The sequence below is a fragment of the Streptomyces sp. NPDC053076 genome (genome assembly GCF_044546845.1).
Classification (GTDB): domain Bacteria; phylum Actinomycetota; class Actinomycetes; order Streptomycetales; family Streptomycetaceae; genus Streptomyces.
In genome coordinates this window covers 1356044-1413714 of sequence record NZ_JBITZL010000001.1, presented here as the reverse complement: position 1 = coordinate 1413714, position 57671 = coordinate 1356044, and the positions used below count along the sequence as shown (strand labels likewise).

General features: G+C 73.1%; 44 protein-coding genes and 3 pseudogenes (1 of these 47 cut by a window edge). 25 read left to right on the top strand and 22 right to left on the bottom strand.

Annotated features, from left to right (window positions below; all coding sequences use genetic code 11):
• The 6 genes from ACIGYR_RS05675 to ACIGYR_RS05650 form a co-directional block, all read right to left on the bottom strand.
• Positions 1 to 512: the 5' portion of a hypothetical protein gene (locus ACIGYR_RS05675; RefSeq protein WP_391837454.1), read on the bottom strand. Its footprint begins 199 nt before the window's first position; only the first 512 of its 711 coding nucleotides appear in the window; the start codon lies at positions 510 to 512; its stop codon lies off the left edge, out of view.
• Positions 509 to 1396, bottom strand: a complete 888-nt coding sequence (locus ACIGYR_RS05670; RefSeq protein WP_399601560.1) for a RimK family alpha-L-glutamate ligase — start codon at positions 1394 to 1396, stop codon at positions 509 to 511. Before ACIGYR_RS05670 ends, ACIGYR_RS05675 begins: the two co-directional genes overlap by 4 nt.
• Positions 1393 to 2256 carry a hypothetical protein gene (locus ACIGYR_RS05665; protein ID WP_399601558.1) on the bottom strand — a complete coding sequence of 288 codons (864 nt, stop codon included), beginning with the start codon at positions 2254 to 2256 and terminating at the stop codon, positions 1393 to 1395. The genes ACIGYR_RS05670 and ACIGYR_RS05665 overlap by 4 nt, the downstream gene beginning before the upstream one ends.
• Positions 2246 to 2767, bottom strand: a complete 522-nt coding sequence (locus ACIGYR_RS05660; RefSeq protein WP_399601555.1) for a hypothetical protein — start codon at positions 2765 to 2767, stop codon at positions 2246 to 2248. Before ACIGYR_RS05660 ends, ACIGYR_RS05665 begins: the two co-directional genes overlap by 11 nt.
• Positions 2764 to 3684 (bottom strand): LLM class flavin-dependent oxidoreductase, encoded by a 921-nt coding sequence (locus tag ACIGYR_RS05655; RefSeq protein WP_399601552.1) that lies wholly within the window; start codon positions 3682 to 3684, stop codon positions 2764 to 2766. The genes ACIGYR_RS05660 and ACIGYR_RS05655 overlap by 4 nt, the downstream gene beginning before the upstream one ends.
• A 122-nt stretch (positions 3685 to 3806) precedes the next feature.
• Positions 3807 to 4799 carry a hypothetical protein gene (locus tag ACIGYR_RS05650; protein WP_399601550.1) on the bottom strand — a complete coding sequence of 331 codons (993 nt, stop codon included), beginning with the start codon at positions 4797 to 4799 and terminating at the stop codon, positions 3807 to 3809.
• A gap of 376 nt (positions 4800 to 5175) precedes the next feature.
• Between ACIGYR_RS05650 and ACIGYR_RS05645 the strand changes: the two genes are divergently transcribed.
• The 8 genes and pseudogenes from ACIGYR_RS05645 (at position 5176) to ACIGYR_RS05610 (ending at position 14312) form a co-directional block, all read left to right on the top strand.
• On the top strand, positions 5176 to 7053 hold the full coding sequence (locus ACIGYR_RS05645) for an ATP-binding protein (RefSeq protein WP_399601548.1): 1878 nt from the start codon (positions 5176 to 5178) through the stop codon (positions 7051 to 7053).
• Complete coding sequence (locus ACIGYR_RS05640; protein ID WP_399601546.1) at positions 7050 to 7457, top strand: roadblock/LC7 domain-containing protein; 408 nt, start codon at positions 7050 to 7052, stop codon at positions 7455 to 7457. Before ACIGYR_RS05645 ends, ACIGYR_RS05640 begins: the two co-directional genes overlap by 4 nt.
• An 11-nt stretch (positions 7458 to 7468) precedes the next feature.
• Positions 7469 to 7816, top strand: coding sequence for a DUF742 domain-containing protein (locus ACIGYR_RS05635; RefSeq protein ID WP_399601543.1), 348 nt, complete (start codon positions 7469 to 7471; stop codon positions 7814 to 7816).
• Positions 7797 to 8423 (top strand): ATP/GTP-binding protein, encoded by a 627-nt coding sequence (locus ACIGYR_RS05630; protein ID WP_391837471.1) that lies wholly within the window; start codon positions 7797 to 7799, stop codon positions 8421 to 8423. The genes ACIGYR_RS05635 and ACIGYR_RS05630 overlap by 20 nt, the downstream gene beginning before the upstream one ends.
• Positions 8420 to 9631, top strand: a complete 1212-nt coding sequence (locus ACIGYR_RS05625) for a cytochrome P450 (protein WP_399601540.1) — start codon at positions 8420 to 8422, stop codon at positions 9629 to 9631. The genes ACIGYR_RS05630 and ACIGYR_RS05625 overlap by 4 nt, the downstream gene beginning before the upstream one ends.
• Before the next feature lie 232 nt (positions 9632 to 9863).
• A pseudogene (locus tag ACIGYR_RS05620) lies at positions 9864 to 11089 on the top strand (cytochrome P450).
• A 192-nt stretch (positions 11090 to 11281) separates the two neighbouring features.
• Entirely contained in the window at positions 11282 to 12271 is a 990-nt protein-coding gene (locus tag ACIGYR_RS05615) for an aldo/keto reductase (protein ID WP_399601537.1), read from the top strand.
• Between the two features lie 793 nt (positions 12272 to 13064).
• Positions 13065 to 14312 carry an MFS transporter gene (locus ACIGYR_RS05610; RefSeq protein WP_399602328.1) on the top strand — a complete coding sequence of 416 codons (1248 nt, stop codon included), beginning with the start codon at positions 13065 to 13067 and terminating at the stop codon, positions 14310 to 14312.
• A 19-nt stretch (positions 14313 to 14331) separates the two neighbouring features.
• Here ACIGYR_RS05610 and ACIGYR_RS05605 read toward each other — a convergent pair whose 3' ends face one another.
• The 4 genes and pseudogenes from ACIGYR_RS05605 to ACIGYR_RS05590 all read right to left on the bottom strand — a co-directional run.
• Positions 14332 to 15063 carry a metallophosphoesterase gene (locus ACIGYR_RS05605; RefSeq protein ID WP_391837480.1) on the bottom strand — a complete coding sequence of 244 codons (732 nt, stop codon included), beginning with the start codon at positions 15061 to 15063 and terminating at the stop codon, positions 14332 to 14334.
• Positions 15060 to 15338, bottom strand: a complete 279-nt coding sequence (locus ACIGYR_RS05600; protein WP_399601533.1) for a hypothetical protein — start codon at positions 15336 to 15338, stop codon at positions 15060 to 15062. The genes ACIGYR_RS05605 and ACIGYR_RS05600 overlap by 4 nt, the downstream gene beginning before the upstream one ends.
• The gene (locus ACIGYR_RS05595; protein WP_391837484.1) at positions 15335 to 16024 is read right to left on the bottom strand and encodes a hypothetical protein; all 690 of its coding nucleotides are present in this window, start codon (positions 16022 to 16024) and stop codon (positions 15335 to 15337) included. Before ACIGYR_RS05595 ends, ACIGYR_RS05600 begins: the two co-directional genes overlap by 4 nt.
• Before the next feature lie 103 nt (positions 16025 to 16127).
• Positions 16128 to 17263, bottom strand: a pseudogene (locus ACIGYR_RS05590) (APC family permease); the annotation flags it as partial.
• 158 nt (positions 17264 to 17421) lie between these two features.
• Here ACIGYR_RS05590 and ACIGYR_RS05585 point away from each other — a divergent pair.
• The 4 genes from ACIGYR_RS05585 (at position 17422) to ACIGYR_RS05570 (ending at position 22138) form a co-directional block, all read left to right on the top strand.
• A complete protein-coding gene (locus ACIGYR_RS05585) occupies positions 17422 to 18567 on the top strand; it encodes a PP2C family protein-serine/threonine phosphatase (protein ID WP_399601530.1) in 1146 nt (381 codons plus the stop codon).
• Between the two features lie 396 nt (positions 18568 to 18963).
• Positions 18964 to 19722: an NPP1 family protein gene (locus ACIGYR_RS05580; RefSeq protein ID WP_399601527.1), complete on the top strand. Its 759-nt coding sequence runs from the start codon at positions 18964 to 18966 to the stop codon at positions 19720 to 19722.
• Between the two features lie 839 nt (positions 19723 to 20561).
• Positions 20562 to 21428, top strand: coding sequence for a class I SAM-dependent methyltransferase (locus ACIGYR_RS05575; protein ID WP_399601524.1), 867 nt, complete (start codon positions 20562 to 20564; stop codon positions 21426 to 21428).
• Positions 21428 to 22138 carry a GNAT family N-acetyltransferase gene (locus tag ACIGYR_RS05570; RefSeq protein ID WP_399601521.1) on the top strand — a complete coding sequence of 237 codons (711 nt, stop codon included), beginning with the start codon at positions 21428 to 21430 and terminating at the stop codon, positions 22136 to 22138. Before ACIGYR_RS05575 ends, ACIGYR_RS05570 begins: the two co-directional genes overlap by 1 nt.
• 713 nt (positions 22139 to 22851) lie before the next feature.
• Here ACIGYR_RS05570 and ACIGYR_RS05565 read toward each other — a convergent pair.
• The 4 genes from ACIGYR_RS05565 to ACIGYR_RS05550 form a co-directional block, all read right to left on the bottom strand.
• The gene (locus ACIGYR_RS05565; RefSeq protein WP_399601518.1) at positions 22852 to 24207 is read right to left on the bottom strand and encodes a hypothetical protein; all 1356 of its coding nucleotides are present in this window, start codon (positions 24205 to 24207) and stop codon (positions 22852 to 22854) included.
• A 655-nt stretch (positions 24208 to 24862) separates the two neighbouring features.
• The gene (locus ACIGYR_RS05560) at positions 24863 to 25339 is read right to left on the bottom strand and encodes an SRPBCC domain-containing protein (protein ID WP_399601515.1); all 477 of its coding nucleotides are present in this window, start codon (positions 25337 to 25339) and stop codon (positions 24863 to 24865) included.
• Between the two features lie 98 nt (positions 25340 to 25437).
• Positions 25438 to 26253, bottom strand: coding sequence for an SAM-dependent methyltransferase (locus ACIGYR_RS05555; protein WP_399601512.1), 816 nt, complete (start codon positions 26251 to 26253; stop codon positions 25438 to 25440).
• A gap of 92 nt (positions 26254 to 26345) precedes the next feature.
• Positions 26346 to 27221 (bottom strand): helix-turn-helix domain-containing protein, encoded by an 876-nt coding sequence (locus ACIGYR_RS05550; RefSeq protein ID WP_399601509.1) that lies wholly within the window; start codon positions 27219 to 27221, stop codon positions 26346 to 26348.
• 1154 nt (positions 27222 to 28375) lie between these two features.
• On the opposite strand from ACIGYR_RS05550, the gene ACIGYR_RS05545 reads away from it, so the two are divergent.
• Complete coding sequence (locus tag ACIGYR_RS05545) at positions 28376 to 29032, top strand: GNAT family N-acetyltransferase (protein ID WP_399601506.1); 657 nt, start codon at positions 28376 to 28378, stop codon at positions 29030 to 29032.
• A 6-nt stretch (positions 29033 to 29038) separates the two neighbouring features.
• Positions 29039 to 29152: pseudogene (locus tag ACIGYR_RS05540) on the top strand (antibiotic acetyltransferase); the annotation flags it as partial.
• Between the two features lie 85 nt (positions 29153 to 29237).
• Here ACIGYR_RS05540 and ACIGYR_RS05535 read toward each other — a convergent pair.
• On the bottom strand, positions 29238 to 29696 hold the full coding sequence (locus ACIGYR_RS05535; protein ID WP_399601504.1) for a flavodoxin family protein: 459 nt from the start codon (positions 29694 to 29696) through the stop codon (positions 29238 to 29240).
• Positions 29697 to 29805: 109 nt separating this feature from the next.
• Between ACIGYR_RS05535 and ACIGYR_RS05530 the strand changes: the two genes are divergently transcribed.
• Together ACIGYR_RS05530 and ACIGYR_RS05525 are read left to right on the top strand one after the other, a co-directional pair.
• A complete protein-coding gene (locus ACIGYR_RS05530; protein WP_391837500.1) occupies positions 29806 to 30447 on the top strand; it encodes a class I SAM-dependent methyltransferase in 642 nt (213 codons plus the stop codon).
• Between the two features lie 97 nt (positions 30448 to 30544).
• The gene (locus ACIGYR_RS05525) at positions 30545 to 31255 is read left to right on the top strand and encodes a lipoprotein (RefSeq protein ID WP_399601499.1); all 711 of its coding nucleotides are present in this window, start codon (positions 30545 to 30547) and stop codon (positions 31253 to 31255) included.
• A 14-nt stretch (positions 31256 to 31269) separates the two neighbouring features.
• Here ACIGYR_RS05525 and ACIGYR_RS05520 read toward each other — a convergent pair whose 3' ends face one another.
• A complete protein-coding gene (locus ACIGYR_RS05520) occupies positions 31270 to 31902 on the bottom strand; it encodes a GNAT family N-acetyltransferase (RefSeq protein ID WP_399601497.1) in 633 nt (210 codons plus the stop codon).
• Between the two features lie 160 nt (positions 31903 to 32062).
• Complete coding sequence (locus ACIGYR_RS05515; RefSeq protein ID WP_399602325.1) at positions 32063 to 34147, bottom strand: DUF1996 domain-containing protein; 2085 nt, start codon at positions 34145 to 34147, stop codon at positions 32063 to 32065.
• Between the two features lie 377 nt (positions 34148 to 34524).
• Between ACIGYR_RS05515 and ACIGYR_RS05510 the strand changes: the two genes are divergently transcribed.
• Both ACIGYR_RS05510 and ACIGYR_RS05505 read left to right on the top strand, forming a co-directional pair.
• On the top strand, positions 34525 to 36264 hold the full coding sequence (locus ACIGYR_RS05510; RefSeq protein ID WP_399601494.1) for an NlpC/P60 family protein: 1740 nt from the start codon (positions 34525 to 34527) through the stop codon (positions 36262 to 36264).
• 366 nt (positions 36265 to 36630) lie between these two features.
• Positions 36631 to 37995, top strand: coding sequence for an FAD-dependent oxidoreductase (locus ACIGYR_RS05505; protein WP_399601492.1), 1365 nt, complete (start codon positions 36631 to 36633; stop codon positions 37993 to 37995).
• 22 nt (positions 37996 to 38017) lie between these two features.
• On the opposite strand, the gene ACIGYR_RS05500 is transcribed toward ACIGYR_RS05505, so the two are convergent.
• The gene (locus ACIGYR_RS05500; RefSeq protein ID WP_399601489.1) at positions 38018 to 42598 is read right to left on the bottom strand and encodes a hypothetical protein; all 4581 of its coding nucleotides are present in this window, start codon (positions 42596 to 42598) and stop codon (positions 38018 to 38020) included.
• Between the two features lie 156 nt (positions 42599 to 42754).
• On the opposite strand from ACIGYR_RS05500, the gene ACIGYR_RS05495 reads away from it, so the two are divergent.
• Positions 42755 to 43720, top strand: a complete 966-nt coding sequence (locus tag ACIGYR_RS05495) for a DUF1152 domain-containing protein (protein ID WP_399601486.1) — start codon at positions 42755 to 42757, stop codon at positions 43718 to 43720.
• A gap of 70 nt (positions 43721 to 43790) precedes the next feature.
• Here ACIGYR_RS05495 and ACIGYR_RS05490 read toward each other — a convergent pair whose 3' ends face one another.
• A complete protein-coding gene (locus ACIGYR_RS05490) occupies positions 43791 to 44012 on the bottom strand; it encodes a hypothetical protein (RefSeq protein ID WP_399601483.1) in 222 nt (73 codons plus the stop codon).
• Positions 44013 to 44391: 379 nt separating this feature from the next.
• Between ACIGYR_RS05490 and ACIGYR_RS05485 the strand changes: the two genes are divergently transcribed.
• Both ACIGYR_RS05485 and ACIGYR_RS05480 read left to right on the top strand, forming a co-directional pair.
• Positions 44392 to 45675: a hypothetical protein gene (locus tag ACIGYR_RS05485; protein ID WP_399601481.1), complete on the top strand. Its 1284-nt coding sequence runs from the start codon at positions 44392 to 44394 to the stop codon at positions 45673 to 45675.
• 32 nt (positions 45676 to 45707) lie between these two features.
• Entirely contained in the window at positions 45708 to 45995 is a 288-nt protein-coding gene (locus tag ACIGYR_RS05480) for a DUF1232 domain-containing protein (protein WP_391837514.1), read from the top strand.
• A gap of 211 nt (positions 45996 to 46206) precedes the next feature.
• On the opposite strand, the gene ACIGYR_RS05475 is transcribed toward ACIGYR_RS05480, so the two are convergent.
• Positions 46207 to 47556, bottom strand: coding sequence for a hypothetical protein (locus ACIGYR_RS05475; protein WP_399601478.1), 1350 nt, complete (start codon positions 47554 to 47556; stop codon positions 46207 to 46209).
• Between the two features lie 281 nt (positions 47557 to 47837).
• Here ACIGYR_RS05475 and ACIGYR_RS05470 point away from each other — a divergent pair, with 281 nt between their 5' ends.
• The 3 genes from ACIGYR_RS05470 (at position 47838) to ACIGYR_RS05460 (ending at position 54611) form a co-directional block, all read left to right on the top strand.
• Positions 47838 to 50378, top strand: a complete 2541-nt coding sequence (locus ACIGYR_RS05470) for a SpoIIE family protein phosphatase (protein WP_399601475.1) — start codon at positions 47838 to 47840, stop codon at positions 50376 to 50378.
• A 113-nt stretch (positions 50379 to 50491) separates the two neighbouring features.
• Complete coding sequence (locus ACIGYR_RS05465) at positions 50492 to 53233, top strand: SpoIIE family protein phosphatase (RefSeq protein ID WP_399601472.1); 2742 nt, start codon at positions 50492 to 50494, stop codon at positions 53231 to 53233.
• Between the two features lie 58 nt (positions 53234 to 53291).
• Positions 53292 to 54611, top strand: a complete 1320-nt coding sequence (locus tag ACIGYR_RS05460) for a tetratricopeptide repeat protein (protein WP_399601470.1) — start codon at positions 53292 to 53294, stop codon at positions 54609 to 54611.
• An 83-nt stretch (positions 54612 to 54694) separates the two neighbouring features.
• Here the strand turns inward: ACIGYR_RS05460 and ACIGYR_RS05455 are convergent, their stop codons facing one another.
• Together ACIGYR_RS05455 and ACIGYR_RS05450 are read right to left on the bottom strand one after the other, a co-directional pair.
• Complete coding sequence (locus tag ACIGYR_RS05455; RefSeq protein WP_391837523.1) at positions 54695 to 54931, bottom strand: hypothetical protein; 237 nt, start codon at positions 54929 to 54931, stop codon at positions 54695 to 54697.
• A gap of 142 nt (positions 54932 to 55073) precedes the next feature.
• On the bottom strand, positions 55074 to 56909 hold the full coding sequence (locus ACIGYR_RS05450) for a glycoside hydrolase family 15 protein (RefSeq protein ID WP_399601466.1): 1836 nt from the start codon (positions 56907 to 56909) through the stop codon (positions 55074 to 55076).
• A 410-nt stretch (positions 56910 to 57319) separates the two neighbouring features.
• Between ACIGYR_RS05450 and ACIGYR_RS05445 the strand changes: the two genes are divergently transcribed.
• Positions 57320 to 57526, top strand: a complete 207-nt coding sequence (locus ACIGYR_RS05445; protein ID WP_391837526.1) for a hypothetical protein — start codon at positions 57320 to 57322, stop codon at positions 57524 to 57526.
• Positions 57527 to 57671 lie beyond the last annotated feature (145 nt).

Sequence of the window (57671 nt, the reverse complement as noted above, 5' to 3'; positions counted from 1 at the left end):
CCGCGGGCGAGCGAGCGGCGGAAGTCCTGGTACGTCGCCTCCCACAGGTTCAGTCCGCCGCCGGCCGCGGGCACCCGGAGGGGCAGGGTGAAGGACAGCAGCTGGTCGGTGTCGGTGTCCGGCGGCCAGTCGAATGCCTGGTACTGGAGGTCGAAGTGCACGGGCGCCTGGGGCCGGGTGAAGATGGCGGCCTCCAGCCAGATGTGGAAGCCGGGCAGCGCGAGGTGGTCCGGGTAGCGGACGGGCGCGTCCAGGTGCTCGGTGAGGGCCTCACCGATCAGGTCGTACAGGTCCTGGAAGTGCTCGAGGAGCAGGGGGCGGGCGGCCACGCCGTGGCGCTCGTAGTGGCCGCTCTGCGGCCTTTCCGCGACGTCCAGGTAGCTCGGGGTGCCGAGGGTGAGGAAGGCGGGCGGTTCGCCGCCGCGCGCGATCCAGTGCTCGCGCAGGGCGTACACGCGCGCGCGTACGTCCTCGGTGCCGTCCGGGGTGAGCAGGCTCAGCTCCGTGATCACGCCGGGCCTCCCGTCAGCAGGTGGGCCAGTGAGGCGGTGATGGCGCCGCCGGCCCGGCGGTCGTACCAGTCGTAGCCGGGCATCGGGTTGGCCTCCAGACACCAGTAGGTGCCTTCCGCGTCGCGTTTGAAGTCCCAGCCGGCGAAGGCGAGTCCGAGCTCGCGGGTGCGGGCGGTCAGGCTCGTGGCGAGGGCGGCGGGCAGTTCATGGGGCCGGAAGTCGATGTCCTCCGGGGGCGCCGTGCGGTAGTCGACCGCGGTCGACACGGCCTCCTCGGCGTGCACGGCGTCCGCGCAGACGTGCACGCGGACGTCGCTGCCGGCCACGTACCGCTGGAGGTGCACGGGGCCCTGGTACGCCACGAAGGCGTCGAACTCCTCGGGACTGACCGGTCTGCTGTCGGCGCGCACTCCGGACAGTGCCTTGACGATGGCCGGTCCGGCGGCGGCGAAGGCGCGCAGCCGCCCGGGGTCCGAGCTGGTCAGGCTCTCGGGGACGGTGAAGCCGAGGCCGGCCAGGGTGACTTCGTGCAGCGGCTTGGAGCCGTTGTCCCCGGCCGTGCCGGGACGGTTGACGACGACGCCGGGCGCGGTGACGAGCCAGGCGGTGAGCGAGGCCATCAGGCCGCGCCAGCGGACGCGGCGGACGGGGTCCTCCTCCAGGGCGGACAGGTCGGCGAGCCGGCAGTAGTAGCCGTCGCCCGGGCGGAGGTCGTGGCGCTGGTCGCCGGCCAGCAGCCAGCTGTCGCCGTCGTCGGGCAGCGACAGGCGCCAGGCGCCGTCGGCCGCGAGCTCGCCGAGGTCGACGAGTGTGACGTCCGCGGCGGCCCGGGCGGTGAAGTGGGTGAGCGTGCCGTCCATGGCGAGTCCGAGGGCGTAGATCACGGGAACAGCACCTCCATGAGCCGGGGGCCGAGGCCGAGCCAGACCATGCGCAGTTGCTCCAGGGCGGGGAACGGCTCGACGTGCACCAGGCGTGCCGTGGCCGTGCCGTCCGTCACCCGCCACACCAGGGCGGCCAGGTCCAGGCAGAGGGCGGTCGCGGCGGCGACGCTGCGGGCTTCCAAGTCCAGGTGGTCGAGGTCGGCGGTGGTGCAGCGCCAGGCGCGGTCGCCGAGGACGACGACCGTCTCCGTCGCGGGGTTGGTGTCCGTCCAGCGGGACCGGTAGGGGCCGGTGCCCGGTGGCCGTTCGGGCCAGCGCCGGGCGCGCAGGGTGCCGAGGTCCTCGACCCAGAACGCCTCGCCCTCCGGGCTGCCCGGGCGCGGGTAGGCGCGGGAGAACAGTTCACCGTTGCCGTGCTCCCCGGCGCGCCGGGCGGTCACCGCGGCGGAGCGGGAGGTGCGGCCGGCCACCAGGGTGCCGGCCGGGCGGTTGATGACGGGGGCGGGGGTGAGCGCGGCCACCGCCCAGAGCTGGGCGAAGCACTCGCCGAGGTGGAACTCCGCGTCGAAGCCGGTCCGGCGTTCGGGCGGGGCGGGCAGCAGGAGGACCAGGGGGACCACCGGATCGACGGTCGCCGTGCCCGCGCGGGCGGTGACGGTGAAGAGCTGGGCCGCGTCGAACACGTCGAGGACGGCGACGGAGCGGCCCTGCTCGGTGACGTAGGCGGCGAGTTCGACGGCGGTGGGGTCCTGCGGGTCGGCCAGGACGAGCAGGTCGGCGGGGGCTTCGAAGGATGCCGTGGGCGGCGTCGCGGACAGGGCCGCCGAGGTTCCGGGGGCCTCGGCGGTCTCAGATGACAAGGCCCCGCTCCCTGAGGAAGCGGCTCGCCCGGGAGGCGCGCAGCACGGACAGGACGTCGTCGTCGGAGCCGGGGGCGGGGGCGGGGGCAGGTGAGGCCAGGGCCTGCGGCGCCTGGGTGGGGCGCGCGACGAGTGGCGCGGCGGACTGGGTGGGCGTCCAGGCGCCGTCCGAGACGTCCTTGGAGTCCTTGAAGTCCTTCCCGTCCTTGGTGTCCTTGCGGTCCTTGCCGTCCTTGCGGTCCTTCAGATCCTTCAGGTCCTTGAAGTCCTTGAAGTCCTTGCGGTCCTTGTAGTCCTTGAACTCCTTGCCGTCCTTGAAGTCCTTGCCGTCCTTGAAGCTCTTGGCCCGGGCGGCCGGTACGTCCGGCGGGTCCGGCTCGGGGACGGCGTGGCCCGGTGCGGCGTCGCGGGCCGCGACGGGCGTGGGCCGGCGCAGTGCGGCCAGCAGGTCCCGGCGGTGGGCCGCCTTGAGGAAGGGCATCACCCTCGCCTCGTCGATCGTCCAGGTCATCGAAGGGTTCTCTCCTCGGTCGGGTGCGGCCGGCTCCGGTAGGACCGCAGGGCGTCGGCCAGTGCGCGCTGCGCCGCCGCGTGATGGGGGTTCAGATTGCAGACGAGGTGGTCTACGCCGAGCTCGCGGTAGCCGGCGAAGCCGGCGGCGAGATCGGTGGGGGTGCCGGTGAGGGCGGGGCCGCGCGGGTCCGGTGGGTCCGCACGGCCGCCGGGTACGACGTTCACCCCGGCGGTGATCCGCAGGGTCGACGGGTCGCGGCCGACGGCGGCACACGCCTCGCGCACGGTGTGCAGCGCGGGTTCGAAGCCGGCCGGGTCCCCGAACCAGCAGCCGTTCCACAGGTCGGCGTGCCGGGCGGTCGCACGCAGCATGCGGGGCCCGGAGCCGCCGATCAGCAGGGGTGGTCCCGCCGGGCGGACTCCGCGCGGCCGGAGTTCACCGCCGTGGACCCAGGAGTAACGGCCGTCGAATTCCGCCTTTCCCGTGCGCAGCAGTGACGCGATGATGTGCACGGCTTCCTCGAAGCGGGCCACCCGGTGATCGAAATCGATGCCGAACGCGTCGAATTCCGGCCGGTGCCAGCCTGCGCCCAGCCCGAGAATGAGTCGGCCATTACTGATCGAGTCGAGTGTGGCCGCCATTTTCGCAAGGACGGCGGGATTCCGGAATGCGGTGCACAGGACGAGCGTGCCGAGTTGTATGCGGGAGGTTGCCTCGGCGAGCGCGCTGAGCGTGGTCCAGCATTCCCAGATGCCCTCGGCCGGCTCACCGTCACCACGGAAGAGCAGGTGGTCGAAACACCACAGGGAGTCGAATCCGGCCGCTTCCGCCTGCCGGGCGAGCGCTCTTATCTCTTCGTACGAGGGCTGTTTTCCGGGGTGCTCCGCCAAGGGCAGAGTGATGCCGACCTTCATGGACCCTCGCCCCCCGAGCCGTGAATGGGGTCACCGCAGGCAACGGCGTGAGCGTAGCAGCGGGGGTTCCGAGATCGCCATGTCCGGAGGTCGGCTCATTTTCCGGCATGGATTTCCGTTGATTACTGGGGGAGGTGATTCTGCCGAGCTGTACTGGCGTTCGAGAAAAAATGCCGAGATCTCGGGCCGGAAATTTCCGGGACGGTCGGCGGACGCCGGGGCGTGGGTGGAGGCGGGAGTTGGGAATGCGGGCGCGGGAGCCGGGGCGCGGAGGCCGAGGGGGCGGAGGCCGAGGGCGCGGAGGCGGAGGGGGCGGGAGTAGGGGGCGCGGGCCGGGGCCGGCGCGTGGGCGGCAGGGAGCGCACGGCCGTGAGCAGCCGGCATGTGGGCGGCAGGGAACGCACGGCCGTGAGCAGCCGCTCCCCGCGGCCGTGCAGGAGGCCGAGGACGATGGCCACGCCCACGGCGATCAGGTGCTCACGACCCGCCAGGTTGGGCACGGCGATGGACTCCCACACCATCGAACCGCCGGTCAGCATGAACACCACGGACGCGCGCCGGATCACCGCGAGGTAGGTGAACAGGCCCACGACGGCCGCGGAGGGTCCGGTGTCGAGCACCTGCCCGGCCTCGGGCGGCAGCCCGAACCCCCACCAGCCGGGCCCCGCCGCGATCATCAGGCGGGCGGTGAGGGTGCCGGCCAGGGTGGTGACGTACGCGATCACCAGGGTCCGGGCCCGGCCCAGGGTCAGTTCGGCGAGGGCGAAGGCGAGGAACAGTTGCGTGATGCCCGCCCACACCGGCAGGTCGAGTGCCGGGACGTACAGCGACACGGGGGTGCGCAGCAGGGACAGCCACAGCGGCAGGTCGGCCTGGACGCCGCCGAGCCGTCGTACCCACAGCTCTCCGGCCGGGTGCTGGGCGATGTCATGGAAGAAGACGACGCCGGACGCGGCGACGAACGCCAGCAGCAGCCCGGACAGTCCGCACCGTGCGAGCCGCCGTACCGGGTCGACGACGACGGCGTGCCACTCGGCCCGCAGGGTGCGCCAGCTGAACCGGGCGAGCCGCGAGAGCGGTGGGCGGACCCGCCCGGTGTGCCCGTCAGTGCTCATGAGGTACGGCGGTCCATCACCTTCGGCTCCCCCGTCATGGGTCCATCACCTTCGGCTCCCCGTCATGTGTGTCTCCCCCTGACCTCGCTCCCGGCGGTCCGACCGTGCAAGGCGTCTGTCCGTCATCCCTTTGTTTCATCGTCATCGTATGGGGCGACGGAGCGACACAAGAGACCGGAACACCCCAATCACGCCCTCTGCGGTCAACGCGCAGATACAGGCCCACTGTTACGGGAAGTAGCAGGAAACTTTCTGTTCCGATCACGAACTCTCGTATAGTGACCGCCAGTTCACCACCGGGTGTCACGTCTCACCATCCGACCACTTTTGCCCGTTTCACCCTGCCCTTATCTGCCGCAAGGACCAGACCGGACCGATGACCGCGCCCACGCATCCCGGCGACCGACCTTCCCTCCGTACGTTCGTCTCCGCCCTCGCCGTGACCGGTGTGCTGTCGGCGCTCGTGGTCTGCGCGGCCGTGGCGGTGGCGCCGGGCCCGGCGCGCACCACGCTCGCCTGGGGCGGAGCCGCGGCGGCGGTCGTACTCAGCGCGGCGGTGGCCACGGCCGCGCACGCACGGCGGACCGCGCGCGACGCCCGGCACAGGCTGGAGGGTGCCACCCAGGACATCGGACGGCTGCTCCAGCAGCAGGCCCGCACGACCGAGGAGGCGCGCCAGGAGCAGCAGCGACTCATCGACGAACTCGCGCGGCAGCGCACGGAGTTCACGGAGTCGTTCGCGGCCGAACGCAGTCACCTGGAGGAGGCGGGCGCGCGGGAACTGGACCGGCTCCGGCAGGAGAACGCCCGGTTGTCGGGCGAGTCGGAGCAAGCCCGACGGGAGCGGGCCGCCGCGATCTCCGCGACCTCCAGCGCCGCCGCCCGGATGCAGGCCCTGGCCACGGCCACGCTCGCCGACCTGCGGGCGATGGAGGACCGGCACACCGACGAGGACGTGCTGGCCGACCTGCTCCATCTCGACCACCGCACCGCCCAGGCGGGCCGGCTCGCGGACTCCATCGCCGTGCTCACCGGGGCGCGTTCGGGACGCCGGTGGGCGCGGCCGATCGGGATGGAGTCGATCCTGCGCGGCGCGATGGGCCGGATCGCCGGCTACCAGCGGGTGCGGGTGCACTCGGTCAGCGAGACCGCCGTCGCCGGGCACGCGGCCGAGGGCGTGATGCACGCGCTCGCCGAACTCCTCGACAACGCCGCGAACTTCTCGCCGCCCACCGCCGAAGTCCACGTCTACGTGGAGGAGGTGCCGGCCGGGGCCATCGTCTCCGTGGAGGACAGCGGGCTGGTGATGGGCGAGGTGCAGCTGCGCCGCGCCGAGCGCGCGGTCGCCGGTGACGTCTCCGAGCTGGGCGGTCTGACCGGTACCCGGCTCGGGCTCGCCGTGGTCGGCCGGCTGGCCCGCAAGCACGGGCTCAAGGTGTCGTTCCGGCCGTCGGCGCGCGGCGGCACGGGCGTGCTGATGCTCATCCCGCAGGACATCCTGTCCAGCCCCGTCCCGGCCGGGCCGGCCACCGCGGCGACGCGCCCGGAGAACACCCCGCCCGCGCCCGCCCCGACACCGGCACCCGCACTGGCACCCGCACCGGCACCGGCACCGGTGGACGCAGCTCCGGTCCACGAATCCGCCGCACCGCCGGAAGAGGGCCCGGCCGGGCTGCCCAAGCGGCGCCGGGGCCGTACGCTCGCCGCGGCCGAGCGGGCCCGTTCGGCCTCGGGCACCGGGCACGCCACGCCCGCCACCGACGAGGGCAGGACCCGCGCCGCCCGCTTCAGCAGCTTCCGCCAGGCCGTCCGCCCGTCCCCGCCGCCGAACCGGCAGCCCGGACCCCCGACCGACCCGCCGGACGACAACGCCCCGCCCCGGAACGGCCCCGGGGCAGCCCCACCGCGCACGCCGCCGCACGCCACGACCCCGGCACCCGCGACGAACACCACCCCGCACGACCGACCCGCCGAACGCCCCACGAACACCACCCCCCACGACCGACCCGCCGAACGCCCCACGAACACCACCCCGCACAACCGACCCGCCAAACGAACGACGAACACCACCGCGCACAACCGACCCGCCGAACGAACGACGAACACCGCGCCGGACGACCGACCGGCCGTCAGTCCCCGGGGTGCCGCGCCGGACGGCCCGTCGGCCGGCCCCTCCTCGGACGGTGCCGGCGAGCACGGTTCTCCCGCCCCCTCTCACCCGCACGCGCACCCGGAAGGCGACACCACTTCATGACCGGCCCGACCACCGCCGACGACAAGCTCACCTGGCTCCTGGAGGGCCTGCTGGAGAGGACCCCGGGTGCGCGGCACGCGCTCGTGCTGTCCCGGGACGGGCTGAAGCTGTGCCGGACGCCGGAGCTGAGCGTCGACCAGGCCGACCAGCTGGCCGCGATCGCCGCCGGCATCCAGTCGCTGTCGCACGGGGCGTCCATCGAGTTCGGCGACGGAAGCGGCGGGGTGCGCTCGGCGATGACGGAGTTCTACGGCGGTGTGCTGTTCATCGTGGAGGCGGGCGCCGGCGCCCATCTGGCCGTGATCACCACCGAGGACGCGGACGCGGGAGTCGTCGGGCACAACATGAGCGAACTGGTGGAGCAGCTCGGCGAGTACCTGACCGCTCCGCCCCGCACCTCATGAGCCGACCGGGCGTGAACCGTCCCGGCCGGGACGATGCCCCCGACCGGCTGTACACCATCACCCAGGGCCGCAGCCGTACCGGCCCGGACAACCCCTTCGACCTGGTCACCCTCGTCGTCGCCGAGTCGGAGCCGACGGCCGGCCTGCAGTCGGAGCACGTGGCGATCCTGAAGCTGACCCGGTTCCCCACCTCGGTGGTGGAGATCGCCGCCGAACTGCGGCTGCCCGTGGGCATCACCAAGGTGCTGCTGTGCGACCTGCTGGCGGCGGGCCGCGTCAGCGCCCGTCATCCGCGCCGGCCGGCCATAACCGACCCCGACATTCTGGAGCAGGTGCTCGTTGGACTCCGCAACCTCTGACGCGCGCACCCCGTTGGGTGCCTTTGCCGACCAGGGTTTCAAGATCGTGGTCGTGGGCGGCTTCGGCGTCGGCAAGACCACGCTGGTCCGCTCGGTCAGCGAGATCCGTCCCCTCAACACCGAGGAGACGATGACGCGGGCCGGTGAGCCGGTCGACGACATCCGCCAGGTGCGCGGCAAGTCCGCCACCACCGTCGCCTTCGACTTCGGGCGGATCACCCTGGACGCGCGCAACGTGCTGTACCTGTTCGGCGCGCCGGGCCAGGAGCGGTTCTGGTTCCTGTGGGACCGGCTGTTCTCCGGCACGCTGGGGGCGGTCGTGCTGGTCGACACCCGGCGGATCGACGACTCCTGGTACGCCATCGACCGGCTGGAGCACCACAACACGCCGTTCATCGTGGCCTGCAACGACTTCGGCGGTCCGGTCCATGCCGGCGCGGACGTCCGCGAGGCTCTCGACCTGGATCCGCATGTGCCGCTGATCGACTGCGACGCCCGCTCCCGTGAGTCGGGCAAGCAGGTCCTGATCACGCTGGTGCAGCACGTGAAGAACCGGTACGCCGACCCGTCCGCGCGGGCGGGCCTGCCCCGACAGGAGTTCGTGTGAGCACCCCCGACGCCGTCCCTCTCGGCGGCCCCCGGTTCCCGACCGAACCCGCCCGCCTGTACCGGGAGATGCGGCGCGACCACGGCGCCGTGGTGCCGGTGCTGCTCGACGGCGACATCCCGGCCTGGCTGGTGCTCGGTTACCGCGAACTGCACCAGGTGACGGGCGATCCCGTGCTGTTCAGCCGGGATTCGGCTCTGTGGAACCAATGGGAGAACATCCCGGCGGACTGGCCGCTGCTGCCGATGATCGGGCGCAAGCAGCCGTCGATCCTCTACACCGTCGGCGAACGGCACCGGCAGCGGGCGGCGATGGTCAGCAACGCGCTGGAGGCCGTGGACCCGTTCGAACTCAAGGGGCACGCCGAGCGGTTCGCGGACGAGTTGATCGACGCACTGTGCTCGGCGGGCGAGGCCGATCTGGTCGCGCAGTACGCGATGCTGCTTCCGGTGCGGGTCCTGGCCCGGCTCTACGGCTTCCCGGACGAGGACGGTCCGGGGCTGGTCACCGCCCTCAACGACATGATCGACGGCCGGGAGCGCGCCCTTGCCGGACAGGCCCATCTGGCCGGGTCCATGGGTCAGTTGCTCGCGGACCGGAAGAAGGAGCCCGCGAACGACGTGGTCTCCCGGATGCTCGCCGACGACAGCGGGTTCAGCGACGAGGAGATCGCGCAGGACCTGATGGTGATGCTGGCGGCCGGACACCAGCCGACCGCCGACTGGATCGGCAACTCGCTCCGGCTGATGCTGACCGACGACCGGTTCGCCGCCTCCCTGTTCGGCGGCCGCAACAGCGTGGCCGAGGCGATGAACGAGGTGCTGTGGGAGGACACGCCCACCCAGAACGTGGCGGGCCGCTGGGCCGCCCGCGACACGCACCTCGGCGGTCGGCGCGTCCGGGCCGGCGATCTGCTGCTGCTCGGCCTCCAGGGCGCCAACTCCGATCCGCAGGTGCGCACCGACGGCTCCGCGCTCACCGGCGGCAACAACGCGCACTTCTCCTTCGGGCACGGCGAGCACCGCTGCCCGTTCCCGGCGCAGGAGATCGCCGAGGTGATCGCGCGGACCGGCATCGAGGTGGTCCTGGACCGGCTGCCGGACATCGACCTGGCGGTGCCCGCCGAATCCCTCACCCGTCGGCCGTCGCCCTGGCTCCGGGGACTGACCCGGCTGCCCGTCCGGTTCGCCTCGGTACCCGCCCGCTGACCCGGCTTACCTTCCACCTCACCTCCGCCCCCGTCCGCCGACCCGGCTGCCCGTCCACCCCACCTCCGCACCCCGCCCGCCGACCCGGCTGCCCGTCCGCCCCACCTCCGCACCCCGCCCGCTGATCCGCGCCGCCTCGGCCGACCGCTTTTCCGCCGGGGATCCGGGGGACGTTCCCCCGGTCATGCCCAGTACTCCGACCGACCGACCCTGCCCTGGGAGGCACGTCACGATGACGACCGGTACCGAAGCACCCCGCATCGCCCTGGATCCCTTCGTCACCGACCTGGACGCCGAGAGCGCGGCGCTGCGCGCGGCCGGTCCGCTCGCCGCCGTCGAACTCCCGGGCGGGGTCCCGGTCTGGGCCGTGACCCGCCATGCCGAGGCCAAGGCGCTGCTCACCGATCCCCGGCTGGTGAAGGACATCGGCGTGTGGGGGGCGTGGCAGCGCGGCGAGATACCCGCGGACTGGCCGCTGATCGGCCTGGCCAACCCGGGCCGCTCGATGCTCACGGTGGACGGCGCCGACCACCGCCGGCTGCGCACCCTGGTCGCGCAGGCGCTCACCCCGCGCCGGGTGGAGCGGATGCGGGAGCGGATCGAGAAGCTCACCCAGGACCTGCTGGACGCGCTGCCCGTGGGCGACGGGACGGTGGACCTGAAGGCGGCGTTCGCCTACCCGCTGCCCATGTACGTCATCGCCGACCTCATGGGGATCGAGGAGGCGCGGCTGCCCCGGCTGAAGGTGCTGTTCGAGAAGTTCTTCTCCACGCAGACCCCGCCGGCGGAGGTCGTCGCGACCCTCACCGAGCTCGCACAGATCATGGCCGAGACGGTGGCGGCGAAGCGGGCGGAGCCGGGCGACGACCTGACCAGCGCGCTGATCCTGGCCTCCGAGGACGGCGACCACCTCACGGACGCGGAGATCGTCTCCACCCTCCAGCTGATGGTGGCGGCGGGCCACGAGACGACGATCTCGCTGATCGTCAACGCTGTCGTCAACCTCTCCGCCCATCCCGAGCAGCGCGCCCTGGTGCTGTCGGGCGGGGCCGACTGGTCGGCGGTGATCGAGGAGACGCTGCGGTACTCCACCCCACCTCGCACGTGCTGATCCGGTTCGCGACCGAGGACGTGCCGGTGGGCGACAAGGTGATCCCGGCCGGGGACGCGCTGATCGTGTCGTACGGGGCGATCGGCCGCGACGAGAACGCGCACGGGCCGACCGCCGGGGACTTCGACGTCTCGCGCGAGACGAAGAACCGTCACATCTCCTTCGGTCACGGTCCGCACGTCTGCCCGGGCGCCGCCCTGTCCCGGCTGGAGGCGGGGGTCGCCCTGCCGGCGCTGTACTCCCGGTTCCCCGCCCTGGACCTGGCGGTGCCGGCCGCCGAACTGCGCAACAAGCCCGTGGTCACGCAGAACGACCTGTTCGAGCTGCCGGTGCGGCTGAATCCGTAGTGCCCGCCCGGAGCGCGCTTGACTTCGAGAGCGCTCCAACTCGTAGCGTCGTGGACATCGCGCAGGGCTTGGCGCCCGGCCTCCCGCACGGGATGCCGGGCGCCGGAATCCGTCGCTAGATGGAAGAAGGCCCTTGCGCCCGGGCGCACCGCCCGGGACGACGACGAACGAGCGTGCACGAAAGGACCTCCCATGCAGAAGCGCAGCCTGCGGGACCTCCAGGTATCGGCCATCGGCCTCGGATGCATGGGGATGTCCGCCTTCTACGGCTCCGCCGACCAGGAGGAGGGGATCGCGACCATCCGGCGCGCCCTCGACCTCGGCATCAACTTCCTCGACACCGCGCAGGTCTACGGCCCGCTCACCAACGAGTCGCTGGTCGGCGAGGCGATACGCGGACACCGCGACGAGTACGTGATCGCCACGAAGTTCAACTACCGGATGGACGACGCCGTCCCCGGCGACATGAGCACGATCGGCCAGCAGGACGGCTCCGCCGAGCACGTGCGCAGCTCGGTGCACGGCTCGCTGGAGCGTCTGGGCACCGACCACATCGACCTGTACTACCAGCACCGGGTCGACCCGGACGTGCCCATCGAGGAGACGGTCGGCGCGCTGGGCGAGCTGGTCGCCGAGGGCAAGGTGCGGTACATCGGGCTGAGCGAGGCGAGCGCGGAGACCATCCGGCGCGCGAACGCCGTCCACACGATCACCGCGGTGCAGAGCGAGTACTCCCTGTGGACGCGGGACGTGGAGGCGGAGGTGCTGCCCGCCTGCCGGGAGCTCGGCATCGGCTTCGTGCCGTACTCGCCGCTCGGCCGCGGTTTCCTCGCCGGCCGCTTCACCTCGCCCGACGAGCTGGACGAGAACGACTTCCGTCGCGCCAACCCCCGCTTCACGGACGACAACCTCAAGGCGAACCTGCGGCTGGCGGCGAAGGTGAAGGAGATCGCCGCCGAGAAGGACGTGACGCCGGCCCAGCTGGCCATCGCCTGGGTGCTGGCCCAGGGCGAGGACCTGGTGCCGATCCCGGGCACGAAGCGGCGCACCTACCTGGAGCAGAACGCCGCCGCGGCCGACATCGTGCTGACCGCGGAGGACCTGGCCCACATCGACGCCGAGCTGCCCGAGGTGGCCGGTGAGCGGTACGACGAGGCGGGGATGCGGGCGGTCAATCGTTGACCGACGGCCGGCCCACCACCGGAGCGGGGGAAACGGTGGCCGATCACGCCCGAGCGGGGGCACGGTCACCGGTCACGCCCGAGCGGGGGCGGTGACCGATCGCACCGGAGGGTGACGGGGACACGGTGACCGGTCATTCCCCGGCGGGGGCACGGTGACCGATCACACCGGAGGATGACCGGGACACAGTGACCGGTCATTCCCCGGCGGGGGCACGGTGACCGATCACACCGGAGGATGACGGGGAGCACGGGCGCCGCCCGCCGTCCGTGCTGTCGCGCACGGCTGACACGCCTCCTTCGGCACTGTCGCGCACGCATGACACGCCGGCTTCGGCGCTGTCCCGCACGGACGACACACCTGCTTCGCCGCTGTCCCGCACGGACGACACACCTGCTTCGGCGCTGTCCCGCACGGACGACACTCCTGCTTCGCCGCCGTCGCCGGGTCCGCCGCCCCGCGCGGAACCCGGACCCGCAACGGCCGGGACAGGGTCTGTGAGCAACCCCACGCCAGGGTCAACTGCCCTATGCCCCGGCCGATTTCGGGGCCGTGGGAGCGGGACGGTGGAAGCGCCGGAACCGGCTCCTCCCTCCGGTCTGTCACCATGGTCGACGCCCCGACCAGGCGGCCCGGCCGTGCAGCGCAGCCGGCCCGACGGGCCCCGCCGGTCCCTTACGCCTCCCCCGGTTTCGAGTACCCCGACGTGCCCTTTTCCTCTGCCCTGCCCACAGCCATGCCCACCACCGCCCCGGCCTCACGTTCGCCGTGGCGGTCCCTGCGGTACCGGAGCATGCGCTGGTGGTCGGCGGCGAACTTCGTCTCCAACGCCGGTACGTGGATGCAGCTCACGGTGCAGAACCTGCTCGTGCTGCAGATCACGGGCTCGGCGGCCGCGACCGGTCTGTCGATGTCCGTCCAGGCGGCGCCCGCGCTGTTCATCAGCCTGTTCGGTGGCGCGGCCGTCGACCGCTGGCCCCGGAAGCTGACGGTCGCGGTCAGTCAGGCCCTGCTCGGCGCGGTGGCCTTCACCACGGCGCTGCTCGTGGCGCTGGACCGGATCGACATGACGGCGCTCATGGTGCTGGCCGCCGTGACCGGCGTCATCGCCACCGTCGACGGGCCGGCCTGCGCCCTGCTCGGCAACGATCTCGTGCCCGTGGCGGACGTGCCGTCCGCGATCGGGGTGGGCGCCCTGGTGCACAGCGCGGGCCGGCTGGCCGGCACCGCCCTGGCCGGGGTGACCGTCGGTTTCCTCGGCACGGGCGCCGCGTACGCCGCCAACGGGGTGTCGTTCCTGTTCGTGGCCTCGGTGGTGCCGTTCCTGCGGCCGGCTCCCGGGGCCGGCGAGGAGCCGGCCGCCTCAGAGCGGGCCGTTCCCGCGGGCGCGGAGATGACCGTGCGGGAGGGCCTGTCCTTCTTCATGCGCAGGCCCCGCCTGGTCGCTCTCGCGGGCATCACCGGGATCAGTTCCGTCCTCGGCCGCAACTACGCCCTGACGCTCGCCGTCCTCGTCACCGGACCGCTGGCCGGGGGCGCCGGGGCGTTCGGCACGGTCTCCACGGTGCTAGCCGTCGGCGGCATCCTCGGCGCTGTCCTGGGCGCCCGGCTGCGCAAGCCGTCGGTGCGCACCGTGGGTCTGCTCGCGGCCGCGGGCGCGCTGCTCCAGGTGGTGGCGGGTCTGTCGCCGTCGCTGGCCGTGCTGCTGGTGCTGGTGCTGCCGATGGCGATCGTGGAGTCGGTCTCCGACACGGCCGGTACGGCCGTGCTGCAGACCGATCCGCCGCCGCACATGCGGGGCCGGGTGCTCGGCGTGTGGGGCAGCATCGGCACGGTGTGGAGCCTCGGCGGGCCGCCCGCGCTGGGGCTGCTCATGGAGTGGGCCGGTGCGCGCGGCGCCCTGATCGCGGGCGGGCTGCTCATCGCCGCCTCGATCGGCGGGGGTCTGCTGGTGCGTCGCCGCGGCGGACCGGTGTCGCTGACGCTCGCCGCGAAGAACGCCGAGGTGACCGGCCGCGAGGCCCTGGGCACGGCCGCCTGACGGGTCCGCCGCCCGGCGTTCAGCCGGGTCGACCGGGCAGGTGGTACACGTGGAACGCCTGTCCGATCACCGGCTGGGCGACGTTGCGCACGCGGACGCCCCCGCTGGTCATGCCGTGCTCGGTGCCGGCGTGGGCGTGGCCGTGCACCGCGAGGTCGGCGCCGCCGGTGTCGATGGCCTCCGCGAGCAGGTAGCTGCCCAGGAAGGGATAGATCTCCGGCGGCTCTCCCGCGAGGGTGTCCGGGACCGGCGAGAAGTGGGTCAGCGCGATCCGTACGTCGCAGTCCCGCTCCTCCAGCTCCTTCAGGGCGCCGTGCAGCCCGTCGGCGCACCGGCGGGTGTACCGGACGAACTCCTTCATGAGCGGTTCGCCGAACTCTCCGGCGCAGCGGCCGACGAATCCGCCGCCGAAGCCCTTGGTCCCGGCGACCCCGATCCGGGCGCCGTCGGCGGTGACGACGGCGGACTGCCCTTCGAGGACGTGGGCGCCGGCGTCGCGGAGGATCGCGGTGACCTCCTCGGGACGCTCGTCGTGGTGGTCGTGGTTGCCGAGTACGGCGACGACGGGCAGGCCGAGGTCCTTGATCTCCCGCGCGACGACCGCGGCCTCCTCCGGTGTGCCGTGCCGGGTGAGGTCGCCGGCGAGCAGCAGGACGTCGGCGCACTGGGGCAGGGTCTCGAAGGAGGGGCGCAGTGTGCCCTGGCTGTCGGGGCCCATGTGGATGTCCCCGACGGCCGCGACGCGGATCATGTCAGGTCCTCTCCGTGGTCGGGGGAGGCGGTCCCGGCGACGAGCAGGTCGCTGTGGACCGGGTGCCCCGCCAGTTCCTCTCGGGCCTGGCGCAGGATGTCGTCCCGGCACTGGGTGGACGGCACGGTGCCGGTGATCAGGACGGCGTCGCCGCGCAGTTCGAGCCGGACGCCGAGTTCCCCACAGTTGCCCGCGGCCAGGTGCTCGGCGAGATGGGCGACACGGTAGTCCAGGTTCCCTGCCGTCGGTGGGGGCGGTGGGCTGGTGTCGGTCATGGCTGCCCCTCCTGGGCGTCGATCACGTGCAGCCGTTCGAGGAGGAAGAGGAAGGCGGCGGGCATGGGCTGGTCGCCGCAGGCCGCGCGGACCACGTCCCAGTCGACCTTCTCACGGACGGCGCGGACGACCGGCAGGACCGACCCGAAGTCGCAGTAGTGCTCGGAGAAGGCACTGATCAGGCTGTGGATCAGGTCCGTCGGGCACAGGACGGGCATGAGCACCGAGTCGACCGGCAGGACATGGGCCCGGTCCAGCATGTCCCGGGTGACGGGCTGGTGGGCCAGCTCGAAGATGATGTCGACGTTCTGCCCGTGGCAGGTGGTCTTCAGCAGCCAGTCCTCCGGCGGAACCCGTACGTCGAGACCGGCCTCGCGCAATGTGGTGGCCACCGCGCCGGCGTCGTCGGGGAGGATGGCGAAGTCGGCGTCGTGCTGGAGGTAGCGGCTGCCGCCATGGGCGTAGACGGCCACGCTCCCGGCGAGCGCGAAGGGATGGCCGGCGCGTTTGAGGATGGCCCCTATCCGCTTGGCTGCCTCCAAGATGGCCTGGCTGCGGTCCTGCGGCAGTTCCGTCGCCTCCACGGCGGGGGCGGACGGCTGACAACTCTGCCCGTCCGGGGCGAGGTGGAGTCCGGCGGCCTCCGGTCGCCGGAGGGGCGCGGTGTCCTCCCCGTTCTGCGTCATGACCTCTCCATTCGGCACCCTGCACCCCCGGCCGGCCGGGTCGGCCCCGGGGGCAGTACGGGTACCCGGCGCGCCGCCACCGACACGGGGCGCACCGCGAGCTTCACTCCTCGACGACGAGGGCCGGTGTTCCGGCGGTGAGGACCTGCCCGCGGAAGAAGGCCGGGTTGCGGCGCCGCATCACCAGCATGATCACCAGGCCGAGGAGGAGCAGGCCGACCCCGATGACGAAGACGGAGCCGACGCCGAGAACGGCGGAGCCGCTGCCGTAGGCCGGGTTCCACATGTCGTACAGCGTCTTGCCGAACACGGCGGTGAGCAGCAGGCCGCCGAGGACCGGGAAGAGGCCCTTGAAGAGGGCGTCGCGGGCGGAGCGGGTGAGGTCGCGGCGGAAGAACCAGGCGCAGGCGAACGCGGTGAGCGCGTAGTAGAAGCAGATCATCAGGCCGAGGGCGTAGATGGTGTCGACCAGGACGTGCTCGCTGAGCAGCGACATGACCGCGTAGAAGACCCCGGTGGCGACGCCGGCGGTGACGGTGGCCCGGCCAGGAGTGCGGAACCGCTCGTGGACGCGCGCGTAGGAGGGGGGCAGCGCCTGGTACGTCGACATGGCGAGGACCGTGCGGGCGACCGGGATGAACGTGGTCTGGAGGCTGGCGGCGACCGAGGCGAGGACGGCGGCGAAGAGCAGGATGCCGAGTGCGTGGCCCATGACCGGGCCGGCCAGGGCGGCGAAGACGTTGTCGGAGGTGTCCGGGTTGGCGAGGCCCAGCCCCCCGGTGCCGGAACCGACGGCCATCTGCGAGGCGACGGCGGTGGTCAGGTAGGAGCCGACCAGAACGACCATCGCGATGAGGGCGGCCCTGCCGGGCGTCTTCTCGCTGCCGACGGTCTCCTCGTTGGCGGTCAGGCAGGTGTCCCAGCCCCAGTACATGAAGATCGACAGGGAGAGGCCGGCGCTGAAGGAGGCGAAGGACTTCACCGCGAAGGGGTTCAGCCAGGACCAGGAGAAGTCGGCGTGGCCGGAACAGGCGCCGGTGGGGCCCGGTGCAGGGCGAGGACGACGAAAAGGGCGAGCACCACGAGCTGGAGTCCCACCAGCGCGTACTGCACGCCCTTCGTCGTCGTCATACCGCGGCAACTGATGGCGGTCGCGGCTGCGATCAGGCTGAGACAGGTCAGGATGTGGACGGCCTTGTTGCCGTCGAGGTCCGCGACCGCGCCGCTGCCGCTGATCTCGCGAACGAAGGCAAAAGCGATCAGTGTCCAATACACGAGAATCGAAGAGTCGCCCGGAATGCCCGATTCCAATTCTTCCCGTGTGACGTGCGCCGCTTCCGCCGTCGCGCTTGCACGGCGAGTGGCCGCCCGACCGGTCACGGCGCACCCTGGAAGGCATGACACCCCGGCTCCGGCGCGCGGGCCAAGTGCAGCCGTGGCAGTCGGCACACGCGCTGCTGCTGCTCCCCGTCGCGCTCATCGTGGTGATCACGGTGGTGGACCTGCGCACCCCCACCGACATACATCTAGGGCCGGCCCTGGTGATCGCGCCCGCGCTCACCCCCTCCTTCGCCGGCCCCCGGACCACGGCGGGCATCGGCGCGCTGGCGGTCATGGCGCAGATCTTCATCGGCATCCACCACGGCGGGATCGGCACGACGAACCACATCGTGCAGATCATCACCCTCTCGGTCCTCGTGGTGCTCACGATCCTGTACAGCGCCCTGCGTGAGCGCCGGCAGGCCCAGCTGGCGCAGGTCCGCACGGTCGCCGAGGCCGCGCAGCACGTCCTGATGTGGCCGCTGCCCGAGCAGATCGGCACGCTGCGGATCGCCTCGCTGTACCTGGCCGCGGAGGACGAGGCACAGATCGGCGGGGACCTGTACGCCACGACCCTCAGCGACGGCGCCGTACGCGTCCTGATCGGTGACGTCCGCGGCAAGGGCCTGCCCGCCATCGGCGAGGCGGCGCTGCTGCTCGGCGCCTTCCGGGAGAGCGCGCACCGGCACAAGCAGCTCGCGGAGCTGGCCACCGCGCTGGACCAGAGCATCACCCGCTACGCGGCGGAACTGGACTCGCCGGAGGAGGCGGGCGAGCGGTTCGCCACCGCGCTGCTGGTGGAGATCCCGAACCGCGACCCCGTCACCCGGATGACCAGCTGTGGCCACCCGCCGCCGCTGCTGCTGAGCCCCGGCCATGTCGTCACGGTGCCGAGCCTGCACCCGTCGCCGCCGCTCGGGGTGCACAGCGGCGCCGAGCACACGCTGGACGTGTTCTCCTTCGAGCCGGGTGACACGCTGCTGCTGTACACGGACGGGGTCGTGGAGGCCCGCGACGAGCGCGGCCGGTTCTATCCCCTCGTCGACCGGGTCGCGCGGTGGACCGACGACAGCCCCGAGGCGCTGATGCACCACCTGCGGCGCGATCTGCTCGCCCACGCGGGCGGCCGGCTCGGCGACGACGCCGCGCTCATCGCCCTGCACCGCACCCCCGCCGACCGCCGCCGGCACCACGGCCGCGGCGACATGACCCACCAGAAGTGAGCACCCGGCACAGGTGAGCGTCCCGGTCGGCTGAGCACCGGGCCCGGGCGACCCCGGCGTGGATGACCCCGGCATGGATGACCCCGGCATGGATGAGACCGGCATGGATGAGACCGATGGAGGAGACTCAGGCGCGGATGAGACCGGCGCGATGACGCCGGCGCGGAGGAGACCCCGGCGCGGATGACGGCTCCGGGGCGAGTGAGGCCCGGGGCGGGTGAGGCCCGGGGCGGGTGAGCGGTGGGCACGGTCCGCGCGCGACGCCACGCCGTCACGGATTCCGGTCGTGCCGGCGTCGGCGTTCAACCGACCTTGCGGCAAAGTTCAGTTCAGAGGGTGGCCCGCCCCGCCGGGGCGTTGCGAGAATCTGCGGCGCCTCGACAACAGGGAGCCCCCGTGCGTCACTTGCCCTCCGCGCTCGCCGCCGCCCTCGGCGCGCTCGCCCTCGTCCTCACCGTGCCCGCCACCGCCGACGCGAGCGTCCTGCACCTGCTGCCACAGAACGCCGACGGTCTGGAACAGACCTTCTCCCCCGCCTACGACTACGACGGCGACGGCTGCTACGCCACGGCGGCCATCGGCAGCGACGGCGCGCTCAACCCCGGCCTGAAGCTCGGCGGCGATGTCAACGGCCACTGCCACGACTCCGCACAGCTCGCCAACGCCAACACCTACTCGCGCGAGAAGTGCGACAACGGCTGGTGCGCCGTGATGTACGCCAGCTACTTCGAGAAGGACCAGGCGACCCTCGGGCCCGCGGCCATCGGGCACACCCACGACTGGGAGCACGTCGTGGTGTGGATCAAGGACGACACCGTCCAGTACGTCTCGGTCTCCCAGCACTCCGGCTACCAGGTGGCGGCCCGGTCCGCGGTGCGTTTCGACGGCACCCACCCGAAGGTCGTCTACCACAAGGACGGCGTCTCCACCCACTGCTTCCGGTTCGCCAACTCGAACGACGAGCCGCCGGAGAATGCCACCGGCGGCTGGTTCTACCCGCGTCTGGTGGGCTGGAACGGCTACCCCGCGGGCTATCGCGACAAGCTGCTGAGCGCCGACTTCGGCGCGGCCACCATCAAGATCGGGGACGGCGACTTCCAGTACGCGCTGGCCCATTCCATGCCGTCGGGCATCCCCTTCGACCCCGACGCCTGACGGCGGGCGCATCCGCCCGCTCCGGAACTACTGGTGAAGAGGCAGCGTTCGGACCTTGCGCTATTCGGCCACTCGCCGAGCGTGGCCACGCGCTATGACTCGCGCCCCTACGTCTTTCGAGGCACCGTTTCGGTGCTTCGATCCGTCTTGGCTCAAGCCGTCATCAGCCAAAGCGCAGGCCATCGGCCCGACTGTTCGCAGGCCGTTGTGATCCAGCAGAACAGGACTGCATAGTCTTCCTGGACGTCGCCGACGACCGTGCGCGGCAACGACCGCCAGCACCATCAGCCGCGTACGGTGCGCCAGGCCGGACGCTGGAGAAGGCGTCTCCTGGCGCTGGCCGAAGAGCTCGGGCCCGAGGTCTGCGAGTGGCTCTTCAGTGGCGCAGCCAGACCGTGGGCCTATGTGACAACCCGCATCCGCAACGTACTGAGCCACGGCTTCTCAGCCCTCGACGCAGTCCACGAAGATTCCGGGGCGCTCGCGGGCGCGTTGTACCTGACCGAGGCCGTCATCACTCTCCGGCTTCTCACCGAGGCCCGCGGGCCGCCACCTGCCCGAGGGTCACCTGGCGATCTTGGTTTGGGGTCTCCCGAAAGCCGGTCTCTGTCACGCCCCCGACCACAGCCGGTAACCCGCGAGCAAGGGCGCTGCCGCGTCTTGGCGTTCGGGTCGGGTAAAAGTGCAGGGCCTGCGGCAGTTCGTGAAGCTGATCTCCTCACACCTGCAACCTTCCATTCGTTCGGGTGGTTTGGTGCGCGTCATGTCCCGAGTTTTCCGTGGTCGGCCCACAGGCGGTGCGGCATGTTGAGGCGGTGGATTTCTTGGGGCAGGAACCGATGACCGATGCGGTGGGTGAGACGGCGCTGTGGACGCTGTACCACCGCTCCCTGGCAGCCCGCGATCCCGAATGCGGCCTGGCCGACCCCAAGGCCATCGAACTGGTCGAGGCCTTGGACTACCCGTTCGCGCAGCGCTTCGGCACGGACAACCGCGGATGGGCCCGGGGCATGGCGGTGCGGGCGCGGTGTTACGACCGTGAGGTGCGCGCCTTCCTGGCCCGGCATCCGCGCGGCACGGTGGTCTGTCTGGGCGAGGGGCTGGAAACGCAGTTCTGGCGAGTGGACAACGGCATGGTGCAGTGGCTGGGGGTCGAACTCGCCGAGTCGGCCGCACTGCGTCGCCGGTTACTCCCGGACACTGACCGGTGCCGGACTTTGACCGGTTGCCTCCTGGACGAGCGGTGGACGGGGGAGGTCGACGCCTCGGAAGGTGTCCTCGTCCTGGCACAGGGTGTGCTGATGTATATGGCCTGGGACCGTGTACGGGCCCTGTTGGAGGCGTGCGCAATGCGTTTGCCGCGGGCGCAGTTGGTGTTCGACACCCCACCGGCATGGTTCACCGCAGGCACCGTCCGTGGCTGGTTCCGCTATCCGGCCGGGTACCGGCCACCGCCGATGTCGTGGGGTATGACACCCGCACGGCTGCGCGAACTGCGGGCCTGCCCGGGGGTGGCCGCCGCGTTGCCGGTGCGCGTGCCCCGTGGAGCGGGCCTGTGGTGGGGCCGGGTGGCACCTGCGGTTGACCGTGTGCCCGGGCTGCGCTCGTACGGGCCCCTGTCCGTGACCCGCCTGCTCTTCGCACCCGTCCCCCACCCTGGCTGGCCAGCCACCGCCCAGCGGTCCCACACCCGCGAGGAGCGCTGATGACCACCCTTCCCGACAAAGCCGAGTACAGCTGCGTGAACACGCCCCTATCCGAGGCGCCGCCCCCGCCACCGACGTCCGTCCCGAGTACTCCCCTCGTGCCGGTGGAGGGAACCGTCCTGCGCCTGCGCGAGTTGGAACACGCCGACGCCGACGCCGTTCTGGACATCTTCGGCGACTCCCGCACCACCCGCTGCTACGGCTCCCAGCCATTGACCGCCGCCGGCGCACGTGCCGTGATCGACCACGCCTGCACGCAAGCCCGGCAGGACCCCCGTACCTTCTACCGGCTGGGCGTCGTCATCCGTGACACCGACGAACTCATCGGCACCGCCAAGCTCTCCCTCACCCCACCCTCCACCGACCAATTCGTCGCCTGCAACCACCGCGCCGCCGAGTTCGGCATCGCCCTGAGCCCCGACCACACCAACACCGGCCTCGGTGCGGAGGTCGGCTCGCTCCTCGCTGTCCTGGCCTTCGACCGCCTCGCCCTGCACCGCATGTGGTGCCTCCTGATGCCCACCAACACCGCGGCGATCCGCGCCCTGGACAAAAGCGGTGTATTCATTAACGAAGCGCGACTTCGGCACTTCGCGCACGTCGATGGCATCTGGCACGACATGCTCCAATACTCCATCCTTGAGGACGACTGGAAAGCACTGCGCCAGAACAGGCCGATCCGCGCGACGTGCAGCCCCACCGCGACCTGATGGCGGTCGTGCTGGTCCCCCGGGCACGTGGCGTATCTGGGCGTGTCGGGATCGGCGGCGGAACCAGCCGCGGCTCCTGCCCGGCTCGTGTGCTCCGGCTCAAATGAGGTGGCGGCCTGGACGCGGGCGGCTTGGGCGGCGGTCTTCTCGCGGGCGATGTCGTCGGCGCTGCACGTCCCGCACACGGACAGGTCACCGGCCGTTGGCACCTGGCTGTGCATGGTGGTCTCCTCCCACCGCCGGCCGGTGAACTTCCGCCCGCACCGCTTGCACACCGGCCACCCGGCCTTCCGCTCAGCGGCCCGGCACCGTTCTTCCTCCGCTTCGGCGCGGGCGGCATGGCGGCAGTGGAGAGCGTCGCCGTCGGGATTGTCGAGCGCGTCGGTCAGTGTCTGCTTGTCCGCGCGTCCCAGACGGCGCCACACAGCCGCCTGCGCGCCGTGCTTATGTTCTTCAGGGCCGCGCGCAGGCCCGCCGCTATGTCATCGGTCAGCTGCTGCGGATCAGCCTGGTCGGCGGCTGAGCAGAGTTCACCAATGCCGGACTTCCCTGGCTGCTGCGGGGTGGGAAGTACGGCAGATCGTTCCATAGGCCGGACTGCCGCTCGGTGTCCCTCCCTCGCACGGCTATCGCGTGCAGTCGCAGGAGCGATCCGGCCATGGCCCGGCGGCACTCGCCTGGGGCAGCCTCCGCCGGATCGTCCTGGGCTCAGATCAGGATGTGGCCGTTTCTGCGGCCCATGCGCGTTGTTCCGCGGCGAGGCGCGCTTCGTCCTCGGCGGTGTCGGTGCCGGCGGCGCGGTTGCCGTAGCCGCGGTGGACGACGAGGAGCTGGTTTTTGTCCCCGTACTTGTCGCGGTAGGCGATCACCGCGGGGCCCGCTCCGCTGGAGTGGGCGGGGAAGTCCTTGTCGGCACTCCAGCCGCCGTTGGTGGTGTAGGTGGCCCACCACAGTTTCTGGTCGTTGCCGCCGTGGCCGCGGTGGATGCAGTACAGCTTGCCGTCGAACAGGGCCAGGCCCGGCCCTTCCAGACTGTGATGGGCAGGCAGTGGGCGCTCGGTGCCCCATCCGCCGCTGGTGCTGTAGCTGATGTGCTGCAGGGCGGTGGTGTTGTTGCCGCGGTACACGCAGTGCAGCCTGCCGTCGTAGACCGCCAGGGCCGGGTTCGCCGAGGTACCGACGTTCAGCCTGACGTCGCGGGTCCATCCCGTGGACGGGGTCCAGGTGGTGTGCCACAGGTGCGCCGAGTCACTGCCCCGGTGGACGCAGTGAAGCTCGTTGCCGAACACCGCCAGGGCTGGGCCCACGGAGCTGGAGTGGGCACCGAGAGGGGTGTCGGCACTCCACCTTCCCGCGGCCGGGTCAAAGGTGGTGTGCCAGAGGTCCTTGTCATTGCCGCTGCCCCGGTGCACGCAGTGGAGCCGCCCCTCGAAGGAGGCCAGCGCCGGTCCACCTTCGCTCGAATGGGCCCCGAAAGGAGTGTCCTCGCTCCAACCCTTGTCGGGGTCGTAGACCGTCCACCAGAGCCTGGAGTCAGATGGTGAGCCGCGGTGGGCGCAGTACAGCTTGCCCTGGTGTTCGGCCAGCGCCGGGTTCGAGGCGCTGTGGTGGGCGGTGAACTTCTCGTCCTTGCTCCATTCCTCCCGGGTCTCGTAGACCGTCCACCACAGGCTGGTGTCCTCCTTGGGCTTGAGACTGATCGGGATGAGCATGCCCGGAGCGATCCAGGGGGAGACCAGCTTGCAGCCGTAGGTGTTGCCGACCTCCTTGATCCACAACGCCTTGATCTTGCAGTACGCCTCAACGATCTTGTTCATCGGCGACGGCAGCGCCTCTCCCGCCACGTCACCGATGAGTTCCGCGATGTCGCCCGCCAACGCGGCCGCCTCAGCGTTGAGGTGGATCTCAAAGCCCCACCAGAACGTCTTGACCGAGACGTCATAGCCCCGCGCGCCGAGCTCCTTTCGGGCCGCCTCCGCCTTGGCGACTTCCGCCTGTGACGGGGGTGTCGCCCGGCTGCCGTCCTCGAGGACACCGCTTTCCTGCACTGCTTGTTCTTCTGTCGCCATCCTGCGCTCCTGCCTGCTGTCGCAGCAGAGTCACAGCCCGAACCTGCCCCGCCCCATCGCAGACGGTCCAGGCCCTGTCCGCTGCTCACCTGTATCGTTCGCACGGATCGACACGCAACGTGCCTTTCTGTAAGCACACCGTAGCGATGCCCAGCTCAAGGCAAGGACGAGTCCCGCGTGACTGTCTCAAAGTGATTTGGGCGTGTTCGTGAGAGTGGGAAGTGGCCTATATAGAACATTTTGGGCACAGCAGGCGCCGTCGAGGCCCCGATGGACCTGGGCGTCGACGGGATCATCACCGACTGCCCCGACCGCGTACGGCGGATCATGGCCGGCCGCGGCTGAACCGCTCCGTTCAAAGGCGTGGGCCCCGCCCCGAATGGGGCGGGGCGGGGCCCGCACCCGGTGACAGGCCGGCGGTGAGGGCCGCGGCGGCGAGAAGGGTCTTGCGGCCACGGGCGGTCATACCGACGGACATGTGTCTCATTCCCCCGGATACTTCGCTCCCGGGCCGATCCCGTCCATCGACGGTCCGTAAGACCGCATTTCCCGCGGCGTGGTTCCGCTTCTCAGCGCCTTCTTTCCGGGGGGATCAGCCGCACCTGAGGCACGAAAAGGCTGTGCCGGTTCCGGACGCGTCACGCCCGTCTTCCGGTCATTCCGGTTCCGGCGACTGCCGCTCCTCGGCGAGACGGGCGAGGTTGTCCAGGGCCATACGGGTGCCCAGTTCGTTGTCCCCCGGGGGGATCGCGTCGGGGACGCCCTCGTGCCGGATCTCCACGTCCGTGCCGCCGCCGGCCGCGGTGAGCGTCGTCGTCATGGTCATGGGCGAGCGCAGCGCCTCGTCGCCGGTCTCGAAGGCGAAGACCTCGACCACCAGTGCGTCGGGAACCAGCCGGGCGAAGTGGCCCCGGTAGGTGTCCGTGCGGCCGCCGGACTTGCCGGCGGCGGACGGGTCGTCGTAGGTGAGGGAGATCCGGAAGCGGCCGCCCTCGCGGGCGTCGAACGTGTGCACATGGGCGGTCATACCGGCCGGCACCCGCCAGGCGGCGACGGCGCCGGGGTCGGTCAGCACCCGGTAGACGGCGTGCGGGGGCGCCTGCACATGTCGGACGACGCGGGTGGTGTACATGGGGCTCACGGTAGCCGCCGGGCGCCCGCCCGGCGGCTACCGGGGCCGGGGGCGGGGCCGGGGTCCGGGAGGTGGTTCGGACCCCGGCCCCGGGTCTGTCACGGCTTGCGGGCGACCGCGCCGTACATGGCGATGTCCTCGTCCCGGATGCCCTGCTCGCCGTTGCCGTCGGGGTGCCACTTGTGCACCTGGACGATGCCGGGTTCGACCAGTTCCAGGCCCGCGAAGAACTCGTGGGCCTCGTCCAGCGTGCGCAGCCGCATCGGCATGTTGCGGGCCGCGTACTCGTGGGCCACCCGGCCCACCTCCTCAGGGGCGAACTCGGCGGTGGCGATGGACATCGCGAGGTAGCTGCCCGAAGGCAGCGGCTCCAGCAGCCGGCGCACCACGCCGACCGCGTCGTCCGCGTCCAGCATGAAGTGCACGATCGCGATGACGGTGAGGGCGACGGGCCGGTTCAGGTCCAGGGTCTCGCTCAGCACGGGGGCGTTCAGGATGGCCGCCGGGTCCCGGAAGTCGGCCTCGAGGTACGCGGTCCGGCCCTCCGGGACGCTGGCCAGCAGGCCCCGGGAGAGGGTGAGCACGATCGGGTCGTTGTCGACGTAGACGACCCGCGACTCGGGCGCCACCGCCTGCGCGATCTCGTGCAGGTTGGGCGAGGTCGGGATGCCGGTGCCGATGTCCAGGAACTGGCGCACGCCCGCCTCCTGGGCGAGCCATCGCGCGGCGCGGTTCATCCAGTCGCGGTTGGCGCGCATGTGCACCGGGAGCGCGGGCCACTCCCGGGCCATGGCGTCGCCCGCTTCCTGATCGGCGGGGTAGTAGTCCTTGCCGCCGAGGATGTAGTCGTAGATCCGGGCGGAGTGGGCGTTCTCGGTGTCGATCCGGTCGGCCGGCCATCCGTTGTCGGGCAACGCCGTGTCTCCCATTCGAGTCGGGGGGCGGGGCTCGCGTCAGCGAGTGCGGAGCGGGTCGCGGGGTGCGGGCGGCGGGTTCGGGCGGCGGGTCACCACTCCTTGCGCAGCGCGGCGAGCAGGGTCTCGGTCTTCCTGCCGGACGCGGCCTGGACGCTGAGCCGGTCCAGGGCCTCCCGGTAGACCACGACGTCGACGGCCTTGTCGAGGTAGACCGCGCCGACGAGACCGCTCAGGTAGGCGATGTCGGGCAGTTCGCGGGCGCGGAACCGGAAGAGGTGGAACGCGCCGGCCGGCAGGGCGGGATGCGGCCCGTTGGCGAACGGCATGAGCTGCACGGTGATGTGGGGCAGCCGGCCGACCTCGATGAGGTGGTCGATCTGCGCCCGCATCACCTCGGGGCCGCCGACCGGCCGGCGCAGCGCGGTCTCGTCCATCACCACCCACAGCCGCGGCGGCGTCGGTCTGGCCAGCACTTCCTGGCGGCGCATGCGCAGGGCGAGCCGGCGCTCGGTGGTCTCCGTGGACGGGTGCGGTTCGGCCGCGGTGAGCAGGGCGCGGGCGTAGTCCTCGGTCTGCAGCAGGCCGTGCACGAACTGGTTCTCGTACGCCCGCATCTGCAGGGCCGCCTGTTCCAGGCTGAGGTAGGCGGCGAACCACTCGGGCATGACGTCGCGGTACGTGTGCCACCAGCCGCGCTTGTTGGCCTCGCGCACGGACTGCAGGAAGGTGTCGATCTCCTCCTGGTCGGTGACGCCGTAGACCTGGAGGAGTTTCTCGGCGTCCGCGAGCCGCAGCCGCGCCACCTTGGCGGCTTCCATGCGGCGGATCGTGGAGTGGCTGACCCCGATGGCCGCGCCCGCCTCGGCATAGCCGAGGCCGGCCCGGGTGCGCAGTTCCTCCAGCTGTCTGCCGAGGATCATGCGCAGCACGGAAGGGGCACCGCCCCAGTCGGTCTCCGCGGTCACTCCCACCCCCTCGTCACGTCCGGGATCATCCCCGCACGCGATCGGCTTCCCACCCATGCGATCACGTTCTGACGGAAGCAGCATGCACTTGGCCACTTGAAAATTTCAACTTGTCGGTTGCGGAGCGTGGTTGGCAGGTGCCAGAGTGGGCCCACCGCTCCGGCCGAAGCATGGAGCGGGCGGCGCGGCCGACTTGGGAAGGCGGGCCGCCCCCACTGCCTCCGGTCAGGCGGTGGACGTCTGCTGTCCGGGCGGCCGGCCCGCCGCCCACGACCCCGCTCGAGGCCGGACGAAAGGCGCACGGCGATGGCTCCGCCCTCCCTCCCCCGACCGCTCCACCGGCGACTCCCCCTGGCGGGCGGCCTGCGCAGACCGGCGCGGACCGCCGTCGAGGGCGGGGAGGTGTTCCCGGCCACGGCGGCGCCACGGCGCCGGGCTGCGGACGCCGTGGTACGTCCCGTTCGAATACCGGACGGCGGGCAGCCTCCGCATCGGCTGCCGGCCCGGCCCGCGTCCCCGGGCCGCCCGGAGGCGAGCGTCCTGGTCGACTCCCCGGGCCCGACGGCCCCGACCGGCTCGCCTCCGGGCCTTCACTCCCCGGCTCCCCAGACCGCCCCGGCTCCGCGGATACTCTCGGCCCCCCGGACGGTCCCCGGTCCGCCGGTCGCGCGGCCCTGGGCACCGCCCGTCCCGGCGCAGGCGGCCCGCTGACCGTCCACCGACCGTCCACCCCCGAAGGACACCGGCACGGGCAGGGCCTCTTCCGCGCCGGCGCGCTGACGCCCCGCTCCCCCGCGCCCTCCGACACCCTCACCCCGGACCATCCCCCATCTCCACCCCCACCCCGGACCATCCCCCACTCGTCCGAAGGACAGCCATGCACTCCACCACGCCCCACCTCCACCCCACCACCTCCCAGGCAGCCGACCCCTCCTGGACCGGCACCCGCCCCAAGTCCGACCCGCGGGAGCAGGCCGGCTGAACCGCACTCCGAAGCGGTCCTCTCCCGGCAGGCGGCAAGCCGCGCCCCTACGGCAACCCGACCGCGACCCGCTAGATTCACCGCCGGTGCGGGTCGTCCGCGCTGCCTCGGCGGGCCGGTTTCCGGTACGGATCCCACGTCCGCCGTGCGAGCCGTACCGCCGAGGGGTGCCATGGTCTGGTCGCTGTTCCCCCGCCGCCGGACCGCGTCCGGCCTCCCCGAGCCGGGAAGGTGCGAGCGCGGCCGGCATGTGCTGGTCACCGACCGGCTGCTGCTGTTCACACCGCGGACCCGTCTGGACATAGTGGCGGGGCTCGCGGCGAGCGCGGACGCCGAGGCACAGCGGTGGCTCGGCACCCAGGCGGACGAGGTGCTGCCCGATCCCGGCACCCGCCGGGCCCTGCTGGCCTGGCGGCCCGCCGGCGACGACGGCCGCCGGATCCCGCGCGGCCTGGCCGAGCCGTACACTCCCGGCCCTAACGACCCGTTCTTCCTGGTCTGCGTGCGCCGGTCCGACCTCAGCTACGCCGGTGGCCTCGAACTGCAGCACCGGACGGGTGAGATGGGCGGCTGGCTGGCGCCGGCCGTCCGTGGCCGGGGCCTGGGCGCGGAGCTGTTCCGCGCGGGCGTGGAGCTGGCCCACGCCCACGCCGGACTGGTCACCGTCCGGGCCGGGGCCGAGCCCGGGAACACCGCGAGCCGGCGGGCCCTGGCCCGCGCGGGCTTCGTCCCGGACCTGGGCCCGGCCCGGCACACCCTGCCCGACGGCCGCGTGGTCGACGCCGTCTGGCACCGGCACGACAGCACGGCGGCCGGCCGCTGCCACTGACGCGTACCGCCTCCCACCCTGGGCGGCTCGTGGGCCGGCCACTTCGACCTGCTCACGGGCCCGCCGCAACGTGGGGACACCGTCGTCGGCGAGGACGTCCGGTTCGGTCACGGAGTGACGCGCGCCAGGGCAGCGGGCCCGGTCCCCGCACGCGTGGGCGGGCAACGCCTCGGTGCCGATGTGCCGGGAGGCGCGGGCGCCCCGGTCAGGCGTCGGGCATCAGGCCCGCCGCGACGGTGGCGCCCAGTTCCCAGCACGCCTGTGTGTCGGCCTTGCCCGGCTCGCCGGTGACGGTCACCGGTTCGGCCGTCCGGCGCCAGCCGAGGCCGGTGGTGACGGTCTCGATGGCGCGGACGGCGCCGGTGACGTCGTTGCCGCCATGGACGTAGAAGCCGAAGGGGCGGCCCCGGGCCTCGTCGAGGCAGGGGTAGTAGATCTGGTCGAAGAAGTGTTTGAGAGCGCCGGACATGTAGCCGAGGTTGGCGGGTGTGCCGAGCAGGTACCCGTCGGCTTCGAGTACGTCGGAGGCGGTGGCGGACAGCGCCGCCCGGCGTACGACGCGGACGCCCTCGATCTCCGGGGCCGTGGCGCCGGACACCACGGCTTCGAACAGCGCCTGGCAGTTGGGCGAGGGGGTGTGATGGACGATCAGCAGGGTAGGCACATCCGGCACCCTGCCGTGCGTCCGCCGCCCTGGCAAACGGCGGACCGCGGCGGGCTCCGTGCGGGGCCCGCCGGAGGGCGGGCCATCTGGGACAACGGGAGGAGTCGTCGTGGCCGAGGAGGACCGCCGGGCACCGGCCGCCGTGGTGTTCGACGCACTGGGGCCGGCCTACGAGCACGCGTTCGCCGGCTCCGCGCCGCACCGGGCGTCGCTCGGCCGGCTGCTGGAACTGCTGGCGCCGGGCAGCCGGGTGCTGGACGTGGGCAGCGGGACGGGACGGCCGACCGCGCAGACCCTCGCCGAGGCCGGCCACCGGGTGCTGGGGATCGACATCTCCCCCGTCATGGTCGGCCTGGCCGCCCGGCAGGTGCCCGGCGCCGAGTTCCGGCTCGCCGACATCCGCGAGACGCCGTTGGCGGAGGCTTCCTTCGACGCGGCGTGCGGGTACTTCTCGCTGCTGCAGATGACCCGCGCCGAACAGACGGCCGTCGTGGCGAAGCTGGCCCGGGCGGTACGACCGGGCGGCCTGGTCGCGCTGGCCACCGTGCCCCTGGACGTGGAGGACGTCGAAGGGGTCTTCATGGGGCAGCCGGTCCGGGTGACGAGCTTCCCCGCCGAGGCGTTCACCCGCCTGCTGACCGAGGAGGGCCTGACGGTGCTGTCCGAGGAACAGGCGGTGTTCACCCCGGCCCACCCCGAGGCCGAGCCCGAGCCCCATCTCTTCCTGCTGGCCCGGCGCGGGGCGGAGTGACCCCGGGCCGCTGGGCCCGGGCGTACCGGAGTATTGCGTTCGGTGCTGTCGGCACCCTCGGTTACAGTGGCCGCTCTTAACCGAAGGGGAGACGCCAGTGCAGGTCAGGGTGGGGGCAGTCGGGGGCCGAGCGCTCGTCGCGGTGACGCTCGCGGCGGTGCTCGGCGGATGCGCGGAATCGGCGGACGACGCGAAGGCGTCCGCGAGCCCGTCGGCGAGCGCCAAGGGCGCTGCGGCCGGCGGCACGGCGGCGGAGGGGACGGCGGCGGCCCGCGGCGGCACGATCGGCCCGGCCGGTTCGGCCTGTGAACTGCCCGTCAGGTTCGACATCGCCAAGCACTGGAAGGCCGAGTCGATCGACGCGGAGAAGGAGCCGGCCACGTCCGGGAAGGGCGAGGACGGCGACCTGAGCGGAGCGCTCGCCGACGCCCTCCTCCGGCAGGGACCGGTCACCCTGGCCTGCGAGATCGATGCCAAGCCGGCCGGCAACATCGGCTACCTGCGTGTGTGGACCGGCAAGACCGGCGACGCGGACGCGGGCAGTGTGCTGCGCCGGTTCGTCGCCGCCGAGGACAACGTCAGCAAGGCGAAGTACCACTCCTTCAAGACCGGCGGCGGCCTCGCCGCGGTGGAGGCGGAGTACCTCTACACCAGCAAGCTCCTGGAGGAGACGAAGAAGGAGAGCGCCTTCGCCGTCAGCACGCCCGACGGGCCTGTCGTCCTCCACCTCGGCGGCATGGACACCGAGGAGCACGAGGAGATGCGGCCCGCGTACGACCTCGCCAAGCGGACCCTCACGCTCTCCTGAACTCCGCCGCCCGCTCAGTCGCGGCTCGTGCCCCGGCCCAGGTAGGTGAGCGGACCGGCGTCCGCGACCGGGATCTCGTGGAAGCCCACCCGGTCGTAGAACGCGCGGGCCGCGGTGTTGGCGGTGACCATGCCCAGGTGGACCGCCTGGACGCCCTGCCCGTGCAGGGCGTCCAGGAAGGTGTGCAGCAAGCGGCGTCCGTACCCCCGCGCCTGCCAGCGGGGCAGCAGGTCGATGTGCAGATGGGCGGGGTAGGCGGCGAGTTCGGGCACGAGCATCCGTTCCGGGTGGTGCAGGAGCCGGATCATCTCCTCGGTGGGAGTGCGGGGCGGCCCGGCGGGCTCCGGGTATCGGCCGGCCAGCCGGGGGATCCAGGTCCGCCCGAAGTCCTCGACGAACCGCTCGGTGTCCGCGGTGCCGAGGATGTATCCCACGGCCCGGCCCGTGCCGTCGTCCAGTACGAAGGCCAGGTCCGGGGCGAAGTGCCAGTACGGCTCGGCGAAGATCGACGGCATGAGGCGCGGGTCGGGGTAGATCGCCCGGGAGTCGCCTCCGGCGTGCGCGGTGCGGACGCAGACGTCGGCCACGGCGTCGCGGTCGGCGGAACGGTAGGGCCGGATGACGGGGGCCTGTTCCAGGTACGGCATGTCCCTATCCTTGCCTTGATGGGAGCGCTCCCACAAGGGGTTCGGTACACGGGTACGGCGGCCACCCGTCCGAGGGGTGGCCGCCGTACCCGGGTCCAAGCGGGACGGCCCGGTGTCGGGCAGTCAGGCAGTCAGGCAGTCAGGTCGCCGTGCACGCCGGTCAGTACCGCATGCGCCTGGCCCGCAGGAGCATGAACAGGCCCGACAGGGCGAGCAGTGTGCCGATGGCGGCCGGCCACAGGTGGGCTCCTGTCTCTGCCAGACCGCCCTCGGCCGCCTGGGGTTCGGTCTGCGCTGCCGCCGGCGGGACGTATCCGGCGGCGGTGGCCTGGTCCGAGGCGGAGGAGTCGGGCGCGGGCGAGGTCGGTGCGGACCGTGCCGGTGCCGAACGCGCTGTCGTGGACCGGGGTTGCGCTGTCGTGGACCGGGGTTGCGCTGTCCCGGCCGGTCCGGCCTTGGCGTCGGTGTCCTTCCTGGTGGTGCGGGCCGGTTCGGTCGTCACGCCGGTCCGCGGGACGTCGCTTGGCCGGGAGGCCGACGGGACCGGCGCGACGGTGACGCCCTCGCCAGGCTCCGTGGCGGTGCCTCCGCCGGGCTGCGTGGCGGTGCCTTCGCCGGGCTGCGTGGCGGTGCCTTCGCCGGGTTCCGTGCCGGTGGCTCCACTCGAACCCGTGCCGGTGCCCCCGCCGGGCTTCCCGGTGGCGTCGTCACCGGGCACGGCCGTGGCGCCGGAGCCCGGACTCGCCGTGGGCGTCCCCGTCGCCCCGGAGTCGTCGGCGGAGGCGCCGCAGGTGCGGCCGGAGTTGACACAGTCGACCATCTCGCGCATCAGGTCCTCGTCGAAGACGTTGATGAAGTCGCCGTGGTCGGTGACGGGCTTGTGCAGCTGCTCGGGGAAGGAGTCCACCGCGAACAGCGGGACGGTGCGGCCCCCGTCCGCGACGCTCGGCGCGGGGACGTCGTAGACGATGCGCTGCACCAGCTGCGGAATGGGCTGGAAGCCGGCGGGGCAGGAACCGTCCTCCGCGGCGAAGGCCACATGGGTGCGGTGGTTGGCACTGTCGATGTTGCGGCCGTCCCAGCAGCTCTGGAACCGGAAGGTGCGCACGACGTCGCTGCCCGACGGGCACAGCGGGTACTTGTCCTTCAGCTGCCGGTCCTCGTACCCGGTGCAACTCCAGGACGCGTTGGCGTTGCCGGGGCCGTTGACGAACGCCTTGGCGTCGCCGGTGATGATGCGCAGCAGGCGCGGCATGGCGGTGACCTTGCCGCGCGGGTTGCCCACGAAGGTCAGCGTCACCTGTTTGGGGGTGACGATCTGGCCCGCGTTGCCCTCCGTGCCGCCGCCCGGGGCTCCGGCATCGCGTTCCTGGGTGCCGTTCTGCAGGCGGAGCACCGGCCAGTAGTAGGTCGATCTGTCGCCCTGGTCCACACAGCTCGTGTCGGCGTTCGCCAGGTCCTCGTCGCTCGCGAAGGCGGTGTTGGACTGATTGCCTATGTAGTCGTGGAAGTGATGGGCGCCGTTGGAGACGCCTGGGGCGACGATGACGTTGTCGGAGTTGAACAGGCCGTTCGCGTTGACGCCGCAGTCGGAGGTGAAGGTGCCCCGGGAGGCGTCGGCCTGCGGGGGCGGGGCCGGCGCGTCGGGCTGTACGGCGGTGATGTCCGCGTAGTCGGAGACGACGGGTCCGTTGCCGCCCTGACCCGCGCCGTTCTGCCCCTGACCGTTCTGCCCTTGGCCGTTCTGCCCCTGGTCACTCTGTCCTTGGCCGCTCTGCCCTTGACCCTCGCCTGGCTGGGTGCCGTCACCCTGGGAGGCCGGAGGCTGAGCGCTGTCACCGGGGCGCAACGTGCAGGCGGCCCAGGTGTCCAGGCCCTGCGGACGTTCCCCCGCCCGGTCGATGGTGTCGGCGATCCGTCCGATGGACGCCGACCGCTTCTCCTCCAGCGGGTTCATGATCGTGTCGTCTGCGGAGTCACCGTCCCGGCCGCCGGCCTGACTCCATCGCTGAAGCTGCCGGTACGCCTCCGCCGTCTGCTGGTCGAGCAGGGCGAGTTCACGGTCGACGTCCGCGCGGGCCGCGTCCGGCACGGCCGTCAGCCGACTTCCGACGTCGGGGCAGTCGATGGTCGGCATGCCGGTGGACAGGACGTGTCCGGCGGAGTCCGTGCCGGATTCCTCGCCCCAGCCCTCGGAGGCCGAGGCGTAGACGTTCGCCGCGACGATACCGGCTCCGCCCAGCATCAGGGCGACCGCGGCGAGGGTCGCGCGTCGTGCGCCGGTCGGGCGTCTGCGCCTGTTGCGTACCAAGGTTGTCCCCTGTGTGTGATCGCCGGTGGGTGTGATCGCCGGTCGGACATGGAGTTCCCCGTCTTCATACGGAGGGGGGAGGCACCGTGTTCAACACAGTCGCGAACTCATCGGGAGATCACAGGAAACCATGACCGCCTCACCTTCCCCACCGAACATCACTGCGAACATCACGAATATGTATCGGACATTTCGCCCCTCAACCTTCACACGAGGCACACACGTTGGCTAGGTTGACGCCTGGCCGCGCCCGGCACCGCCCCGGCGAGCCGCCCAACTGCCCTGATGGGCAAGGAAGGAGCCCGTCTTCCATGGCGCCGGAGAGCCGCGACGAGGTTCGGCAGCGGATCGACTCCCTTTACGACCAGGCCGAGAACGCCACCGGTAACTTCAACGCGACCCGGGCCATGGCCCTTCGGGCGCGTTCCCGGGGCGTCCCGCTGGCCAAGCGGCCCAGCCGACGTCCGGATCCGGCGCTCGACGAGATCACCCGGCAGTGGTTCGACTCGGTACGCGGCAGAGTCGGCCCGACCGTCCCCGCCGTACTGCCCGCCGGCCGCCTCCCGGGGCCGGTGCCCGGGATGCCGGACACCTCGGTCGCTGCTCTGGACCGGAGCGGGGGCGGCGCCCTCGTGGGCGGTGAGCGGGCGGCCCTGGGCCCGGGGCCCGCCGCACCGGCACCCCAGGCCCTGGAGCGGGGCGCCGGCGGTGCGATGGCCGGACTGCCCACCGGGGGCGCGCTGGCCGAACTACCGGCCGGAGACGCGATGGCCGCGCTACCGGCCGGGGGCGCGCTGGCCGAACTGCCGGCCGGAGGCGTGAAGTCCGCGCTACCGACCGGTGGGGGGATGACCGAACTGCCGACCGGGGACGCCATGACCCCCCTGCCGGCCGGAGGCGCGATGACCGCGCTGCCGATCGGGAATGCGGTGGCCGGACCGTCGGCGGCCCTCCCCGTAGACCCGCTGTCGGCCGTGACGCCGGGGGGCGGGTGGGTGGCGCCACCCGGTACCGAGCCGGCTCAACTCGCGGGGACCGCGACACATTCCGTCGGTGGTCTGCCGGCGTGGGCCCCCCTGAGCTCCCCGGAACCGACGGCGCCCGTCGGCACGGCGGACCTGCCAGGCCTCTGGGAGCAGGGCACGGTCAGCGGCCTTCCCGCGACCTCGGCGCCCGCCGGCACGGCGGACCTGCCGGGCCTCTGGGAGCAGGGCACGGTCGGCGGCCTTCCCGCGACCTCGGCCCTCCTCGCGGCCCCGGACCCGGCGCTGCGGGCCCCGGGAGACCGGGTGCAGGCACCCAGGCCGCTGCCCGGTGCCGCCGGGGCCGGCCGCCTCTCCCCCGTCGTCGCCAAGGCGGCCGTCCGGCACAAGCTCGCCGGTGCGGCCGACCTCCTCACCCGGCACACCGCCCGACTCGCCCGGCCGGCCCAGGCGGTCGGGGTGACACCGGCTCCGGTCGCCGGTCTCCCGGCCGCCGTCAAAGCGGCGACCGGCGCCGGCGCCTTCACCTACCCGGCACCCCCCGCGTCCGTCACCGACACCGGCCCCATCCCGTATTCGGCCATCCCCGAGGCCATCCCGTATTCCGCCGTCCCCGAGGCCATCCCGTATCCCGCCGTCCCCGAGGCCACCCCGACCGCGCCCGTGCCGACTTTCCTCACCGGCGGCCCGGCACCGCTGTCACCGCGCGCCTCGCGCGCAGGCAAGGCGGTCGCCTTCGCTCGTGCGCAGATCGGCAAGCCGTGCGTGTGGGGTGCGACGGGGCCGGACTCGTACGACTGCTCCAGCCTCACGCAGGCCGCGTGGCGGGCCGCGGGTGTCATGCTGCCGCGCGCCGCGCACGAGCAGGCGCTGGCGGGTACCCCGGTGACGGCGGCCGGGATCGAACCCGGTGACCTCGTCCTCTTCTTCGATGACGACCGGCATGTGGGCCTCCACGTCGGCGACGGGATGATGGTGCACGCTCCGGGTCCGGGATCGATCATCCGTGAGGAGTCGATCTACGGCGCCGGGGAAACGGCGATCCGCCGGATCGTCCGGCCGGCCTGACCGGATCGGCACGGCGGCCGCACCGGCTCGGGCGGTGGTCGAGCCGGGGCGGGCGCGGCCCAGGGAGTGATGGGTGGCGTCGGGCTCACGGATGCCTCGGCTGTCCTCGGCGCGGAACGAATGCCGCGGTGTGCCGCATGCGGTCCCGGGTGAAGGCAGAGGCAGGGCCCGGGACGTGTACCGGCCGCCGCGGGCGCCGCGTCGCCGCCGGACCCCCGTCCGGCCACCGGTCTGCATAAGCAACGCCTGGACACCCCATAAGATCAGCTTATGAGGTCATAGACCGGACCCCCGTACCAACTTAGGTGTGCCTTAGTTTAGGCTTCCTGATCAAGTCGCCCATTCGCGCTCGAAGGGAACCTGATCATGCCGCGCCCCCTGCGGGTAGCCATCGTCGGAGCCGGCCCCGCCGGGATCTACGCCGCCGACGCCCTGCTCAAGTCCGAGGTGGCCGCCGACCCCGGCGTGTCCATCGACCTCTTCGAGCGGATGCCCGCCCCGTTCGGCCTGATCCGGTACGGCGTCGCGCCGGACCACCCGCGCATCAAGGGGATCATCACCGCCCTGCACCAGGTGCTGGACAAGCCGCAGATCCGTCTGTTCGGCAACGTCGACTACCCGACGGACCTCAGCCTGGACGACCTGCGTGCCTTCTACGACGCGGTGATCTTCTCCACCGGCGCGATGGCCGACCGCGAGCTGTCCATACCGGGCATCGAGCTGGAGGGCTCCTACGGCGCCGCCGACTTCGTCTCCTGGTACGACGGCCACCCGGACGTGCCGCGCACCTGGCCGCTGGAAGCCGAGAAGGTCGCCGTGCTGGGTGTCGGAAACGTGGCCCTGGACGTGGCCCGTGTCCTGGCCAAGACCGCCGACGAGCTGCTGCCGACCGAGATCCCGCCGAACGTCCACGAGGGCCTGAAGGCCAACAAGGCCGTGGAGATCCATGTCTTCGGCCGCCGTGGCCCGGCGCAGGCGAAGTTCAGCCCGATGGAGCTGCGCGAGCTGGATCACTCCCCGAACATCGAGGTCATCGTCGACCCCGAGGACATCGACTACGACGAGGGTTCCATCGAGACCCGGCGCGGCAACAAGCAGGCCGACATGGTCGCCAAGACGCTGGAGAACTGGGCGATCCGGGACGTCGGCAACCGTCCGCACAAGCTGTTCCTGCACTTCTTCGAGTCGCCGACCGAGATCCTCGGCGAGGACGGCAAGGTCGTCGGCCTGCGCACCGAGCGCACCACCCTGGACGGCACCGGCAACGTCAAGGGCACCGGTGAGTTCAAGGACTGGGACGTCACGGCGGTCTACCGCGCGGTCGGCTACCTCTCCGAGAAACTGCCCAAGCTGCCCTGGGACATCGACTCCGGAACCGTCCCGGACGAGGGCGGCCGGGTGATCCAGAACGGCGGCACCCCGCTGCAGTCCGCCTACGTCACCGGCTGGATCCGCCGCGGCCCGGTCGGCCTCATCGGCCACACCAAGGGCGACGCCAACGAGACCGTGGCCAACCTGCTGGACGACTACGCCCACGGCCGGCTGCACGCCCCTTCCTCGCCCGAGCCGGAGGCCGTGGACGCCTTCCTCGCCGAGCGGAACGTGCGCTTCACCACATGGGAGGGCTGGTACAAACTGGACGCCGCCGAGCGTGCCCTGGGCGAGCCGCAGGGCCGCGAGCGGGTGAAGATCGTCGAGCGCGAGGACATGCTGCGGGAGAGCGGGGCGTAAGGTCCCTGCTCCCCCGTCCCGTTCAGGCCGCCGCCCGTGCGAACAGCTCGTGCAGCGGCACCGGGGACAGCAGCCGGGTGAAGGGGCCGCGGACGGCCTTGCCCGCCCGGACCGCGCCGTGCGTGAGCAGCTTGCCGCTCTCCACGGGCAGATGGGGCGCGTCGAGGGTCTCCCAGGAGTCGTGGGCGAAGGCCGTGCGCCCGGCCCTGGCCCGCCGGCCGGTCTCCACGGCTCCGACCGCCACCAGCTCCGCCTGCGCCGCCTTGTGCCGGGCGGCCGTCCAGCCGTTCCAGCGGCGGACGTTGCGGTCCGTCGGCCGGGCGAGCGCGCTGAGCTGGAGGTGGAGCGCGGCGGCGTCCGTACCCACACCGAGCCGCCGCGCGGTCTCGGTGACCAGCCGGGGGACGCTGAGCATCGGATTGGCCTCGTAGCCGCCGACGGGCACCGGTGTTCCGGCCGCGCGGGCCGCCATCCGGTCCAGGCCGTCGAACAGCGCCCCGGCCCGCGTGACCTCCTGCCCGAGCCCGGGCAGGTTCAGTCGGTCGCACAGCTCCAGCGCCCGCGCCACCCGCTCCGGTTCCGCCAGGGCGGCCGTCCGCAGAAAGACGTCCCCGCTGGGGACCGCGACGACGAACGTCCCGTCGTCCACCGCCGTGGCGGCCTCCGTGACCGGATCCGGCAGCGGCTCGGGGCACGGCACCACGGTGCCCGCGTAGGGCCGGAAGGCCGGATCCCCGCCGGCGGCCCGGGCCAGGGCCGGGTGTCTCGGCAGCTCGACCAGCGTGTCCGGCGCGGCGCGCCAGTCCCCGAGGTGCTGGTGCAGCTTGAGCGCACCGTCGGCCGCCGGGTCGCCGACCGGCCGCTCGGTCAGAGCCCAGGCGATCACGGACAGCGTCTCGATGTGCGGGGCCCTGTCGCGGGGTATCCACTCACCGGGCGTGCCGTCCGGCCCTGCCCGGTGCAGGTGGAGCCGGCCGCCGCGGCTGCCGACCAGGAGCTGTCCGCCCGGTTCGGCCGGCGGGCGGCCGGCGGGCAGGGTACGGGCCCAGTCGGCGGACAGGCCCAGGTCCGCCTCCAGGGCGGCCGCCAGCTCCTCGTCGACGTAGGGCCGAGTGCCGAGCAGTCCGGCCCAGACGGCCGCCATGCGTTCCGCTGCCCGGACCAGGCCGTCCGCCGCCCACAGCTCGGCCGGGTCCTCCGGAACTCCGGCGGCGAGCACCGCGCGCCGGCCGTGGGGGCCGAGCCGGTGCCAGAAGCCGTCGTACTCCGAGGCCGTGGCTCTGTTCGCCTTGTAGGGCTTGGAACGCAGCATCCTGGCGTGCTCGTCGTACCCCTCGCGCCGCGGGAGGCCGCCGAGGGCCAGGGCGGCGACGGGGCGCCGTACTCCGGTGCGCCAGGAGAAGACGGCGAGCGCCTCCGGGGTCAGCGGGACCGGTCCGTCGCGCTCGACCAGTTCCAGGAGGCGGCTGATGCGTCCGGCGTCGTCCCGGGCGATCGTGACGGTCTGCGCCTCCTCGGCGCCGGCCGGGGCCGGGGCGGCGGCCGGCTGCACGAAGCGGGAGAGCCCGCCGCGGACGGGACCCGCCGCCGTACCCGGTGCGCCGGCCAGGTCCTCCCGCGGAGCCCGGCCGGTACGCCAGATGCCCCCGGGTTCGGCGAAGGGCTGCCGGCTCCAGGTTCGCAGGAGGGCGTTCAGCGCCGTGCGCTCGTCCGCGGACGTGGTCTCGACGGCGGCCCGCCACGCGACGGCGTCGATGCCGCCCAGCAGCACCTGCCATTCCACTGGGCGCGCGGGCGGGGCCAGGCTGCGGGTCTCGTCGTCGATCTCGCCGCGCAGGAAGCGGCCGTCGGCGGCGACGGCGGCGAGGGTGCCGGGGTGCCGCTGGGGTGCGTCGGCCTCGTAGGCGCGCAGGTCGGGCAGCAGCCCGGACAGGGCGGGGACGAGGGCGGTGTCGGGGATGTCGGCGGGGAGGTCCACCACCGGGCCGGAGCGCATGATGCTCACGCGCCGGGACAGCTCCGCACGGCGGCGCAGCACGTCGGCCGCCAGCCGGACCGCGCGCACCACTCCGTCCCGCACCCGGTCGTCGCCGGCCTCGGGCAGCAGCCTGGCGACCCGGTCGCGCAGCCCGTCGTGAGGGGTGTCCGAGGCGGCGTCCAGGAGAGCGCGCACGGTCGCACCGGTGACGGAGCGGAGCGCCTTGGAGGAGCGTTCGTCGCGTGGGGTGAGGAAGTGCCAGAACGCGGGCGGCGGCACCGGGCCGGCCTCCGCGCCCAGGGTGGGCGGATGGTCCCGGTCGCGGGGGGAGGGCGGGACGAAGCCGTGGACCTGCCACAGCAGCGAGTTGTCCGCGGCGGCGTAGCATCGGATGGTCGCCTCGCCGACGGTGACGGCGTCCTCGCCGCCCTCGGGCAGGCCGATGATGCCCCAAGGGTGGCGGCCGAAGCGCCGACTGCGGTGGCGGGCGGTACGGCCGTCGACCGACTCCAGCAGGAACTCGGTCGGCGAGGGGCCCTGGTGGGGCGTGCGGTTGAGGACCCGGCAGCCGACGAGCCGTCCGTCCTGGCCGAACGGGGAGCGCGGCGCGTCCTCGGGCAGCACCGCGAGGTACTGGCCGCCTTCGAACTCCGCCATGCCGGGCGGGATTTCCCGGTCGCGGTGGAAGTCCGGCAGGTCGGCCGTGCGGTCGCCGGTCGCGGGGTCGTACGCCGTCCAATTGCCGTGCGTGTGGAAGACCATGGCCGCGAAGAAGCGGCGGCCGTCGCTCATCTGGAATTCATGGTCGCCGATGCCCTCGCGCCCGCCCGGCCGCAGCACCCGCTCCCCGTCGAACCGGCCACCGCGGTCCGGGGTCTCGAACTGGTACCCGAACCCGCCCTGGATCAGTCCGCCGTACGGATGCAGGCCCAACACGTCCTCCGGGGTGAACACGTCCTGGGGCCGGTCGGCCCAGAACGCCCCTGCGGCCGGGGAATAGCGGTCGCCGGTGTGCCAGCTGACGAGGAACTGTCCGCCGACGTAGTGGACGGCGTGCTCCGTCGCCTCGTGTGGCACCCGGAAGGCGCAGGTCGCGCGGGTGCCCGTGGGGTCCACGGCCAGGGCGCGGTCGGCGCCGAAGACGGTGAGGACGGGCCAGGTGCAGGTGACGCGGAGGGTGTCGGCCGGGTCGAAGCGGGCGAGAGCCGTCTCCAGCGCGGGCCAGCCCAGCTCCTCGGGCAGCCCGGCGCGCAGCGCGCGGGCCAGCGGGCCGGTGAGATCCAGCGCGGCCAGCGCCTCCTCGATGCCGTCCAGCGCGACGGCGGTGGGCCGGTCGAGGAGACCGGCCAGTTCGGTGACCGCTTCGTCGGCCGCGGCGAGACCACCGCCGCGCAACTCGCCGAGCAGGCCCTCGACACGGGTGTGCACCTCGGCGGCGATACCGGCGTTCGCCGGGAGCCGGGTGATCGCGGTGCCCGCGCCGCGCAGCCCTTCGTGCACGGTGCCTTCCAGACGGCGGCCGAACACCGGATGGGCGGCCAGGGCCTTCAAATCGCGGCGGGACCGGTCGTCCCAAAAGCTCAGCCGCACGGCGTCACCGGGGTCCTCGACGGCGATGCCCTCGGCGAGACAGGCGTCCAGGACGTCGGCGTCCAGGTCCGGCCAGCGGTACGTGTCCTCGTGGATCACCACGGGTGTGCCCGCCGCGCGCAGCCGGGCGGCGAACCGGGAGATGATCTCGAAGAGTTCGGCGGGCATGGGCTGGCGCGCCACTCCCCCGTACGCCACCTTCTGGTGCCGGTACGTGCGCGTGTACCTGCGCAGCCAGCCGGCCGGGCCGCCCTCCGGATCGAGGTGCCCGGCCGCGGTCGCCTCCACGATGCCGCATCGCAGCAGCAGCCGCAGCCAGGCCGCCGCGTCCTTGCGGGACTCCGGGAACAGGTCGAGCAACGCGGCCTGCACCTCGGGGCCCTGCGGATGGTCGCCCAGCGGGCCGGCGGCGGCCTCCAGCAGGGCGTCCGGGACCGCCTTGCCGCGTGCCGCGCCGAGGACCTGCCCCAGGACCCGGGCGTCCTCGTCGGTGCCGAGGCCGGCGGCCCGCGCGGAGGCGGCGATCCGGCGGGCGAGGTCGGCGGGGAGGTCCCCGGGCGAGGCGGCCCAGGCGGTGAGCACCCGCACGTACTCCCCGTGGGCCTCGGCGGGGGCCAACTGACCCGCCAGCCAGCGCTGATGCTCGCTCAGTTCCTTCACCGGCAGGGCGCCGCGCGCCGCGAAAAGCCGCGCGTTGGCCCGCCGCCAGTCCGGGTCGACGGGCAGCGCGTGTTCCAGCTCCGCCTTGCGGGCCAGGGTGTACGCCTTGGCGGCGGCACCGCCGGGGTAGCCCAACAGGCGGTGCGCCACCGTGTCCCAGAACCAGGGCTGATGGGCGGGCGGCAGCCCGCTCGCCGGCCGCCGCAGCCGCTCCAGGCAGCGCCCCATCTTGGGGTACGCCGACGACACCGCCGACGCCACCTCGTCGAGCAGGGCGACGGCGGCGCTCACGGCACCCGGGTCGTGGCGGGTGACCCACAGCGCATAGGCCGTGGACCGGTGGGGTTCCGTGGGCATCAGGTCGTGAGTGAGCATGCGGCGATCTTGGCACGGTGGTCCGACATCCCGTCCGGGCCTGTGGACAACCGCCGGAAGCCGCCGGTTCGCCCCTGTGGACGATCAGGGTCGGGTCCGGGCCCGTTCCGGGTGAACCCCAACGCCTCCCGGATGCCGCCCTGTTAAGGTCCTGCGGTGTTCTCGTTGTCCGAACCCGCCTTTTTCACCCGCCTGCGCGAGGCCCGGCGCGTGCTCGTCGCCGGCGCCGGCGGCGGCTTCGACGTCTACGCGGGACTCCCGCTCGCCCTCGCGCTGCGATCGGCCGGCAAGGAAGTACACCTGGCCAGCCTGTCCTTCGCCGACCTGTACGGCCTGGGCCCGGACACCTGGGTCGCGGAGGACGTCGCCGCCGTCCGCCCGGACACCCCCTTGCGCGGCGACTACTTCCCCGAGCGCTCCCTGGCCCAGTGGCTGGCGTCCCAGGGCCGGCCCGACACCGTGTACGCCTTTCCGCTCACGGGAGTCGAGCCGCTGCGCGCCGCGTACCGGGCGCTGCTCGCGCACCTCGGCGGGGTGGACGCGATCGTGCTGGTGGACGGCGGCACGGACATCCTGATGCGCGGGGACGAGCACGGGCTCGGCACCCCGGAGGAGGACATGGCGAGTCTGGCCGCCGTCGGCGGGCTCCCGGAAGTCGCGCACCGGCTGGTGGCCTGCCTGGGCTTCGGGGTGGACGCCCATCACGGCGTCAACCACTCGCTGGTCCTGGAGAATCTGGCCGCGCTGGACCGCGCGGGCGGCTACCTGGGCGCGTTCTCCCTCCCGCGCGAGAGCCCGGAGGGCGCCGCCTACCTCGACGCGGTGGCGCACGCCCAGCGCTGCCACGCGAGCCGTCCGAGCATCGTGCACGGGTCCGTCGCCGCGGCGGTGCGCGGGGACTTCGGTGACGTGCGGTTCACCGAACGCACCCGGGGCAGCGAGCTGTTCGTCAACCCGCTGATGGCGCTGTACTTCTGCGTCGACCTGCCCGCGCTGGCCCGCGCCAACCTCTATCTGGGCCGCTTGGAGAGCACCGTGCTGATGCGTCAGATCAGCACGTCCATCGCCGAGTTCCGCGACGAGGTGCCCCGCCAGCGACCGCCCCGGGCGTACCCGCACTGAGATCCCCCCGGATCGCCCGGAACACCCCGGGGAGCGGGCGACGCTTGACGGGAACACCCGGTGGGGCCGGTCAGCGCCGGCCGGGAACACCCCGGTGCAGCCGGTCAGCGCCGGCCGGGAACACCCCGGTGCAGCCGGTCAGCGCCGGCCGGGAACACCCGGTGCAGCCGGTCAGCGCCGGACGCGAGCACCCGGTGGGGGCCGTGCCGACGCGGCGTGTCAGCGCCGGACCAGGTCGCGCGGGGAGCAGGCGCAGGACGGCGCGGTAGCGGGCTTCCAGCACCGTGGTCACGCGTAGCCTCCCGCGAGTCCGGGCGCGGGGGCGGCCTCCAGGCGAGGGCGGCCTCCCCGGCAGCACGGCCTCCAGGCGAGGGCGGCCTCCCGGCAGAGGGGCCTCCCGGGCGAGCGCGGTGAGTGAACGGGGGCCGCCCCGAGCGGATGGACGGGCGAGCCCCCGTTCGCCGGACCATTGTGGGCGCCGGGCCCGGCCGCCGGGCACGGGTGAACCACGGTCACCTGGCGCGCACCGCGCACACCCGGGGCGTGCCGCGCGCACCCCGTGCGCCGGTCGCACTCCCGGGCGACGCGCGCGGGCCGGGCCCCGGCGCCCGTGTCGCCCCGTCCAACGGTGATACTGGGAGCCGCACCGGCCCCCATCAGCAGATTGGCTCATGTCGAACTCCGCCACCGACCACGCCACCGCCCCGCAGACCCTCTGGGCCGCCAGGGGCCGCCACACCGGTCCCGCTCCCGAGGACGTCGTCCGCCGCACGCTGCGGCGGCACGAGGAGAGCGGGGACATCGACGCCTTCGCCGAGCCTGCCACGGCCGAGGATCCCACCCGGCGGGTCTTCGAGGCCCGCTGGCGGGCCGACGGCACCGTGACCGTGCGGGCCCGGCTCACCCTCGTACCGCTTCAGGGCCGGCCGCAGGGCCACGAATGGTGGCTGGTCGCGGAGGCGGAACAGCCGTGGGACGAGGCGTGGCCCTCGCCCGCGACCCTGTTCTGGCCCGAGGACGCCGCCGACGAGGACGAGAACGGCTCCTGGGACCATCACCCGACGGTCGCGGGTCTGCGCCTGCGGCAGGCCAACGCGCTGCCCGAGGACGACAAGGAGATGCGGCGCCGGCTACGGGAGGCGGCCCGGCAGGCATGGTGCGTCCATGTCGTCGTACACGAGGCGATGACGCCGGACGAGCGGGGCCGGCTGCCGCTGGCGCGGCTGCTGCCGCCCGGTCTGCGGCACCGCGTGGTCGAGCACCGGGCCGCGCCCCAGCAGCTGCGCGGCGTCAACTGGGCGCTGAAGGACCTCGGTGTCGAGGTGCCGCGCGGCGGCGCGGTGCTGCTGCCGCCGGATCCGGCGCCGGAAGCGTACGACGGCCGCCGGCACAGCGTGCGCAGCGTCTTCCTGGACGGTTCGGAACCGGCCGATCTCATCACGGCACTACGGCACTTCGCCGCGCTGCCCCGGCCCCTGCCGCAGGACGCGGCGGAGGCGCTGAGGGACCTGCGCGAGAACTGGACCCTGCTGACCGTCCAGGAGGAGCTGGAGCGCCAGCGGCGGCTGGTGGCGATGTACGCCGACGCGCTGGAGGCGATGACGAAGTCCCGGGACCTGTACAAGCAGGCGGCCGAGCAGGCGCTGGAGGCGCTGGCCGCCTACCGTGACGTCCCCCCGCCCGCCGTGCCGCAGCAGCGGCCAGGCTCCCGGACACCGAGCGCGCTGCAGCAGCTGACGCGTACGTTCGAACGGCTCAAGCTCACGGCCACGGGCCGGCAGCAGCCGGAGTCCGCCACGGACACCGCACCCGACGGCACGCCGGGCGGCACCGCACCCAACGGCACGCCGGGCGGCACCGCACGGGAGAACGACGACAACCCGGGCACCCGCAAGGAGAAGGAGACGGACAACCGCAAGGGGACACGCGAGGACACGGACGACGACTCGTCCTAGCCATCCCCGTCCCGCCCGGACAAGGAGCCAGGATGGACACGACCACGACCCTGCTGGTGATCGCGGCCTGCGTCGCGGCGGTGCTGCTCGCCGTCGCCGTAGGTCTGCTGATCCGGCTGGTGCGGACCCGGCAGACGCTGCGGCGGGCAGGGCTGCCGACGGGCCCACGCTGGGTGTTCTGGGGCGCGGTCGCGTATCTGCTGCTGCCCGCCGATCTGCTGCCGGACCCGGTCTACCTGGACGACATCGGTGTCCTGCTCCTCGCCCTGCGCAGCCTGCGCACCGCCCGCACGCTGCCGCCGGGGACGACCGGGCCCTGACCGACCACGGCCCCGCGACAGGGGCCGACGAGCCGTCCGAGGCGGTAAGCCGACCCGGCCCCGGGTCTCCGCACCCACCGGCACGGCGAGCCCGAGCGTACGGCCCGCCACCGAGTCCGGCTCGCCCTCCCGGACCGTGAACCGACCCGGCCCCAGAACTCCCCACGCGCCCCCGCCGGCGCCGCGAGCCCGGCGGGGGACCCGGTGTGGTTCAACGCACGCCCTCGTCCTGGGCGTCGCCCGCGGTCAGGGCGGTCAACAGGACCGACAGCGCGCTCAGGGCGGCTGCCGCGGCCGCCGGGCCGGCCAACCAGGGCGGAGCCAGGGTCGCCGCCGCCAGCCGGGCCGGGTCCGGCAGGCCGAACCGCCCGCCGAGCACCTGCCCCGCGGCGAGGACCGCCGTCACGCCGACGGCGGCCGTCGCCGCGACGAGCCGGGCCGGCGCCGCGCGTGCCGTGAGGGCGAGCGCCAGCAGCCCGCACAGCGCCGAGGCGAGGAGGGTGGCCCCGAGAACCCCGTGGGACAACCCGGTCCAGTAGCGCGGGACGTAGGCCACCCCGCACAGGAGCACCAGCAGCGCGGCACCCCGGGCGGCCCACCCGTACGCCGCCGGAGCCGGGCCGTCCCCGGCACGGTCCTGATCCACCTGCCGCCGCGTAGGCTGCCGCCTCTTCGGCCGCCGTCCCTCGGCGGACCCCGCCTTGGCGGACCGTTCCTCGGCGAGCCGGACCTGCGGGCCCGGCGTGACCGCCAGTGCCGTGGTGGCGGGCAGGGACCAAGGATCGGCGGGCCCGGCACCGGTTCCCTCGGACCCTGCCGACCCGGACCCGGCCGCCCCGGACCCGGCCAGCCCAGACCCGGCCGACTGGGACGCGGTCGGTTCAAAACCGGCCGGCTCGAAACCGGTCAGCCAAGACCCGGCCGACTCGGAACGGGCCGGATCGGAACCGGTCGAATCGAAACCGGTCGGAGCGGAGCCGGTCGGCTCGGGCCGCGGGTGCTCGGACGCCTTCCGGGCCGCGGCCAGCCGGCCGATCAGCTCGGCCAGCTCCTCGACGGGCCGGTGGACGGCCACCGCCCGTACCGCCTCCTCCCAGCAGTGCGGCTCCACCGGCCTGCGGTGCAGCAGCTCCATCAGCCGGGAGACGTCCTCCAGGGGACGGCGTTCGGCGGCGGCGCGGATCACCTCGTCGGCGCCCTCCGAGTCCCGGGGCGGTTCGGTCAGCAGCGTCACCAGACGGGTGACGTCCTCCACCGACCGGTCGACCCCGATCGCGCGCAACGCGTCGGCCTTGGCCCGGGCGTGCTCGGGCGAACGCTCCAGCAGCGTGATGAGCTGGACGACGTCCTCCAGGGGGCGGTCGGCGACGGCCGCGCGCACCAGGCCCTGCAAGGGGTCGCCGGGCGCGGGATCGTCCGTCCGGTGGGCGTCGGGATGCCCCTCGGGTGGCCGCAAGGGCCACATCAGGAGCTGAGGGGACGGCGTGCCGAGGCCGGTCACGGCCGGCGCCGGAGGTATCAGCGAGTCGTCGGGACGGCGGGACGAAGGGCGGGTCGTCATCTCGGCTCCAGGAGAAGGATGCGGCCGCACCTGCGCCCCCGCGTGCGGTCGCGGCGTTACGCAGTCCATTACTAGGAGCGGGTCGGAGGCACCGCCACCCGGGCGGGGCACCGGTGTGAGGCGGCGGGTGCCCACCGCGGCCGTTCGGGTGGTTCGCCCTCTTCCCCGGCCCGGCCGTCGGGGTGCTCTCGCCTCTCCTCCCGCCCAGGTGCATTCGGCGCGTCCCGTGGCGCATTCTTGCTGTGTCATCCACCAAAGGCGCACGGGACGAGGTAGGGCCGATGGCTGGGAGCGACGAGCAGGCGGTCCGTACGCGGGACCGGCTGGCCGCGCTGCTGGCCGACGCCTCGACCGGCGCCCTCGGCGCGGCCGGCGGCCTGGTGGCGGGCGTGTACCTGCGGTCCGGCACCCCGGGCCTGCTGCGCCTCTCGGTGCTCGCGGGTATGCCCGGCCCGCTGTTCAAGCCCTGGTGGCGGCTGCACGTCGACCGTCCCTTCCCCGTCGCCGACGCCTACCGGCTCGGCGTCCAGGTCGTCCTGCCGAACGCCACGGAGACCATGCGCCGCTATCCGCAGTTCGCGGCGGGTCTGCCCTTCCCGTTCGGGTCGGTGCACATGCCGGTGCCGGGCAGCACCGAGCCACTGGGGGTGCTCACGGTGCTGGGCCCGGCGGTGACGGACACCGACGACGAGGCGCTGGACCGGGAGCCGCTCGCCCGGCTGGCCGAGGGACTGGGTGCCGAACTGCTGGCCCTGGCCGACGGGGACGAGAGCGCGTTGCTCTGGGACGGGGAGCCGATAGCCGTACGGCCGCCCGCCGGCCGGCCCGCACAACCCGCCGCAGGGCGCTTCCGCTGGGACCCGCTGACCGCGACGGTGCGCGCGGACGACCGGCTGCACGCCCTCCTCGGCCTGCGCTCCGGCGAGTTCGCGGGCACGGCGCAGGCTCTCGCGGAGGCCATGGCCCCGGCCGACGCGCACCGGATCCTGGCCGCGCTGCGTGACGCCGCCGCGGGCAAGCCGCCGAGCGCGCCGCTCGTCCTGCGGGCCCCGGACGGCACCGCGCGGCTGCTGGACCTGTGGCCGGAGGGTGCCGACGACGCCGCGCCGGCGGTCGGCGGTGCGGTGATCCACCCGGGTGCGGCCTCCTCCGCGGACGGCGCGGCCGACCTGCTGCCGCAGGGCGTGTTCTGCCTCGACCGGCTCGGGCTCATCGTGTACGCCAACCCGGCGGCGGCCCGGCTCATGGGCCGGGCGCGGGAGTGGCTGCTCGGGCGTGAGCTGTGGCAGGCGATGCCCTGGCTGGCCGGGCCGCCGTACGACGACCATCTGCGCGGCGCCCTGCTCGCCCCGGACCCGGTGCACTTCCACGCGCGGCGGCCGGCCGGCAAGCCCGGCGAAGGCGACTGGCTGGCCGTGTCGGTGCATCCCGGTACGGACCTGCTGACCTGCACGCTCGTCCCGGCCAGCCGTCTGGACCCCGAGGCGGAGCCGGTCTCCGATGCGTCCGCACCGCAGGGCACCGTGGCGGGCGAGCACCCGATGGCGCCGCTGTACCGGCCGATCGCCCTGGCCATCGCGCTGACGGACGCGGTGACCGCCCGGCAGGTGTCGGCGGTGGTCATGCAGGAGCTGCTGCCCGCCTTCGGTGGCCGCCGGCTGGCCATCTACCTGCTCCAGAACCGGCATCTTCACCTGGCCTGGGAGACCGGGTTCCCGCAGGGCTTCCTCGCCCCGTTCGACGGCGTGGGTCTCGACGCCCGCATCCCGGGCGTGGAGACCCTGACCACCGGCCGGCCGCTGTTCTTCGAGTCCATGGAGCAGCTCGGGACGGCCTATCCGGGCCTCGCGCTCGACGCCGACGTGGGGGCGCGTGCCTTCCTGCCGCTGATCGCCTCCGGCCGGCCGGTCGGCTCCTGCATCCTCGGCTTCGACCGCCCGCGCGGCTTCAGCATGGAGGAGCGTACGGTCCTCACCGCGCTCGCCGGCCTGATCGCACACGCGATGGAGCGGGCACACCGCTACGACAGCGAGGCCGCCCTCGCCCGCGGTCTGCAACAGGCCCTGCTGCCGCACAGGCTGCCGGCGCACCCGCTGGTGGAGACCGCGGGCCGCTATCTGCCGGGCACCCAGGGCATGGACGTGGGAGGCGACTGGTATGACGTGGTCGAGGCCGGCGACGGGCTGGCGCTGGTCATCGGCGATGTGCAGGGGCACGGGGTGCAGGCGGCGGCCACGATGGGCCAGCTGCGCAGCGCCGTCCGGGCGTTCGCGCTGGGCGACCGGCCGCCGGACGAGGTGCTGAGCGGCACCAACCACCTGCTGATCGACCTGGACCCGGGCCAGTTCGCCAGCTGCTGCTATCTGCGCCTGGCCCCCGACACCGGCCGGGCCCGGATCGCCCGGGCAGGCCATCTGCCGCCCCTGCTGCGCCGTCCGGACGGCCGTATCCGGGTGCTGGACGTCCCGGGCGGTGTCGTGCTCGGGGTGGATCCGCGCGCCCGGTACCCGGTGACCGAGCTGCTGTTGGAGCCGGGCGCGATCCTCGCCCTGTACACCGACGGGCTGGTGGAACGGCCCGGCACCGACATCGACGAGGGAATCACCGCCCTCGGACTGGCGCTCGCCCGGGCGGGCGGCGCCGCCGGGCGGCCTGGCGGCCGGTCCCTGGCCCAGGTGGCCGACCGGCTCACGGCCGACGCCCGGCTCGCCATCGACCGCCCGGACGACATGGCCCTCCTCCTGACCGCCCGCCGCCCGGCCCCGCGCGACGGCCCGCGGGATCATGCCGCCCGCCGCCGGCTGCCCCCCTACCGGCCATGACCGAGCGGCAGCGCCGGCACGGCGCCGGTGCCGGCCAGGAGTCGTCCGGTCGGCGGTCGTCACCTAACGTGACGGTCTCGCCTGACGGCGCGGGGCAGTGTAGACATGGGCACATGGTGCGACTGCCCGGCCGGACCGCGATCCGGCCGCCCCGATCGTCGGGGCACCCGCGCGCACCGTACAGTCCGCCGAGGAGGCCGGCACGCGGCGCGGGCGGCAGCCGGCCGGGCAGGCTCCGGTCCGCGGTGACCGGTGGCAGCGTGGCCGGTCAGGTGTTCGTCCTGCAAGTGGTGATCGTGCTGCTGCTCGTCGTCTCGGCGGTGGTGGCCCAGTTGCTCCAGGTACGGCACGACAGCGACATCGAGGCCACCAACCGTTCCCTCGCCGTGGCCGAGACGTTCGCCCACGCGCCCGGCACGGTCGCGGCCCTGCGCTCCCCCGATCCCACCGCCGTGCTCCAGCCGCGCGCGGAGGCCGCCCGCCAGGCGACCGGCGTGGACTTCATCGTCGTGATGAACACCGAGGGAGTCCGCTACACGCACCCCGAGACCGACCGCATCGGCAAGAAGTTCGTCGGCGACATCGCCCCGGCCCTGGCGGGCCACACGGTCACGGAGCACATCACCGGCACCATCGGTCCGCTGGTGCAGGTCGTGGTGCCGGTGAAGGACTCGGCGGGCGAGGTGGTGGGCCTGGTGTCCTCCGGGATCACGACCGCGCACGTGGGCGGGGCGGCCGACCAGCAGCTGCCACTGCTGCTCGCCGCGGGGGGCGTCGCGCTCGTGCTGGCCACCGGGGGCACGGCCCTGGTCAGCAGACGGCTGCTGCGGCAGACGCACGGTCTCGGGCCGTACGAGATGACCCGGATGTACGAGCACCACGACGCGGTGCTGCACGCGGTCCGGGAGGGTGTGCTCATCGTCGGCGGTGACGGCCGGCTGCTGCTCGCCAACGACGAGGCCCACCGTCTGCTCGACCTGCCGGCGGACGCCGAGCGGCGGCAGGTGCGGGATCTGGGCCTGGACGACGAGACGGCGGGTCTGCTCTCCTCGGGGCGGGTGGCCACGGACGAGGTGCATCTGGTCAAGGACCGTCTGCTGGCGGTCAACCAGCGGCCCACGGATCTGCGCGGCGGCCCGCCCGGCAGCGTCACCACGCTGCGCGACTCGACCGAGCTGCGTGCCCTGTCGGGCCGCGCGGAAGTGGCTCGCGAGCGGCTGAACATGCTGTACGACGCCGGGGTGGGCATCGGCACCAGCCTGGACGTGACCCGGACCGCGGAGGAGCTGGCGGAGCTGGCGGTGCCCCGGTTCTCGGATTTCGCGACGGTGGACCTGTTCGACGCCGTGCTCGGCGGGGAGGAGCCGCGGCCGGGCACGGCGCTGCGCCGCGCGGCCTGCGCGGGCCTTCGCGGGGACGCCCCGCTGTACCCGGTCGGCGAGCGGATCCGATGGGTGGCCACCTCGCCGCAGGCCCGCTCGCTGACGACCGGTCAGTCGGTCGTGGTGCCGCGGCTGGGTGAGGCGCCCGGCTGGCGGGCGCAGAACCCGGAGCGCACCGACCGGGTGGTGGCGTACGGCATCCACTCGCTGATCACCGTGCCGCTGCGGGCGGGCAGTCTGGTGCTGGGCGTGGCGAACTTCTGGCGTGCGGAGAAGCCGCAGCCGTTCGACTCCGAGGAGGTCGCCCTGGCGGAGGAGCTGGTGGCGCGGGCGGCGGTGTCGATCGACAACGCCCGCCGGTACACCCGCGAGCACAGCATGGCGGTCACCCTCCAGCGCAGCCTGCTCCCGCGCACCCTGCCCGAACAGGGCTCCCTGGAGATCGCCTACCGCTATCTGCCGGCCCAGTCCGGGGTGGGCGGCGACTGGTTCGACGTGCTTCCGCTGTCCGGGGCGCGGGTGGCCCTCGTCGTCGGGGACGTGGTGGGACACGGGCTGCACGCGGCGGCGACCATGGGCCGGCTGCGGACGGCCGTGCACAACTTCTCCTCGCTCGATCTGCCGCCGGACGAACTCCTCGGCCTGTTGGACGAGCTGGTCGGCCGGATCGACCAGGACGAGAACCCGGCGGGCGGCGCGGCCGTGGTGACGGGCGCGACCTGCCTGTACGCGATCTACGACCCGGTGTCGCGGCTGTGCACCCTGGCCCGGGCCGGTCATCCGCCGCCCGCGCTGGTGCGGCCGGACGGCAGCGTGGAGTTCGCGGAGGTGCCCGCGGGCCCGCCGCTGGGCCTGGGCGGGCTGCCGTTCGAGACGGCTGAGCTGGAGCTGGCGGAGGGCAGCCGGCTGGTCCTGTACACCGACGGTCTGGTGGAGGACCGGGAGCGGGACATCGACGAGGGGCTCGATCTGCTGCGCGACGCCCTGCTCCGGACCCCGGGCGCCTCTCCCGAGGACACCTGCCGTACCGTGCTGGACCGGCTGCCGGCCCGGCCCAGCGACGACGTGGCGCTGATCGTCGCCCGTACCCGGGTGCTGGGCTCCGACCGGGTCGCCCAGTGGCAGGTGCCGTCCGACCCGGCCGCGGTGTCGCGGGTGCGGGCCTCGGTGAGCCGGCGGCTGTCCGACTGGGACCTGCAGGAGCTGGCGTTCACGACCGAGCTGATCCTCAGCGAGCTGGTCACCAACGCGATCCGTTACGGGCGCGGCCCGATCGGGGTACGGCTGCTGCGTGACCGCACCCTGATCTGCGAGGTCTCCGACCGCAGTACGACCTCGCCGCACCTGCGGTACGCGGCGAGCACCGACGAGGGCGGCCGGGGCCTGTTCCTGGTCGCGCAGCTCGCCGAACGCTGGGGCACCCGGTACGCGCCGAACGGCAAGGTGATCTGGGCGGAGCAGCCGCTGCCCTGAGCGTACGGGCGCGGGAAATCCGTTGTGGCTCCTCGGCCGACAGGGGATGATCTCCGGCATGTTCTCGCGCGCAGACCGCCGTCCCCGGTCCCCCGAACTCCGTGCCGCCTGGGCGGCCCTGGACGCCGGGGACGTGCCCGGCGCGCTTCGGCGGGTGCGTGCCGCCGGGGAGGACCAGCCGCTCGGTGAGGTGGCCCGGGTGGTGGGGCGGGCCGCGGGCGCGGCGGGCTTCGACGACCTCGCGGACGCCTCGGCGGCGCTGGCCGCCGCGCCGGAGGACCCCAGGGCGCTGTACGACTTCGGGTACGCGTGTGTCGAACGCGGCGTGCCGTATCCGGCGATCCCCGCTCTGCGTGCGGCGCTGCGTCTCAGCGACGGCGCGCTGCCGGTGCTGCGGGAGCTGGTGTCGGCGTACGAGGAGGAGGGCCGGCACCGCGATGCGATGAGCGAACTCGCCCGCCACGAAAGCCGCTTCCAGGAGTGGCCCGACCGCTATCTGCTGGTGTTCAACGCGGTCCTGGCGGGCGAGCTCGACCTGGCCCGGCGTCATCACGCGCTGCTGTCCGACCCGGAGGACTCGAGGTGGCAGCCGGCGCGGGACCGGCAGAACCGGATGCTCGCGCGCGCCGCCGATGCCCGCCGTGCGGGTCCCCTGGACCTGGCCGACCTGCGGGGCTGGCAGTACGTGATGGGCGGTACGGTCCTCGGCACGCTGTCGCCGTACGGCTTCGACGCGGGCATGAACGGCCGCTACGCCTGGTTGCAGGACACCCCGGAGCAGTGTCTGCGCGGTCTGCTGCGGCTGCGGGCCCTGCTGGTGGCCACCGGGGTGCGGCCACGGTCGGTGTCGCTGCTGCCGGACCGGGACTCGCGGATCCTCGGTCTCGCCGCGGCCGAGGTGCTGGACCTGCCGGCTGAGCCGTTCACGCCGGGCCGGGCGGACACGGTGGTCGTGGCCTACGACCTCGACGGGCTCGCGGCGCACGACGGCGGGCCGGAGCTGATCGGGGAGCTGTTCGAACGTGCCCCGGGGCAGGTGCTGCACGCGCACGGCTGCTGCTGGACGGACCCGCCCGCCGTCACCCCGGACAGCGTCGCCCTGCTGCACCAGTCGGTGGTGGCGCCGTGGGGCGAGCGGCTCCGCCAGGGTGCGGACGGCGGGGTCGAGCGCGGGCCGGCGGACGACCGCCCGGAGGCGGAGCTCGCCGCCGGGATCACCGGTGCGGATCCCTCCGCGGATCCGGGGGACGGCGCGGGCCCGGCGGACGCCGACGCGCAGTTCACCGCGTTCGCCACGGCCGTCGGGGGCACGTGGCTGCACGGTGACCGGGCACGTGTGCGGTCCGCCGGGCCCGTTCCCAGTGCCCGGTTCGCCTGATAGGGCGGGGGGGGAAGGAGTCCGCCCGGTTCGCCTGAGAAGGCGGGGCAGTCAGCCCGGTTCGCCTGAGAGGGCGGGGGCGGTCAGCCGCCGCCCAGCCGCGAGCGCAGCAGTTGCTTGCCCAGTTCGGCGCCCTTGCGGCTGTCGGCCTGGGCCTTGCGGAACAGGTCCGCGACCTCGCTGTCCTTCTCCCGCTCGGCGTCCTGGATGTACTGCTCCAGCCGCAGGGCGTTGTTCAGGCACGCCTCGACGTACCAGATCAGGTTGTAGTCCTTGTCGCGGGTGCCGGTGACGTCGCCGGTCTCGCTGGTGCTGGTCATGCGGGGTCTCCTCGCTCTGTCGAGCCTGTGTGGATTCCGCTGTCGGACCCCCGGGTACCCGTGCGACCCACGGACACACCAGACCGATCCGGACAGTCCGGTCACCGGTAGGCCGGGCCGGACCGGCGCCCGGTCCGACGGCTCAACCGAGGGCGCGGTCCAGGTTGAACGCGGCGCTGATCAGGGACAGATGGGTGAACGCCTGCGGGAAGTTGCCCTGTTGCTCGCCGGTGCGGCCGATCTCCTCGGCGTACAGGCCGAGATGGTTGGCGTAGGTCAGCATCTTCTCGAAGGCCAGCCGAGCCTCGTCGACCCGGCCGGCCCGGACGAGCGCCTCGACGTACCAGAAGGAGCAGATGGAGAACGTGCCCTCGTCGCCGCGGAGGCCGTCGGGACTGGCCTGCGGGTCGTAGCGGTAGACGAGGGAGTCGGAGACGAGGTCCTCGGTGAGGGCGTCGAGGGTGGACAGCCACTTGGGATCGGTGGGGGCGATGAACTTGGCGAGCGGCATCATCAGCACCGAGGCGTCGAGGACGTCGGCGTCCTCGTACTGCACGAAGGCGCCCCGCCGCTCCGACCAGCCGCGGTCCATGATCCTCCGGTAGATGGTGTCCCGGGCCTGGCGCCAGCGCCGGTGGTCGGCGGGCAGTCCGCGGTGGGTGGCCAGGCGGATGGCGCGCTCGATCGCGACCCAGCACATCAGCCGGGAGTACAGGAAGTTCTTCCGGCCGCCCCGGGTCTCCCAGACGCCCTCGTCGGGCTGGTCCCAGTGGTCGCACACCCAGTCGACCAGGTGGCACACGTCGTCCCACTGGCCGCTGGAGATGGGCTGTGCCCACTTGTCGTAGAGGTAGATGGAATCGATCAGCGCACCGTAGATGTCCAGCTGGAGCTGGTCGGCGGCGGCGTTGCCGACCCGGACCGGCGCGGAGCCGAGATGTCCCTCCAGGTGGAGCAGGTCGCGTTCCGGCAGGTCGGCGCGGCCGTCGATGCCGTACATGATCTGGAGCGGTCCGGAGGCGGCGCCGTCGCCGGGGCTGATGTGCGTGGTCAGGAACTTCATGAAAGCCGCGGCCTCGCCGCTGAAGCCGAGCCTGAGCAGCGCGTAGACGGCGAAGGCGGCGTCGCGTACCCACACATAGCGGTAGTCCCAGTTGCGCTCGCCGCCGAGCTGCTCGGGCAGGCTGGTGGTGGGCGCGGCCACGATGGCGCCGGTGGGGGCGTAGGTGAGCAGCTTCAGGGTGAGGGCCGAGCGGTGCACCATCTCGCGCCAGCGGCCCCGGTAGCGGGACTGGTGCAGCCACCTGCGCCAGAAGGTGACGGTGGCGTTGAACTCCAGCTCCGCCTCGCGGTGGGCGCATCCGCGGGGCATCACCTGGTCGTCGAGCTGGTCGAGGGCGAACACCGCCGTCTCGCCCTCGGTCAGCTTGAAGTCGGCCCACGCGTCACGGCCGTCGTTCTCCACCGCGACCGTGGAGGTGAGCGTCAGCGACCGCTCCGGGGACTCGAAGAACAGCATGCCGTCCACGAAGCTCAGGGTGTGCGGGTCGGCGCCGTAGTTGAAGCGGGGGGCGATCAGGGCTCGGAACGGCACGGTGCCGCGGACGCACACCACGCGCCGGATCAGCCGGTGCCGGCTCACCTCCAGCGATCCGTCGCAGCAGACGGGCATGAAGTCCTGCACCTCGCCGACGCCCTCCTCCGTGAAGAAGCGCGTGATCAGCACATTGGTGTCGGGGAAGTAGAACTGCTTGGTGCGCGCCGGTACGGCGGCGGCCAGCTCGAAGCGTCCGCCCCGCTCGGCGTCGAGGATCGCCGCGAAGACGCTCGGGGAGTCGAAGGAGGGGCAGCAGTACCAGTCGATCGTGCCGTTGGTGCCGACCAGGGCCACGCTGCGCAGGTCACCGATGAGGCCGTGCTCGGCGATGGGCAGGTAGCGGGGGCCGGGGGCATCCTCGGCGAACGGCGTCGCGGCCATCGGCGGCCTCCCGGTGAGCGTGCGGTGCGCTGTGTCCGCTCGCGGTCCGTTACCAGCTGGCGGCGGGTGGTCTCCGTTGGGCGGTGGGTTGTCTCCGCCGGCGGTGGGGGTGTCCTCGCCTACGCTGCACTTCCCCGTCTGCGGTGATTTCCATGCTTACGGTGCGCTTGCGCCGCTTGCGATAATTGTCTCCGTTAACGGTACGTTCTCTCCACTCGCGGTGGATTTTTCAGTGTGCGGGATGTTTTCCAGCTTAGGGGGGCGTGGCTTCGCGTGGCGTGGGCATGCGCTCCACACCGCTCCCCAGGGGCTTCCGGATGCAGGGTGCGCCGGGGAGGGCAATGGTGAGAGTGTGCCCCGTTCGGAGGCACCGGCACGGATGAGGTCATCCGGACCGAGGAGGAGGCATCATGGCGACATCCACCCCTGAAGAGTCCCGTTCGTCGGACGACGTCTGCACCCCGGACGCTCTGCTCCACTCCGCGCCATCCAGGGACGTGACCCCTGAGGACCTGGTGATGGCGGCGGGCAGGGATGTCACACCGAAGAACCTCGACTGGGCGCGTCGCAAGCTGGAGTCGGAGGGCTCGGCGGCGGTCGAGAAGCTGCTGCCCTAGGGCGGTCCGGGGAACTGACGCGAACGAACGGGGAGGCGGGGCGGGGGGGCGGGGCCCCGCCCCCCCCCCCCCCCACCACAGCCCGGAGCCCGCGGGCACCCGGGGGCGCGCCCCCCCCCGGAAAACCAACCGCGATCGGCAGAGC

Bases quoted from the DNA above. Each gene is read 5' to 3' on its own strand.
- ACIGYR_RS05610 (WP_399602328.1), top strand. From the start codon at position 13,065: ATGCGCTGGTGGTCGGCGGCGAACTTCGTCTCCAACGCCGGTACGTGG.
- ACIGYR_RS05455 (WP_391837523.1), bottom strand. From the start codon at position 54,931: ATGACCAGCACCAGCGAGACCGGCGACGTCACCGGCACCCGCGACAAG.
- ACIGYR_RS05450 (WP_399601466.1), bottom strand. From the start codon at position 56,909: ATGGCCGCGACGCCGTTCGCCGAGGATGCCCCCGGCCCCCGCTACCTG.
- ACIGYR_RS05485 (WP_399601481.1), top strand. From the start codon at position 44,392: ATGTCGAACTCCGCCACCGACCACGCCACCGCCCCGCAGACCCTCTGG.
- ACIGYR_RS05545 (WP_399601506.1), top strand. From the start codon at position 28,376: ATGGTCTGGTCGCTGTTCCCCCGCCGCCGGACCGCGTCCGGCCTCCCC.
- ACIGYR_RS05570 (WP_399601521.1), top strand. From the start codon at position 21,428: ATGACCACCCTTCCCGACAAAGCCGAGTACAGCTGCGTGAACACGCCC.
- ACIGYR_RS05575 (WP_399601524.1), top strand. From the start codon at position 20,562: ATGACCGATGCGGTGGGTGAGACGGCGCTGTGGACGCTGTACCACCGC.
- ACIGYR_RS05520 (WP_399601497.1), bottom strand. From the start codon at position 31,902: ATGCCGTACCTGGAACAGGCCCCCGTCATCCGGCCCTACCGTTCCGCC.
- ACIGYR_RS05615 (WP_399601537.1), top strand. From the start codon at position 11,282: ATGCAGAAGCGCAGCCTGCGGGACCTCCAGGTATCGGCCATCGGCCTC.
- ACIGYR_RS05460 (WP_399601470.1), top strand. From the start codon at position 53,292: ATGTTCTCGCGCGCAGACCGCCGTCCCCGGTCCCCCGAACTCCGTGCC.
- ACIGYR_RS05650 (WP_399601550.1), bottom strand. From the start codon at position 4,799: ATGAGCACTGACGGGCACACCGGGCGGGTCCGCCCACCGCTCTCGCGG.
- ACIGYR_RS05470 (WP_399601475.1), top strand. From the start codon at position 47,838: ATGGCTGGGAGCGACGAGCAGGCGGTCCGTACGCGGGACCGGCTGGCC.
- ACIGYR_RS05660 (WP_399601555.1), bottom strand. From the start codon at position 2,767: ATGACCTGGACGATCGACGAGGCGAGGGTGATGCCCTTCCTCAAGGCG.
- ACIGYR_RS05505 (WP_399601492.1), top strand. From the start codon at position 36,631: ATGCCGCGCCCCCTGCGGGTAGCCATCGTCGGAGCCGGCCCCGCCGGG.
- ACIGYR_RS05515 (WP_399602325.1), bottom strand. From the start codon at position 34,147: ATGCTGGGCGGAGCCGGTATCGTCGCGGCGAACGTCTACGCCTCGGCC.
- ACIGYR_RS05565 (WP_399601518.1), bottom strand. From the start codon at position 24,207: ATGGCGACAGAAGAACAAGCAGTGCAGGAAAGCGGTGTCCTCGAGGAC.
- ACIGYR_RS05445 (WP_391837526.1), top strand. From the start codon at position 57,320: ATGGCGACATCCACCCCTGAAGAGTCCCGTTCGTCGGACGACGTCTGC.
- ACIGYR_RS05595 (WP_391837484.1), bottom strand. From the start codon at position 16,024: ATGACGCAGAACGGGGAGGACACCGCGCCCCTCCGGCGACCGGAGGCC.
- ACIGYR_RS05560 (WP_399601515.1), bottom strand. From the start codon at position 25,339: ATGTACACCACCCGCGTCGTCCGACATGTGCAGGCGCCCCCGCACGCC.
- ACIGYR_RS05500 (WP_399601489.1), bottom strand. From the start codon at position 42,598: ATGCTCACTCACGACCTGATGCCCACGGAACCCCACCGGTCCACGGCC.
- ACIGYR_RS05605 (WP_391837480.1), bottom strand. From the start codon at position 15,063: ATGATCCGCGTCGCGGCCGTCGGGGACATCCACATGGGCCCCGACAGC.
- ACIGYR_RS05655 (WP_399601552.1), bottom strand. From the start codon at position 3,684: ATGAAGGTCGGCATCACTCTGCCCTTGGCGGAGCACCCCGGAAAACAG.
- ACIGYR_RS05600 (WP_399601533.1), bottom strand. From the start codon at position 15,338: ATGACCGACACCAGCCCACCGCCCCCACCGACGGCAGGGAACCTGGAC.
- ACIGYR_RS05475 (WP_399601478.1), bottom strand. From the start codon at position 47,556: ATGACGACCCGCCCTTCGTCCCGCCGTCCCGACGACTCGCTGATACCT.
- ACIGYR_RS05640 (WP_399601546.1), top strand. From the start codon at position 7,050: ATGACCGGCCCGACCACCGCCGACGACAAGCTCACCTGGCTCCTGGAG.
- ACIGYR_RS05465 (WP_399601472.1), top strand. From the start codon at position 50,492: ATGGTGCGACTGCCCGGCCGGACCGCGATCCGGCCGCCCCGATCGTCG.
- ACIGYR_RS05510 (WP_399601494.1), top strand. From the start codon at position 34,525: ATGGCGCCGGAGAGCCGCGACGAGGTTCGGCAGCGGATCGACTCCCTT.
- ACIGYR_RS05645 (WP_399601548.1), top strand. From the start codon at position 5,176: ATGACCGCGCCCACGCATCCCGGCGACCGACCTTCCCTCCGTACGTTC.
- ACIGYR_RS05585 (WP_399601530.1), top strand. From the start codon at position 17,422: ATGACACCCCGGCTCCGGCGCGCGGGCCAAGTGCAGCCGTGGCAGTCG.
- ACIGYR_RS05480 (WP_391837514.1), top strand. From the start codon at position 45,708: ATGGACACGACCACGACCCTGCTGGTGATCGCGGCCTGCGTCGCGGCG.